We start from the raw sequence: 57,671 nt of genomic DNA on the forward strand, positions 1-57,671 counted from the left end.
CTTTCTGAGAAATAGCAATTCTTTCTTTATTACCGCAGTACACTTCAATATCTTTGTTCAAAATTTACTTTCATGCGTCCTAAAAACCCTAGTGCATCGCGAACCGTTATGACCGATATGGTTTTACCGAGTGAAACCAACCCGCTTAATAATCTTTTTGGTGGCGAATTACTTGCTCGAATGGATAGAGCAGCGAGTATCGCAGCAAGACGCCATAGTCGAAGAATTACAGTTACCGCATCGGTGAACCACGTAGCTTTTAACCGTTCTGTACCTTTAGGAAGTGTAGTTACCGTGGAGGCCGCCGTTTCAAGAGCTTTTAAGACCTCAATGGAAATCTATATTGATGTTTGGATGGAAGATCGCTTTACGGGTGAGAAGACCAAGGCCAATGAAGCCATTTACACTTTTGTCGCCGTTGATGATACAGGTATCCCTACCGAAGTACCCTCTTTAGAACCTGTTACAGAACAAGAAAAAGAACGTTTTGATGCCGCCCTTAGGAGAAAACAGTTGAGTTTGGTATTAGCGGGCAAAATGAAGCCCAACGAAGCAACGGAATTACGCGCGCTTTTTATGGATTAAAGCTGATAGATCCAGTTTTCGGGATTTAGTCTTTTGGTATCTTGGTATAAATAGAACTTTAAACTTGTCGCACCACTGAACCGATTGGTATAAATTTCGCCCAAAGCTTCTTTCGCGGTTACTTTATCCCCTTTTTGCACATAAATTTTAGAGAGGTTGTAATACATGCTTATGTAATTACCGTGTCTTAGATACACTCCCTTTACTCCCATTTTATTCGTGAAAATGGTAATAACCTCACCTTCAAAAATAGCCCTTGCCTGTCCTCCCTTATCCGTAGTAATTGTAACACCATTATTTTGGTGTTTTATCCCCGGATAAATTTTATCGGCATAAACCCCAAAGCCTTGACTTTTAATTCCTTTTTCGACTGGCCATATCAACTTGCCTTTATTGGAAGAGAAATTATTGGCAATAAGCTTCGCCTCTGGAGTTAAAGCAAAGGTGGTTGTATTATTACTTCCTGATTTCTTATTTGATGATGCAATGGCCGAACGAATCAATTTTTCTATTTCCCTATCGATTCTTCGCGATTCTTTTTTCTTTTTATCTATAGCTTGGGTGTATTTAGACTCGTTCTGCTTGATTGTTTTGAGCAAAGCTTGTTGAGCGCCTATTTCTTTTGATAAATCGTTTTTAGCCCTTCTATTTTCGGCGAGTAACTGGTCTTTTATTTTTCGTTGTTCGACCAAATCTTTGTTTAAGGTCGATAATTCTTCCGTCTTGGCCTCGATACTCTCACCTTGCTTTTTGCGATGCTTCGTATATTGCTTCATATACTGTAATCGCTTAAATGCTTGAAAAAAGTTGTCTGCGGAAAGCAAAAACATCAGCCTGTTATTCTGTGTTTTATTTTGATATGATTTCTGAATCAGCCGTGCGTAGTCATCTTTTAACAGCTCTAAATCTTCACGAAGCTTACCGATACTTCGCACATTGGCATTAATCTGTCTATTTAAAAGATTTGATTGCTGATTGGTTACCCTAATAAGCTCTTGGCGCACATTTATCTTTCTATCTAGGGCATCCATCTGTTCGAGAACATTACCTTTCTCCTGTTTCTCTTCGGAAAGCAGCCTATTCATTTCACGAATTTCCTTTTGAAGTTTGGCACGTTTGGCTTCTAAAGCTTTTTGCTGGCTGGTCTGCGCATTTAGTCCCACAGAAAAGAGTAAGGCAACTACTAAAAATACGATATGGCGGCCAAGTAGTTTTCTCATATCACTCTAAAACTATCTCTTCAAAACCTTTCGGTATTTTATATGGAAAATTCAATTGTTTGCCAAACTCCATCCCCCTATAAGATAGGTCTATCTTGGTTGTATCGTCCTTATTTATCACTTCAATAGCTATTGTGGTAGGAAGCACTTTTGTGTCTACATCTTGGTATTGATAGTTCATTTTCAAAATCCTATTTTCCCAAGGCTGTGATAATTCTTGCGCGGCTACTTTAAAGTTCTTAGGTTCTAAAAAGAAAACGATCTTGAATAGATCATTCAGCTTTTTTGGTTCAAGGCGATATTTGGCATCAACTATTTCAGAAGCGTATTTTTCAGTTCTTAAATCTAAAACTGCATTGCCAAGCAATAGATTCTGAACCTTTGAAAAGTCCAGATCGGTACCCAATAAATTACTGAGATAAGAAAAGTCGCCATCAAAATATTCATTTTGCAATTTGTTGTAGAAAGAGACCCTGTTATTTGTAATTATTGCTTTTACAACAGGGATTGGAGAACTACTGATCCAAATTGTACTGTCCTTTTGCATTCTAAGATTAACCGTAAAACCTTGAGAAGATTTTCCATCATCATAGTCAATCTTTATTCTACCACTTAAGGTCTGAAAGTCCAATTCATTCTGATAATGATTCGAGATAATCCTTTTAGTAGTTAACGACTCATCAACCTCGCCTGCAGCTATTGTTTTGGTCGATTTACACGAAGTAATAAAAACCAAAAGCGATACCAAACCTATTCTTTGTAGTATTTTAAAGGTAGTGCTCATTTTTAAAATCCTGGTTTTATCTTACTAAGGTACAGATTTGCCTTTGAAAAATTACTCATCTTGGTACAGGCATCCGCTAGGGTTTGATATATTTTGTTTGCCAACGGGATATCGTCGAAAAGGTAGTCTAAAGCACCTTCTAAAACCTCTATGGCCTGACTATTTTTATTATTCTTATGAAGTGATAACCCATATGCATAGTAAAAATAGGGCTGTAATGGATACGCTTCTACCGCATCTCTAGCGGTATTCTCAACTATTCGGTATTGCTCCATCTTCAGTTGGTTCTTAATATTCATCTCCAGACCTTTTGAAGTGGGTTCACTCGCAACAATAAAGCCACTTGTGGATTTTACTTGGGTATTTTGCTTGTTTTTATTCTTGGCGTCATCTATTCTAGCCAATAAATTATCTTTAAAAGTAGATTTTTTTATACCTTTCAGTATATCGATGGCGCTTTGATATTGTTTCTTTCTAAAATAGATTAAAGCGAGGTTTTTTTGAAGGTTGACATCGTCAAAAGGCAATGTAAATTTAACCTCATTCATCGTGCTGGATTGTTTTTCCAATAAGGTAAAAAGTGTGTCTAAATACCAATAATTTTCTGGTTCTGAGATGATGCTTTCAACAGCATATTGTTGCCCCAAAATATATTTTTTATCTAAAAGATAGGCTTTTGCCAACTCGTGGTTTATAACATTATTCTCGGGTTGCAGCCTTTTACATTCTAGAAAAAGGTTAATGGAGCGGTCATAGTTTTGAATTCCCTTTTGTTTTAGGGCCTCAAAGAATTTTTCTTGAAACTCATCGGTATATTCCTCTAGAAAGACCTCAGCACTTTCCTCTTCTTCAATGATTTTAGAAGGTTCTTCTTGGGCGCAGGCAATTTGTAACGTGCAAATGCACATTAAAATAAATCCTATACAAAAGAATATGTTTTTCATAAGTGTTATTACCCTTAGCCTGCGCTCAGGGAAACAAATCAATATAAATTTTATTTTATTTTTATACACCCCTAAAGTCCCCTTAAGTGGACAATCTTAACTACGACCATAAAAGTTCTCTCCTTTGGAGCAGATATAGGAGAGACCTACTCCAATACGGAATAATCACCAATACTAATGGTTTCAAAATTGCCATTGTATTTTACGTGATTTCCAATCATAGCATTGTCCAAATTAGCATTTTTGATAGTAGTATGGCTTTGGATTATACTATTTTTAACGGTTGATTCTTCAATCACTGTATCCGCACCTATCGATACAAAAGGACCGATAGTAGTATTTTTTAAGACTACATTTTCGCCAATAAAACAAGGCTCTATAATATTTGCATTCTCCTTTTTAATGGAAGTCGAAATCATGTTTTCTCCATCTTTCTCTAAAAAGCCTAGCATTCGCTGATTGGTTTCTACGGTTACTTTTTTGTTTCCACAATCCATCCACTCATCTACTTGACCAGTAACAAATTTCTTGCCATCTGCCATCATACGCTTTATACCATCATTAATCTGATACTCTCCGCCATTGATTACATTGTTGTCTAAAACATATTGCAACTCCGTTTTAAGTGCTCCAACATCTTTAAAATAGTAGATTCCGATAACAGCTAAATCTGATACAAATTCTTCTGGTTTTTCTACCAGTTCCACAATCTCATTAGCATCATTTAGTTTAACAACTCCAAAAGCTTCTGGTTGGTCAACTTGTTTTACCCAAATAACGCTGTCCGCATCTTTATCTAGATTAAACTCCGCTCGTATTAAAGTATCCGCATAAGCAATTACCGCTGGCCCACTTAAAGAAGGTGCTGCACTCATAATAGCGTGTCCAGTGCCTAGAGGTTGGTCTTGCCTATAGATAGATGCCTTTGCGCCTAATTCTTCAGCTAAAGCCGTTAAACTTGCTACAACATCATCTCCAAAAAAGGCAGGATCACCAAGAATAAAAGCTACTTCTTCTATTGGTTCGCCAAGCACCTTTGCAATATCGCTCACTAATCGGTGCACAATAGGTTTACCTGCTACTGGAATTAATGGTTTTGGAACCGTTAAACTATGCGGTCGTAATCTTGAGCCTCTGCCAGCCATTGGTACTATTATTTTCATAAAACTGCCTGCAAAACAGGTATCTTTTAGTTAGTATTTATTTTCAATTTAGGTTTCGCATCTCGACTCCGCTCGATATGACAGCGCAACCTGACATTCCATCATTTGGTGCCTGTTGAACCAAAGCCTCCTTCACCACGAGAGGTCTCGGACAATACTGTTACTTCGTTCCAATCTGCGCGTTCGTGTTTGGCAATCACCAATTGTGCAACACGCTCGCCATCTTCAATAATAAAATCTTCATTTGATAGGTTTACCAAAATAACGCCTATCTCACCGCGATAATCGGCATCTACTGTTCCCGGGGCGTTAAGCACCGTAATGCCTTTTTTAGCCGCCAAACCGCTTCTAGGTCTAACCTGTGCTTCAAAGCCAACTGGCAACTCAATGAAAAGACCGGTTTTTACAATGATTCTTTCTAAAGGTTTTAACGTTATTGCTTCAGAAATATTGGCTCTTAAATCCATACCAGCAGAAGCATTTGTTTCGTAATGCGGTAATGGGTGTTTTGATTTGTTGATGATGTTTATTTTCATATTCATTTCTGTCTGTTCGAGGGGACAACTTTATTAATCTTGCTTTTCTATTTCTTCTTCTAATACATTAATGATTGACACCATTTCTTCTCTTAAAACTGGGCCTTCCTCAAAAATAGATCCCATCCAGCCTCTAAGTTGTTGCATGAGTTTATCAAATTCAAAAGATTTAAATAACCTAATATATTTGTCTTTCACTTTTTCCGATTCTAAAATATCTTTTGAATCAAAATTAAAATCTTTTAATGGCTGTTTTAATAGAAAAGGATATAATAGTTGTTTAGAAAACTCTCTCGCTTGATGCTCTTCTTCCTGATAATCTTTTATAAGGTCTTGAATAGTAGCTAATTTGGTTTTCAAACTATCATTAGAGATTAATTCTATTTTGCCTGAGCCTATTACAGAATTATAAATACCTTGAAAAGGGTCAAATGTCCAATTAGCATTTATTGTATTCATTAATGTTACTAAACTATCTGCTGATAGTGTTTGTAATTCTGTAGACATTACATTTTCTATAGCCTTTTTGCGTTTTAATTGACTATTGTAAATAACATCGAATTTTTTTAAGTTTTTACTAAACTCCTGATGAAGGCTTTTCATCACTTTAAGCTCTTCTTTTTTAAGCTCGCGATTGTTATTCCAAGTATTCACTTGTAGTGCCAACAAAATACCTATCATTACTAGAACAATCTCGCCTATGGCATATTTTAAATACTTGCCCAGCTTATTCTCATTGAGCGCGCGGTTTCTTATTTTATTGAAGAGTTTTATCATATGTATTTCCCGCAAAAGTGGGAATCTTTAATGTTATTTAACTAATATGCTTCATTTGCACTTCGACTCCGCTCAATGTGACACTCAGCATATTTTATATTTTTTTATTTAAAAATATCACCTTTAACTTATCACCTTCCAGTTTGTAAATGAGAGCCAAAAATACTAAAAGAAGGATGCAGCCTGCAATTAAGTTTCGGTTAAACACATAAAAAGAAAGTGTAGAAAATACTATTGACAATCCTCCATAAAAGAAGATTTTACGCATGTTATATGGGATGGGGTAATGCTTTCTCCCAAAATAATAAGACAGACTCATCATAGTGCCATAAGCAACTAATGTTGCCATCGCAGAAGCCATATATCCGATTCTAGGAATAAAGATAAAATTGATAAGCAAAGTCAAAATAGCACCTATGGAAGATATATATGCACCATACTTTGTTCTATCTGTTATTTTGTACCATACCGATAGGTTATGGTAAATGCCCAGACAGAAGCTGGCCAATAGAATAATCGGTACTATTTCCAAGGCTTCTCTAAGTGACTCATTTCTAATTAAAATTGGAGAGAGTACATCTATAAATACAACAACTGCAAGCAGGATAGAACTTCCTAAAATCACAAAATAGTTTGTGATTTGTGCATAGGTTTTTTGGGGATTTTCAGTTTTTGCGTGACTAAAAAAGAATGGTTCAACTCCCATTCTAAAAGCTGTTCCAAAAAGAGTCATAAATAAAGCTAGTTTATAGCATGCACCATACTTACCAGCTTCACTATCGGAAACTAATTCTGTCAATAGTATTTTATCTACCACTTCATTAATGGTAAAAGCAACACCGGCAATCATAACGGGACCAGCATACTTTAGCATTTGCTTTAATAACCCAAAATCAAAAGAATAGTTTCGTTTTATGTATGTAGGAAGCAAGATTAAAAGAGTAACTGCACTGGCAATAACATTTGAAATAAAAATGTAATTAATTTCATTGCCTTCTTTATAAATAGCATTAAATACACTTTCCGAATTGTCACTTACTAGTTGAGGTAATAGTAATAAAAAGAAAATATTGAGCCCTAAATTAATAGCTACATTAACTGTCTTTAGCACTGCGTATTTCATTGGTTTTTCATTTGCACGTAAAAGTGCAAATGGAATAATTACCAATGCATCCAAAACTAGAATATAAGACGTGAATTTGATGTATTCTACATTAATATTCGTTAATTCTGATAACAAATCTTTAAAAACTAACGCAATTACCAGAAATAAAATTGAGGTGCAAACTAATGAAACTAATGAGGTGGAAACCACCTTGTTTTTATCATTAGTCTTATGATAAAACCGAAAGAATGCAGTCTCCATTCCATATGCCAAAAAAACATTGAAAATGGCTATCCAGGCATAAATATTAATGTATTCTCCGTAACCTGAAGCTTGCTCAAAAACTGAGGTATATAGTGGGAGTAAGAATACAGAGAGCATTCTCGGCAACACTGTTGCTAAACCATAAATGGCCGTTTGTTTAAACAGCTTTTTGAGCGGATTCACTAGAAAAGTGCATTTAAAAGAAACCCCGAAGTTAAACTTCGGGGCTATATGTTGTTATAAAAGTAGTCATAAACCTCCTTTCTCCAAAGGCTGGTCTTCTGCTATTGATAAATCAATGGCTTTTTTTCTTTTACACCTTCTATTTTGAAATACTTTATTTGGTCGCCATCTGCATAGCTCACTACACACTCATCAGCAGAAATTTCAAAAGGGAATTTTTCCTGCAACTTGGGAGGTTTATTACCAACTTCTTGTTTAGCATCTTCATGCATAATGATATCTTGTTTTTCAGAATTTACCTTCATGAAATTTGCCGTTGCAATCCAGTTACCTTCCCTTGTTTCCATGTTGATATCAGCAATTTTACCTCTAAAAAAAGCTTGTTGCATTTTGATGTTGTCCATTTTATCTGAAAGCACAGGTATTTCCAGTTTTATTCCAGACCCACTTTCAGGCCTACCTCCAGTCCATGATTGACAGGTAGCTTGGCCCATTTCAAAGGGTGCGTTTTTAACCAGTTTTTTTTGTGATGAACATCCTGATAAGGAAAAGACCATTGCTAAGATTGTATAGGTAAAGATTCTCATATGTCTCATTTAACGATTATAAAGATACTAAACCAAAAGTAGTGCCAAAATTCGGTTTTACTCTTTCTCCATTACGATTAATATATTTTATATCTTGTTGTTCTCATATGAACTTCCTTTATCCTCTAAAATGAAAACATCAATTCTAAAAATAGCCTTTTTAGTTATTATTACTGCCCAATTTTCCTGTAAGGAAAAAGTGAAGGAGGTTGCTGTAAAATCTCGCCCCAATATTATTTTCATAATGTCAGATGATCATGCCTACCAAGCCATTAGCGCATATAATAGTCATTTAATTCAAACTCCGAACATCGATAGAATTGCAAAAGAAGGTATAACCTTTACAAACGCCTGTGTTACGAACTCAATCTGTGCCCCTTCTAGGGCGACTATTCTTACCGGCAAGCATACCCATATCAATGGGAAGACAGACAATCGACGGCCTTTTGATACAACACAGGTTACTTTTCCAGAGATATTTCAAAAAGCGGGTTACCAAACTGCTATGTATGGAAAATTACATTTTGGCAATAATCCAAAAGGGGTTGATGATTATATGATTCTACCTGGACAAGGAAACTATATAAATCCCGATTTCATTACAAAAACAGGTGATACTATAAGAAAAGAAGGTTATGTGACCGATGTTATTACAGACTTAACGCTCGAATGGCTAGAAAAGAAACGAGATACTGCAAAGCCATTTATGTTAATGTATCTACATAAAGCACCACACAGACCATGGTGGCCAAGACCGGATAAATTTGAAGAGTATCTGTCTAAAAAATTTCCTGAGCCAACCTCTCTTTTTGATAGCTACGAAAATCGAGGTACTGCAGCAAGAACAGCAGAAATGAACTTGCTCACAGACATGATGTATAACCATGATAGTAAAATTCGCCCAGAACTGACAAAAAAAATGAACCCACTTCCGCTGGTTCCTGAATATGAAGGAGGTTTTGACAAGCCTTATACTGACAGAATCAATGCAGAACAAAAAGTAGCGTACGACCCTATTTTGGATAAAATCAACAAAGATTTTGAAGAAAACTGGCCCAAAATGACCAAAAAAGAGAAAATGAGCTGGAAGTATCAACGCTATATGCAAGATTATTTGGCTTGTGTTTCTTCTGTTGATGATAATGTTGGTCGAGTTCTGGATTATTTAGATGAGAACAAACTGACTGACAATACTATAGTAATTTACACCTCAGATCAAGGGTTTTACTTAGGAGAACATGGTTGGTTTGACAAAAGGTTTATTTATAATGAATCATTTAAGACTCCTCTTTTAATTCGTTGGCCAAATGAAATTAAAGCAGGAATATCTAATGAAGAAATGGTGCAAAACTTGGATTTTGCTCAAACAATGCTAGAAGCTGCACAAATTCAAGCTCCAAATGATATGCAAGGGGAAAGTCTAATGCCCTTATTGACATCTAACTACACAGATTGGACCCGTAATGCGGTATATTACCATTATTACGAATATCCCGCGGTACACCAAGTGAAAAGGCATTACGGCATTGTAACTATTGATTATAAATTGTCCCACTTTTACTATGATATTGATGAATGGGAACTTTATGACCGAAAAAAAGACCCCAATGAAATGAACAATGTCTATAATGACCCAGCTTATACTGAAATAGTTACTGAGCTTAAATTAAAGCTGGATGATTTAAGAGAAAAATATGGTGATTCTGATGAGTTGAACCAAAAATATATCGATATTCATAATGCTAGTAATATTGATTCTCCCTTAAATAAGAAATAGCTTAAAATACATTTTCAAATTTTATTCAGAATCCTTTAAAACCTTCAAATCTTCTAGTTCTTTCTTAATTTGTTTTGCTATAAATAACCCTAATACCAGTGATATCACAATTGAGGATACTACAATATAGTTATAGAAGCCAGTACTAAGACTAGCTTCAAATAAGGGTAAGAGAACAACGAAACCAATACCATACAGTATCACTATTACTGGTGTTACAACAAAGTGTACAATTCTTCTTTCTGAATAATACTTTAACAATTCTTTCTTAAATATTCTACTGTTTCTACCTCTGTTTACTTTCTTAATCTTTTTGATGCTTAAGATCTCAATGATAATACGAACGACCAAACTCCCCGTCATGAGCGCCAGACCCAATATAACTTGTTTGTTGTTGTATCCTGAAATATAGAAGAAGAAGCCCAATAAAACCAAACAAGTCCCAAAAAGAACGCAATTGGTTATCTTTTGTTTGTTCTTGATCTTCGCTATTTCTTGCACTAGTATTTGAAACCCCTCTTTAGGTGGCCTGATCTCCTCCTGCTTGTTCCATTTAGATTGTATTTCGTCAAAACTATTCATGATGTACGCATTTAGTAAGTTCATTTTTTATACGGTGTATTCTTGTTCTAATAGCCTCATGCTTTATACCGATAACTTCTGCAATTTCCTTCTGCGGAAACCCTTCTAACTCTAATAAGATTATTGCCTTATTCGTTTCAGAAAGTTTATTGATGCAACTATGCAAGCTCTCAAACATTTTTTCTCTATCAGTTGTAGGAACTTCTTCTGGTGTTTCAGGAATTGTATCTGCCGTATATATTTTCACTTTCTTTTTGATTATTCGTAACTGTGAGAGACAGGTGTTTACCGTAATTCTATAAATCCATGTTGATACCTTGCTGTCATTTCTAAAATCATCTAGATTATCCCAAACCCTTATAAATACCTCTTGAGTAAGATCTTTTGCCTCGTCTTGATTACCTGCCAAGTATCCAAGACAAAGTCGCATGACTTTATCGTAGTTTGAATTATAAATCTCTTGAAATGTCTTTTGTTTTTCTTTCATCCTTATTTTAAAGCGGCCACTACTTTATCTAAAAACCATTCTGGTTTGTCGTACATAATAAAATGTGCAGAATCTTCGACATACTCAATATTATAGTTTTTTAGCTTCTTATATTGCCTCTCAAACGTCGTTTTTACCATCTCTAATCCGTAAGGTTTTGTGGCACCCAGAATTGTAACAGGAATAGCTATTTTAGCAATATCCTCCCTTAAATCCAGCTTTAAAAGGTCTGTATAACCATAAACATAGGTTTCTCTATCAGCATTGACTATCCATTCTATAAGTTCTTGACGTTTTTCAATGGTTAAGGTCATTCCCGAAGCCATTTGAGCAGCCATGCTTTGAAAAGACACCTTATCCATCTCTAACAATTGTTTGTTCCATGGGCTCTCATAGGCTATTTTTTCGCTATCAAAGTTAGGAATCATTAGAGCTCCTGTTGATGGTAGCGCATCAACAATAATCAATTTGGAATATGGGTGTTTGTCATCGGTTGCCAACCACAATCCTAAAGCACCTCCCAAACTATGCCCAATAATTATGGGGTTTTCAAGCTCGTGTTCTTTAACATATTTGTTGACAGCATCTTTAATTTTGGGCAGCCATGGCTTTTCAATTGGTGTGACATTACCAAAACCGGCAAAGGTAAAAACATGGCACTCGTAATTTTTTGAAAGTTCAACGACTACATCTTCCCATACCGATCCGGTACACGTAAAGCCTGGAAATAATAGAATTGATTCTCCAGTTCCGACTACATCGACTTCAAATTCTTTGTATTGTCCTTTTACAGAAGCTACTATAAATAGTAGAGATAGCATAATTGTTTTTTTAGCTGTCTTCATTTTTTTGAAATTTAGATTGAATTTCCCTTTAGATTCAATTCTCAAAAAATGTTACATCTAAAAACAAAAAAACCTCACATTACTGTGAGGTTCCTAATTTATTTGAAGTAAAAATTATCTAATTATTCAAAGCCTCAGCTCCACCAACAATTTCTAAAATCTCATTGGTAATCGCCGCTTGTCTTGCTTTGTTATAGGTCAGCTTCAGCTGATCTCTTAACTCAGTTGCGTTATCCGTCGCCTTGTGCATTGCGGTCATACGGGCACCATGTTCACTCGCGAACGAGTCGCGAATGGCTTTATACAACTGCGTTTTTAATGATTTCGGAATCAGTTGTTCTACAATCTCTGGTTTTGATGGCTCAAAAATATAATCGGCAGCTCCAGAAGTATCACCCTCAACTGGAACAATTGGTAAAAACTGTTCTGACATTATGATTTGAGTAGCTGCATTCTTGAACTTGTTATACACCAATTCAATTTTATCGTACTCCCCTTCTGTAAAACGTTGCATTAGGCTTTCTGCTATTACTGCAACATTATCAAAAGTCAAATCATCGTAAACTTCACTATGGTTAGAAAGTACAGTATTATTTCTACTTAAAGCATCATTCGCCTTTTTACCAACAGTAATAAAATCAACCTGCTTACCAGTATAGGTGTTTAACAATACTGTGCACTGTTTAATAATATTTGTATTGAAAGCGCCACAAAGTCCACGGTTAGAGGTAATTGCAACTACCAATACTTTGTTTACGTCGCGGTTGTCGGCATATTTACTGCCTGCATCCCCATCTAAGCTAGCACTTAAACTTTGTAAAAGTTCAGTTAACTTGTCGGAATAAGGGCGCATCGCCGTAATAGCATCTTGGGCTTTTTTCAATTTTGCAGCAGATACCATTTTCATGGCACTCGTAATCTGCATGGTTGAAGATACTGATGCTATTCTATTTCGTATTTCCTTAAGATTGGCCATTTTTTATAGTATTTAGCAGTTAGTATTGCGTAGTTAGATTCTTTTCCATCTCACCTTATACTAATTACTGTTCACTAATACTTTATACTAGCTTCTATATTTTCCTGATAAATCTTTACAAACCGCAGAAAGCGTATCTGTAACTTCATCTGTTAGTTTTCCTGATTTTAAGGTATCTAAAACACCTCTGTGTTTTGCGTTTAAGAATTCAATGAAATCTCTTTCAAATTCTTTTACTTTATCTACAGGAACGTCACGCAATAAGTTTTTAGACCCAGCAAAAATGATTGCTACCTGATCTTCTACAGTAAAAGGATCGTTTTGTGCCTGCTTTAATATTTCAACGTTTCTACGTCCTTTTTCAATAACGTTTAATGTAGCTGCATCTAAATCTGAACCGAACTTAGCAAAAGCTTCCAATTCACGGAACTGTGCTTGATCCAGTTTCAACGTACCCGCAACTTTCTTCATTGATTTAATCTGTGCCGAACCACCCACACGAGATACCGAGATACCTACGTTAATCGCTGGACGAACACCTTGGTTGAATAAATCTTGCTCTAAGAAAATCTGACCATCGGTAATCGAAATTACGTTTGTTGGTATATATGCAGAAACGTCCCCCGCTTGTGTTTCAATAATTGGCAATGCTGTTAAAGAACCACCACCTTTTACGATTGGCTTTAATGAATCTGGAAGGTCGTTCATGTTCTTCGCAATTTCATCATCTGCAATAACCTTTGCAGAACGCTCTAATAATCTTGAGTGTAAATAGAAAACATCACCAGGGTATGCTTCACGTCCCGGTGGTCTTCTTAAAAGAAGTGATACCTCACGGTAAGCTACCGCTTGCTTAGATAAATCATCGTAGATAATTAAAGCAGGCCTACCTGTATCTCTAAAATACTCTCCAACAGCTGCACCTGCAAAAGGAGCATATACCTGCATTGGAGCAGGGTCAGATGCGTTTGCAGCAACAATAGTTGTATATGCCAGTGCACCTTTATCTTCTAATGTTTTTGCAATGGCAGCAACAGTAGATGCTTTTTGGCCAATTGCAACATAGATACAATATACTGGCTCACCAGCATCATAAAATTCTTTCTGATTCAGAATGGTATCGATACAAACCGTAGTCTTACCAGTCTGACGGTCACCAATTACCAACTCACGCTGTCCTCTACCTACAGGAATCATCGCGTCAATCGCTTTGATACCGGTCTGTAATGGTTCATTTACTGGTTGACGGTAAATTACACCAGGCGCTTTACGCTCTAATGGCATTTCATAGGTTTTACCCGAAATAGGGCCTTTTCCATCAATAGGTGCTCCTAAAGTATTAACAACACGGCCAACAATACCTTCACCCACATTGATAGAAGCGATACGTTGTGTACGTTTTACGGTAGCCCCTTCTGTAATTTCTCTTGACGGACCTAACAATACGACCCCAACATTATCTTCTTCTAAATTCAGTACGATACCTTGCATACCGCCATCAAACTCAACTAGTTCACCATATTGAACATTTGCCAAACCGTACACACGTGCAATACCATCACCTACCTGAAGTACTGTACCCACTTCATCTAGAGAAGCACTTGCTTCGAAACCTGATAATTGCTGTTTTAATATTGCTGAAACCTCAGCTGCTTTTACTCCTGCCATTTTTATAGACTATTTGTAAATTCTCGTTTTAATCCGTTTAGTTTGCTTGCCACACTGGCATCGTATTGTAAATCGCCCACTCTTAGAATGAATCCGCCAACAATACTTTCATCAACCTTATTTTCTATAGTAACCTTATTACCTGTTAGTTTGGTTACCTGTGCTAAAATCTTTTTTTCTAAATCTGCGGTTAAAGGAACCGCTGACGTTACAAAAGCGACATCTTCACCTTTCAATTTTTCATGAAGGATAATGTACTTATAAGCCACTTCTTGAAGCATTTCGATACGCTTGTTTCCTGTTAGTGTGCCGATTAAACCCAAAGTAATTTCGTTGCTTCCTTTGAAGATTTCGTTTAATGCTTTTTTCTTGACCTCACTCTTAACAACAGGACTAGATAGCACATTCTGTAATTCTGTATTCTCAGAAATTACAGCTGCTATATTGCGCATATCTTTTTCAACTTTATCCGCTGCTTTCTTTTCAACAGCGAAGTCTAAAGTTGCTTTTGCATATCGTATGGCCGCTCTAGCTTCGTTCATTTTTTTACGTTTATAAGGTTAGATGTTTATTGGTTTAGCGCATTTTATAAACTCTTAAACCAAAAGCCAAAGGCTTTAAACTTCTAAACTCTTTCTTCTAGTTCAATTTGATGTCGCCCAACATTTCATCAACCAACTTCAGTTGTTTCTTTTTATCGGACAATTCTTCTTTGATTACTTTTTCTGCGATTTCAACCGAAAGATTTGCTACTTGAGCCTTAATGTCGGCTACTGCGGCTTTCTTTTCGCTTTCGATAGCGGCTTGTGCTTGCTTAAGCATTTTATCCCCTTCTAGCTTCGCTTGCTCCTTTGCATCGGAAACAATACCTTCTTTTAGTTCCCTGGCCTCTTTAAGCATAGCGTCACGTTCGGCTCTTGCTTCTTTTAAGATTCTTTCATTATCTGCTTGAAGATTTTGCATCTCCTTTTTAGCTTCTTCAGCAGAATCTAAGGCATTTTTTATAGATTCCTCTCTATCACTTACCGCACCGAGGATCGGGCCCCAAGCAAATTTTCTTAAAATGAACAATAAAATTAAAAAGGTAATTGCTGTCCAAAATACCAATCCAAATTCAGGAGTAATTAAATCCATTTCTTTGTTTTTTTAATTTAAATTTTGAAAACTGCAGAACCAACCAACCGTTGCCCCTGCAGTTATACTTTAGGTCTTGTATTAGCCTTGCAAGAAAGCAACAACAACACCGAATAATGCTACCGCTTCAACGAAAGCCGCAAGAATAAGCGCAGAAGACTGAATCTTTCCATGCATTTCTGGCTGACGAGCCATAGCTTCCATAGCTCTACCTCCGATGTTACCAATACCTACACCAGCTCCGATAGCCGCTAAACCAGCACCAATAGCTGCAATTCCAGTAATAGTCATATTTACAAAATTTAAAATTAATTAATGATGTTCTTCTTCTGTTGCCATCCCAAAATAAAGGGCTGACAATATGGTAAAAATATATGCTTGTATTGCCGTTACAATAACTTCTATTACAGTAATGAATAATGAAAATGCTACAGATACAGGTGCGATATAAATTGATTTAAACACAAATATCAACGACATCAAGGCCAAGATAATTACGTGACCTGCTGTAATATTCGCAAAAAGTCGAATCATTAATGAAATCGGCTTTACAAACATCCCAATAATCTCTATTGGCATTAAAAAAATCTTCATGGGTACTGGTACACCTGGCATCCAAAAAATATGCTTCCAGTAATTCTTATTTCCGCTAAAGGTGGTAATGATAAATGTGAAAACGGCAAGGGTACAGGTAAACGCTATATTTCCACTAAGGTTAGCTCCGTTTAAAATTGGAATCAAACCAAAAATATTATTTATCCAAATAAAGAAAAATATAGTAAGTAGATAAGGCATATACCTTTTATATTTATGTTCCCCTATCATTGGTTTGGCAATTTCATCCCTGACAAAAACCACAAGAGGTTCTACAAAACCTGCAATGCCGGTAGGTACGTTACCGTCCGATTTTCTATATCGTCTTGCCGAAGCAATAAAAATAAATAACAAGACTGCAACGGAAACCCACATCATAAAAACATTTCTGGTTATAGAAAAGTTAAGTGGTTTTTTGGCATTTATAGGATGATGCTCGGCGTCAAATTCAACACTTGTGGCACCAGCGTCTAATTGATAAATTTTTTCGTGGAGTTTAACGAACTTTCCACCGTTCGCTTCAACAATTTCATGCCCAGAATCGTCATGATGAAATGCACTTGACATGAAGGTTGTTAAACCATTCTCTGTCCACAAAATTATTGGAAGTGGTATTGAAACAGGTGAACCCTGCCAGTCGAATAAGTGAAATCCGTGTGCGTCTTTTACGTGATGTAAAATCATCTCCTTCGGATCAAACTCTTCATTTTCCCCGTCAGAATCTACCTCATCTTTATCGTAAGCAAAACCTGTAATAGGCAGTGCAAGAAATAATCCTAAAATAATTGCCTTAAAAGTACTTATTTGCATTCGTCCGTTAGATTAAAATACAGCTCTCAAAATTCGCTGCAAATGTACGGACATTATATTAATTGGCAAACAATAATCAATAGGATTATTTGGCCATTAAAAACTGGGCAATTCCATATACTTCAAATGCCAAATAAATGAAATAGGGAACGAAAAAATTTAGAGTATCCCCAATCTTTTCTGTAGTGTCAGAAAGAAATAATGGAAGTAAAAAAACGATACTCAAAATCATCTTTAATATCATCAGTAGTATGAAGGGATTAAAGACCTGAGTTTTACCATTGGAAAATCTGAAATTAATAGTGGTATAGACCACTAATACTGATATAATGTGGAAAACATAAATATTCCAAAGTGGAATGATAAACGTTTTAGCAGAAAATAAAGCGTTTATTAGATAAATATGTAGCAAGTAAAGAATTGCCGAGCCAATAAGTAACTGAAGCGAAAAAAGTATTTGCCGCTTTTTAAAGGAGTCCCTCATTTATTTACCGTTTAGACATTTTAATAATTCGCCTTATTACGAAGTAAATCGAAATTAAAACAGAAAATAAAGAACATATAAGTGTATAGATAGAATGCTCGTTTGGATATTTATCATCCAAAAGAACACCTATATAAGTACCACCGGCAATTATAGCTATCATCTGGAAGGCGATTCCAGAAAATCGAGCATAGTTATTTAAAGAAGGCTCTCCTTTTTCAGGAGACTTTTGCTGGTTCATTCGATTTGTTCGAGCCTATTTTATGAGCAGCTCCATTGGCACTTGGCGAAGCGACTCCTTTGCCCATACTGCAAGAGGCATTAAAAGTGGCTCCTGGCTCTACAGACAATTTAGATACATTTACAGTTCCTTCAATCTTAGCAGAAGACTTTAACGAGAGTAATTCAGAAACAAAAAGTTCTCCATCAAAATTACCTTCAATATCGGCATTTACACATTCTACCTTTCCTTTAATCAATCCGTCTTTGCCAATGACTACTTTGCCAGAGGTCTTTACGTTACCGTCTAATTTGCCGTCGATTCTAAAATCGGCCTGTGAGGTAATATTACCTTTTATTACGGTATTCTTTTCAATTCTGTTTGGCTGTCCGCCAAAGCTCTCCATAGGTTTTTTGTTGTCTGAAAACATTTTGCTCACGGTTTTGGGGTTAAAATTTGTGATTTATACTCGTCTATATTCTTATGTACTTGTATGATTTTATAGTTGGATGATAAAATTACAAAATTCTCATCCTTAATGCGGTAATCCTTATTGTTTTTTAAAAGTTCTGCATAGCCAAGGGCAAAGTCCTTAGATTTAAATCCGTGCACAACCACATATTGGTCTTCTAAAGTGTAAATATCTTTTGATATGTAATTCTTGTATTTTAAATCTTTAATGGACTCTTCTAAACGTTTTTTAAGTTTTAATGCGCTTTCGTTATCGCTTATTTTGAATGGAAAAACCACCTTCCAATTACCGGTGCCTTTAGAGCCTGTTTCGGGTGAAAACTCTTTTACTGCCAGTTTGGGTAGTTGTTCTGCTACCATTTGTTCGGCTTTCTTCCCTTCAGGATTGTTCGGGTAGGTCAAGGCAACGTAATTCAATGCTTCTTTAAAAGGTTCAAAACCGCGTAGACGACCTATAGCATTTGCCTTGAGCATTTCAAACTTGGGCACAATTGGGTCGCCAGTAAACCTATTGATATACTCTTGTGACTTTGTGATTACGTTTAGAAATTCTTGGTTTTGAAACAACTTATACAGCTCAGTATACTTTTTATCAGGGCTATCTGAACTATCGGATAATACTGCCTGCGGATTTAAAAGAATTTCGGCGTACCGCGAATCTGAATGGTTTTTTATAATGTCTTGCTTGACCGTAGTTGCCAACGGACTACCAGATTCCTCATAAATCTTGTATAGGTTATATTTAGATGGAAGTATTAATCTTTCCTCAGGGTTTGAGGCCAAAACTAACTCTAACTTGTCTGCAGCCAACATATTCTCCTTAAACTTTTCCTTATATATAAGTCCTAATTGATAGTTCGCAAAATTTCGTTCAGTGCGCAGACTGTCAATTACCCCTTCATCGGTGGGTATGGCATCCATATAAAAGTCCAGCGAATATTTTTCTTCCGTTGTCGGTTCTTGCGATGGGTCTACCTCAGCTACCAATTCTCCAGTAGCTTCAGAACGCGTGGCTTTTGCTTTATTGCTCCAACGCCAGTCATCTTCCAACTCTCGCTCTCCCCAACGGGTTTTGAACTCGTTTTTACCGTAACCCAAACTGGTTATGTTATAAAAGTAAAATTTACCTTTGTTCTTCTTACCGGCTTTGGTATCCCCAAAAGCAGCAATGCCTTGAGTAGTTCTTTTTTCTTCTTTTAATGCAGCTTCTTCGGCTTTTCTTTTAAGTTCGGCAATATGGGTTTCGAAATAGGTGACGCGCTCTTCAGGAGACATTTCGTAAAGCACAATCACACTATCAGCCTTAAAGACAATATCCTCGTATTTAATAACATCTTCTAAATTATCGAACTTCTTTTTTATGGCGCGATACTTTTTCGTGTTCTCAGTCAAATTGGTGAGTACACTATCGTAATAAGCGCCTGAGGCCTTGTATTTATTTTTATCAAAGTTGTATTCTGCTAGATTTTCATAATTTTTGGCATTCAACTTTTTATCGGTCTCGGTAGCGCGTAACGATTTGTTATAATAGGCCAAAGCCAAACTATCTGAACCCAAGGCTAAATGGTATTGGCCAATTTCATGAAATACTTTATCTAAAAATGGTCGATTCTCACGGTCTTCCTCCAAATCGGTCAGGTATTCTAGTAGTTCTTCTTTATTACCATTTGTAATGGCCGTGTTCTGTATCTTTTTAAGATGGGCATTGATCATATACACCCGAGGTGATTGCCGGTTCAATGCAATTACTTTGTCATAGGCATAATTGGCACTGTCTTTAAAACCCAATTGATTATAAAGTTGACCTATAATAAACAAATACCGCCCTTTTTCAGCCTTTTTTTTGGTGTAGCCTTGGGCAATTTTTAATTTTTGAATTGATGTGTCCGCCGCCCCCAGGTTCAGATAAGCTTGTGCAAGTACTGCATTGGCATCAGCGTATTCTTGATCCTTGAGCACATCATATTTAAAAAGATTTTTGAGGTTTTTAATGGCCAACTCCGGATTGTCTAATCGCATGTTTGTTTTCTCTCGCCAAATTCTAGCCTCATTTAACTTATCACTTTGAGCATATTTTCTAAGAATGTAATTGAAAGATTCTAGTGCAGGGATGTAGCGTTGGTCAAAATAACGCGCTTTTCCTAAAAGGAGAAACGCCTCATCTGTCTGCGGATTGCGCTCTTCATCTTTAATATCCATACTGTGCTTCTGTATGGCCTTGGTTGCCTTTTCTTCGGCAATGATAAAATTGGGGTTATTATCTTCAGAATCAAGTTTTATTTCTTCGGTGACCTCTAAGCGCTCTACAGGAAGTACTTCCCAAAAATCATCGCGATAATTGCTGTTCAGTTCTTCACGACCTTTTTCAAAAGCAATATTACCATTGTACAAGGTATTGTACTTGGTATTCAGGGCATGCCAATTACGATTTATAAAGGCGTCTTTTTTTGTTGAGCATGCTGCAATTAGCATAATCAACATCACTCCCGAAATGATACGATTAAAATAAAACTTCAATGTAAAAATCTTTCCTACGTACCATAACTAAAAAAAGCCCTATTTAGTATAGGGCTTATCGATAAAGTGTATGTATTTCTTTGATTAGCCTCCAAAGAAAGTTTCGAGCTCTTTTAATGTCTCTGTTGAAGTTTTAATATCTTTTACAATTTCGCCCTTATTGAGCACCACAATTCGTTCACAAACTTCAGTGACATGAATTAAATCGTGACTAGAAACCAGCACCGTTACTTCTTCTTTTGCTGCCAGTTCTTTTATGATGCCTTTTAAGCGAATCTGTGTAGTTGGATCTAAATTTGCAAACGGTTCATCAAGAATTACCACTTCAGGATTACCAATAAAACTTGCAACGATACCCGCCTTTTTTTGGTTTCCTTTAGATAGGTCGCGCAAATATTTCTTTTGCCCTAAAATTTCTCCGTGGAAAAAATCTGCAAATTGAGATAAAAGAGCATCCACATCGGCCTTATTACGACCCCGTAATTCTCCAATAAAGTAGAAGTATTCTTCAGGGGTCAAATAGCCAATCAAGAAGGTCTCATCAATAAAAGCCGACGTAAACGGTTTCCAAGCTTCGCTTTGGTCAACCTGAACATTATTACTGATAATATGCCCGGTGCTAGGCTGGATTAAGTCTAATAACAAACTAAATAAAGTAGTTTTGCCGGCTCCGTTATTACCTACCAAACCAAAACTTTGCCCTTTAGGTATTTCTAAAGATTCAATATTTAAAACGGTATTGGCCCCGTATGTTTTTGATAAATTATTTACTGATATCATAGTTGGTTATGCTTTTTGTTTGTACGCCAAAAGCGTTTTGTACTTTTCTTTTTTATAGATTTTTTCAATGACTGCGAACATTTTATTCTTGAAAACGAAGCCTAAAAGACCGAATACCGCAACAAAAATATAGCCAGCGGCCGGGCCAAGCGTAAAATGGCCAATTGTATAAATTATAATTGGTAATAATAGTTTAGGCAGTGTTATTAAAAGGGTCTTGGCGTTGAAGGCTTGCTTATCGCCAAAGGCCTTTTTGTTAGATGTTAAGTCTATAGGAGTTTTTACATACGCTCCGCCCCATAAAACCAGATAAGAGTTGATGCCTACATTGTAAACGGCACCGGCAAGAACCGCGGCATAAGCTTCCCAACCAAAGTAGAGGTAAAAGGATGCCAAAAATGTTGAAATTACCGTTGCAATGATGACCAAATACCATTTTGAGGTTAAATATTCTCGATACTGAATATTCTGGCTCATCATTAAAGGATAGTAACTACTGTCCCAACTTGGTACATATTGTCCAAAACTGAACAAAAACCCTCCCGTAACAAAAATACCCGCAAAGATCTTCATAAACGGATTATCATAAGATTCTACCGCTCCGGTAAAAAACAAAAGTCCATAAAAAATAAAAAAGAATCCCGCGATTACCGCCGAGCGTGCACGTTTATTTCTTTTAATGAGTTTAATATCATTCTTTAAAAAGGTGCCTAGGTTTCCAAAACGGTTGAGCCAGTCTAAATTTTCGGTTTTGGCCTCGGTCACTTTGGTGGCCAGACCACCGTCTAAAAACATATTCTTTTTAAAATAATTAAAAGATGACCCGAAGAGACCTAATAAAATGGTCCATGGAATGATTGCTGTTATCGGAATATCATAAAGTTTATCAAATAAAGGTCCCGTATAAGCCGTGACATCAAACCAACCATAATACTGAGACACACCAAATAAAATAAACACTCCTGCAATAAGATAAAAGACATTGTCTTTATTGTTCACCAAGACATTGATGAAGTTGTTACAGTAAATGAGCGCCATAAAACCCAAATGCCAACCTATCACATTAGCAACTCCATAGTCTTTAGTCAATAATATTATACTGAACGGTACAAAGAAAAAAGCGTGAGACCAGTTGAAAAAGGAAACAATTGTTTTACCAAGCGAATAGTGCACTACCTGGCTCTTCTTAAATGGCAGATACAAGAGCGGTTTAATATTGGTAACCGGCATTTTCTGCAACATATAGCGAAAAACCAAATCGAAAACCAGATAATAAATCAAGAACTTGTTTACTACGCGCAATGGGTCCCCTAATTCCGCTTTTTCAATGATAAAATAAACTCCAAAACCTAGACTTAAGAATACGGCAATAAAATATAAGGCCCCAAGTGCCATTAATATTTTAAACCATATCTCCGTTTTGAACGAAGCGGACCTAAAAAAGGATTTCCACTGAAGGTTGATAAAGTGTTTGAACATTGTCGTTGGTTATTTGTTCTGAAGGTTAGTGACTAAAATAGTTGATTTGTTACAAAATCAAAGCATTTTAAAAAAATAGCCCTCAAAATAGTATGAATCCTTAGTTTTGCACCCAAAATTGATTTCATGAGTGATTTTCATAAATTAACTGTCGCATCGGTTGATGCATTAACCCCAAATTCGGTAGTATTAACTTTCGATATACCTGCAGCTCTGGCAACTACTTTTTCATATAAAGCGGGCCAGTATATTACCATAAAACATAGTATTAATGGTCAGGAAGTTCGCCGTGCTTATTCCATATCCTCTGCCCCTTCTTCTGGTAAATTAACGGTAGGTATTAAAAAAGTAGAAGACGGCACCTTTTCCGTTTATGCCAATGAAGAAATAAAAGCAGGAGATGTTTTGGAAGTTATGCCCCCTGAAGGCCGTTTTACTTTTGAATCTAATCAAGAAACACAAAATATAGCGGCTTTTGCTGCTGGTAGCGGTATCACCCCTATTATGAGTATTGCGCAAACAGTCTTAGAAGCTAATAATGATAATACTTTTGTCTTGGTTTACGGCAATAAGAAACCCGAAGAAACCATGTACCATGCTCAAATAGTGGCCTTACAAGAAAAATATGGAGAACGCTTTTATGTGCAATTTGTCTACAGTAAAGTATCGGAACCTGACTGCCTTTTTGGCCGCATTGAAACTTCAACGGTCAACCTTATTCTAAAAAATAAGTTCAAGGGTGTTTCCTTTAATGATTTTTACCTATGTGGCCCTGAAGCGATGATCAATACCGTTTCCGATACCTTAAAAAGTAATGGTGTTTCTGAGGCTAATATTCATTTTGAACTTTTCACAACTTCAGATACCGAAGATACAGTAGCAGAAAATCTGGATGGGAAAACCAAAATTGAAGTATTGGTTGATGATGAGACCTTCTCCTTTGAAATGGACCAAAAAACCTTAGTGCTGGATGCTGTCTTAAAACAAGATATCGATGCTCCTTACTCTTGTCAAGGCGGGGTTTGCAGTAGTTGTATTGCACGCGTTACCGAAGGAAAAGCGGAAATGGTAAAGAATCAGATTCTAACGGACAGTGAAGTGGCCGAAGGTTTGATTCTTACTTGCCAAGCGCATCCGACAACCTCTACCCTGAAAGTTGATTATGATGATGTTTGATTAAGTCTTAAAGTAATAGTCTCTTAAAAATGAAGTGTATCCGAATAACACCAGCTGATGTAATAGAACAAAATCTAGATTTCAAAATCTATAAAATTTTAGATGATGAAGGTGAAAGCCCTTTGAAATGGAATCTCACACCCACTTCTCTCCAAATAATACCTAATGATACGGGACACTACCTTGTTAAAGCCTTTATTATTGATGAAAGTGGAGTGGATACAACTGCATTAATCAATGTTAGCACTCCGGAAAGAATAGCAGATTTTACGATTTATGATTTTAATTCTCCTAAGTACTCTTCTATTTCTGAACAAACTGGAATTGGAAAAAATGTTATCCCTGCAGTTGCTTCTGACGCTTTTGGCAGTTACGAATTCTATTACGCTAGAAACAATCCAGATATTGGAATTGAGGTTTTGAAAAATGGCGTTATCCTTAGTACTCAAAAAACCGTTATCGCAGAAGATTTAGCGTATATTTTGAGGGATGAAAAAAGACTTGAAGATGCATTAAATTACTTTTTAATTGCTGAAGAATATGGCCAATCATCTGAATTCATACTTTTTGAAATTGAGCAATTATACTGTGAAATGGAAAACTATAAGAAGGCCTTAGAGTACAAAAGAAAACGTGAAAAAATTAAAAATAATTAAAACTGCACTTTGCCAAATAGCGTCTACTATAAAAATAGTATTTGTCTAATTAAGCGATTTATCTAAAGCCCAACAAGCGCGGTCATAGCCAATCGTATATGCTTTATCTATGTCTTTCTTATCGAGCATCCCAATATGTTCCAATTCTTGGGGTTCTATGAGCACATCGCATTCCCCAATTTTTTCTCTGCATGAGGCATAAATCATTAGACCGGTGATTCTTCCAGTTAATTGAAAGGAATTACGGAGATGTTTTTTTTCAAGCGTACCGTTAATAGATACATTACTACCAATAATAAGTTCGCAATTTTTTTCTAGATATTCTTTAGGAAAGTTGTTCATTATCCCGCCATCTGCATAAAGTATGCTGTTTACCTCAACCGGACTAAAAACAGGAGACAATGCGGCCGATGCAAGCAATGGTAAAATAAGCTCACCCTTAGTAAAGACTTTTTCTTTACCGTTCATCAAATCCGTGGCAACTACATATAATGGCTTAGTTAAAGACTCGAATGAATTAATAGAAAAATGTTTTTGAAAAACACTTGCGAATTTTGTAGTATCAATCAGGCCTGGTTTTCCAATAGCAAAGTAATTGTATTGAAACAGCGGCGTGTCTTTAAAGAACTGAAGCATTTCATCAGTGCTGTTTCCGTTGGCGTAAAGCGCTCCTATTAAAGCTCCAACGCTTGCCCCCGCAATTTCGTGTGCCTCAACATTCCTTTCTTGCATTGCTTTTAACAGGCCAATATGGGCCATGCCGCGGATACCGCCCCCAGATAAAACTAGTCCGACTTTCTTATTTGAAGTTGCTAAATTTTGCACCTTTTCTCTTTTGTGTTAAAGTTAATCCCATTCCCCGAATTTTAACAATCTTGCCTGTAATCTTTTTATTAGAGCTTCGACCAAAACCGCTATTAAGTTTTTATCGTAAGTTTACATAACAATTGCTATGCCTTGCTAAAAGCCGTTCAACATACTACTGCAATCCTCGTTTTTGCCAATTCTGCGTCACAAGAATTTGAGCAAAAACCATTTGTTAAAAGTGCTGTAGTATTTGAAGCGCTTAACAAAGAGACCCTGAACAAGGTTAAAAAAACAAAGCTTCCATATTTCCATTTTACAGAAAAAGAGCAGTTCGGAAACTCTTTTGGAGAACGTTTTGTAAATGCCATTCAAAAAGTTTATGAAAAAGGGTATAAAAACATCATTACCATAGGTAACGATAGCCCTCAACTAAAAACATCGCATTTACTTGAAGCTTACAAGCAACTTCAATTAGGAAAAACAGTTTTAGGTCCAACATTCGATGGTGGTTTCTACCTAATGGGGCTTCACAAATCAAACTTTGACGCCTCTCTTTTCTTAAGACTTCCATGGCAACGTTTCGGTTTATTCAATAGAATTTCACAATTATTTGAAAACAGCAATTCGCATCTCCATAGGTTGCCTGTTTTTGAGGATATAGATACTGCAGTAGATGTCGTTAAATTACTTGGTTTTTCAAGATCGATTGCATTTACCATTCTAAAAATACTTCGCGCTATTGAAGAAAAGGTTTTAAAAGTTTTTAGCGCGAGAGCATTTAACTATTCCGATTCATATTCTTCTCCTTTGTTCAACAAGGGCTCACCTGTTTTGCTTCATCTTCTATAAACATTTTTCTCGGCCAATTGGCCACAAGACTAACTTTTATACAAATAAATGAAGTATTATTTACTGAGCGTATTGCTGCTTTTTGTGGTGGCATTAAGTGCTCAACAAACCATATCAGGTCGCGTTAGCGATATCAACAATTTGGGGATACCTTATGCAAATATTTTAGCCGTAGGAACACAAACTGGAAGCACAACAGATGAAAATGGAAACTATGAAATTACAGTTACAGAAGGTGTTTCTCTTCTAGAATTCTCTGTTCTCGGATACAAAACGCAAACTGTTTCCATTCAAAATCAAAACATAATCAATGTGCAATTAGAGGAATCTTCCGAACAACTAAATGAAGTGGTGCTAACGGCGTTAGGACTTAAACGAGAGACTAAAGAACTGGGTTATGTTGTACAAAGTTTAGATGCTAAAGGCGTTACTGAAGTAAAATCAGTTAACTTTTTGGATAATCTTGCAGGAAAACTGGCTGGGGTTACCATTAACCAAGGTGCAACTGGTGTTGGTTCTTCCTCAAAAATTACCATTCGTGGTGAAGCTTCATTCTCTAATAACAATCCTTTATTTATAGTTGACGGAGTTCCCATCAATAATAACTCGGTCTTCAACTTTACCAACGAAGCTGCAGCCGGTTTTCAAGAAGTTGATTTTGGTAATGGTGCTATGGAGGTAAATCCTGATGATATTGCAGAAGTTTCAGTCTTAAAAGGGCCAAGTGCAGCGGCCTTGTACGGTACACGTGCTGCAAACGGCGTTATTGTTATCGAGACCAAAGATGGCTCAAAAAGCAAAGGTCTTGGCATAAGTTATAATACCAGTTTCTTTGTTGATGAAGCTTTTAGACTACCCGATTTCCAGAACGAATATGGTCAAGGACAAGCAGGAGTTTTTGAATTTGTAGACGGATTAGGTGGTGGAACTAGTGATAATATCACCTATAGTTGGGGCCCTCGTTTAGATGTCGGTAATTTAATTCCGCAATTTGATAGCCCGGTAACCTTACCTGATGGAACTATAGTTCGCGGAGGGGATACTTCGGTATATAATGGACTTCCTATCACCCCAACAGAATTTCGTTCCAATCCTGATAACCTTAAAAATTTCTATGAAACAGGAACTACCTTCATTAATAACCTAGCTATTTCTTCGGGCTTTGATAAAGGCGATTTCAGGCTTTCATTTACAGATTTACGCAGTGAAAGTATTATCCCCGGAGTGAATTTAGATAGACAGACAATATCGTCTCGTTTAAACTTCCGTCCAACGGATAAATTACGTATTAGGTCGAGCATTAGCTACGTAAATTCTCAAAGTGATAACAGACCATCTAATGGATACGGCTCTGAAAACGTAAACTATTCTCTTGTCGCATGGGGTCCACGGTCGCTTAATATCGATAACCTACGCAACTATTGGCAACCAGGTTTAGAAGGTTTACAACAATATTCTTTTAACTATACCTTCTTTGATAATCCGTTTTTTATCCTGCAAGAGAACCGAAACTCTTTTAATAGAGATCGTGTTTTCGGTACTATTTCGGCATCTTATGATATCACCGATAAGCTATCTGCAACTGTGCGTACCGGAATGGATTATTCTAGCGAATTACGCCAGTTTCGAAGAGCATTTAGCACCAACCGATTTAGAAATGGGGGCTATGCTGAACATGACGTGTTTTATAGGGAAATAAACACCGATTTTATTTTAAATTACAACAACTCCTTTGGTGATTTTAAGGTTGATGTCTCCCTCGGTGGAAATCGTTTGGACCAAAAAGCATTTACCTCACAGTCGCAAACAACGAGTTTGGCGCAACCAGGGATATTCCGCTTGAGCAATGCTGCTTCACCAATTGAAGTTTTTGAGTTTGAATCCAATAAACGCATCAACAGTTTCTATGGTTTGGCCAAATTTGGTTACAAAGACTATCTGTATTTGGATATTACGGGTCGAAACGATTGGTCCAGTGCCTTAGCAACACCTTTTTCTGTAGATAATGTATCGTTTTTCTATCCATCGGTATCCACAAGTTTCATCTTATCCAATGTAACAGAATTGCCTCAAGCCATTTCATTTGCAAAGTTTCGTGCGAGCTACGCACAGGTTGGCAATGATACCAATCCATACCAGACCACAGGGGCATTTATAGCACAAACCCCATTTAATGGGCAGCCTACATTTAGCGATCAGAACCTTATTGCGAATCCTAATTTAAGACCCGAACAAACTGCGGCTATTGAAATTGGTGCTGACATCCGTTTCTTTGGGGATAAGCTGAATTTGGACATTTCCTACTACAACGCAGTAACCAAAGACCAGATTATATCCTTACCTATTGGTATTTCCTCAGGATTCACACAACAAGTGGTCAATGGTGGTAAAGTGCGTTCCAAAGGTTTAGAAGTAATATTAGGAGCAACGCCTATAGCAAATCAAAACTTCAAATGGAACAGTACCGTAAACTTTAGTACAAACCGCTCTACGGTAGAAGACTTACCACAAGATGATGGCCGTTTAACACTGGCTTTCTCTAGAATCTACGATAGTCAAAACCAAACCGTTTTTGTACAGGTAGAAGAAGGTGGTCGTATTGGCGATTTGTACGGAACAGGATATTTGAAAAACGAAAATGGTGATTTTATTCTAACGGATGAAGGACGCTATATTCCAGATAACACTTTGCAGAAACTGGGAAATTCGAATCCTGATTTTATGGTAGGTTTCAATAACCAATTTAATTACAAGAATTGGGATTTAGGCTTTCTTTTAGACTGGCGCCAAGGCGGAATTATAGTTTCCCGTACGCGTGCCTTAGGAAATGTTGGTGGTCAATTGGCTGAAACCGCTTTTAGACCTGAAGAAGGTATTGTACCGCAAGGTGTTGTAAACACAGGTACTGCTGAAAATCCGGTTTACGTTCAAAATACTACAGCAGTAACTGCCGAAAGTTTCTACCGCCAGTTTTATGATAGAAACCATGAGGAGAATAATACTTACGATGCCTCTTTCTTGAAACTACGGCAGTTTTCCGTGGGTTACACCTTTGAAAATCTTAAGTTTTTACAGCAAGATGCAAGTCTACGACTATCGCTCATCGGTAGAAACTTATTTGCTATTACTGAAAATCCACATTTTGACCCAGAACAATTAGCCGTTCAAGGACAAGGGTTTGTGAGTGGTGTAGAAGACATGTCGTATGCCACCACAAGAAGTATTGGATTTAAAGCTGGGTTTAATTTTTAATTAGAAGATGATGAAATTTATATATACACTAATAATAGAATGGCTGTCTCCTCAAGCAGAGTCGAGAGGTAAAGCTATCCTTGTCCCTGTCAGTTCGAGCCTGCCTAGTCACCAGACAGGCGGAGTCGAGAACAAAAGGAATGCCTCAAATTTAACTTTAAACTTGACACTTATACTTGCGCTTGTATTTGTTACATCCTGCACAAAAGACTTTGAAGAAATCAATACGAACCCTAATCAGCCTGTTGCTGTACAACCAAGTTTGTTGCTAAGACAAGTGATTTATGATTATGGAGAACAAATGTCCTACGAAGGTTTTACCGCAGGTGATTTGCTAGGGCAATACAGAACAGCACTAGATTTTAATTTGTTTGACCGGCATGATTTAAAATCGCCGCAATTGGGTGGTAATCCTTGGCCTATTTTATATACAAATCTTAGGGATAATGAAGAGATTTTACACTTGTCATTAGAAAACCCAACTTTTGAAGTATATGAAGGTCCAGCCCGAATTTTAAAAGCCTATATGGCAGGCGCTTTAACCGATATGTTTGGCGATGTGCCTTACTCGGAAGGTTTTCAAGGTAAAACTGAAACTGTAACCCCTGTTTATGATAATCAAGAGCTTATCTATAATGGCGAAGAAGGAATCTTTGATAATCTCGAAAAAGGGATTAACGCTATAGAAAATTATGCAGGTACTATTCCTTTAGAGGGTGATATTCTTTTTGAGGGTGATTTACAGGCCTGGGTACGTTTTGCAAAATCACTCCAAATTAAATTTTTAATGCGTACCTCTAACGTTCAAGATAATGCAGCAGCCTTGCAAACACTTTTTGATGAGGGCGTTTTTATTGCTGAAAATTCACAAAATGCAACTTTTGATTTTAATGATGGAGAACCCAACAACTTCCGCTTAGCGCGATTACGAATCGGAGATTTCAACAATTTTGTGCTTTCAGAAACGATGGATGAAATTTTGACCGATTTAAATGATCCAAGAATTTCAACATTGTTTCGCCCGATTTCTAATAGTGATACGGGGGAATTTAACGGTTTACTTAACGGCGTGGACGCTACACAGAATGCGGTTGTCTTAGCCGATTTCTCTTTAGCAGGAACTAGTTTTAGAGAGGCTACAAGCGCATTAGATGCCAACTTTATGACTAGCTGGGAAACTCATTTTCTAATAGCGGAGGCCGCAGAACGTGGTTTTATCACCGCCAATGCACAAGCCTTATACGAAACTGGGGTGACACAAGCTTTTGAATATTGGAATACTGCATTACCAACAAATTATCTAAGTGCAGAAGGGGCTTTTACCAAGGGTGATGCTCTAGAAAATATTATAACCCAAAAATGGATAGCAAATATCATCAACGGATATGAAGGATGGATAGAATACCGAAGAACAGGCTTTCCGCAGTTAAAGACAATTTCAGCTAGTTTAAATAATGATTTGCTCCCTGTTCGCATGCCTTATCCTGCTGAGGAGCAAGCATTGAATGCAGTAAATTATGAAGCGGCGGCGGCCAGAACGGATGGCAATAGTATTAATTCCCCAGTTTGGTGGGACTCGCAAAGCGAGAATTAATTATTAAATACCTTGAGTGCTATTTCCTTAAATAGCCTCTAGAATTATAAAAACATGGAAGTAAGATTTTGGCAATGGGGTCTAGTGATAGCATCTAGTTTGGTGTTGTTCTTTCTTTCCCCTTTGGCAAATAATACCAATCAGTTTTTTAAAGCTATTCAAAAAAAGAAAGCGCCAAATACCTTTATGTTGATGGGTAGTTTGGTGATTTCGTGGATATTCGCCAAGAGTATTACCAATGCAGCAAACTTAGGATTAGATTATGGTATTGTAGGAGGTGTGGCTTACGCTGCCTACTATCTATCGTTTGCAGTAGCTGGTATCGTAATCTATAAAATGAGGCTTCATGGAAAATATAATAGTATCCATCATTTTTTGACATCCAAGTTTGGAAAAGGAGCGGTTGCCGTATTCTCTATATTAATTGCCATTCGGCTCTTTAATGAAGTTTGGAGTAACACCATGGTCATTGGCACCTATTTTGGCGATATGGGTTCCAGTTCGTATTACTGGTCTATTATAGTTTTTACAGCATTAACACTAGCCTATGTTTTAAAAGGTGGTATGAGTAGTTCCATTTTTACAGATGTACTTCAAATGGGCTTATTTGGTATTTTACTTATTGTAATTCTTGGTGCTATTTTTACATCAAAAGAAACATTTACACCTACCCAAGTTATTAGCTCTGGAGTTTGGTCTTTTGACATGGGATTAAATCTACTTTTTGCTGCGGTATTACAATCCTTTAGCTATCCATTTCATGACCCTGTGCTTACCGATAGAGGTTTCTTAAGTAGTCCTAGGGTCACACTAAAAAGTTTTCTATGGGCTAGTATTATTGGAGGTGTCTGTATTATACTATTCAGTATAATTGGTGTTTATGCGCAATCGCAAAACATGACAGGGCAAGCAGCTGTGGAGGTTGGTAAAGCATTTGGTGTTGTTATTTTATTAGTTATTAATTTTATTATGATTACCTCAGCTGCATCTACTTTAGACTCTACCTTTTCATCTTTTTCAAAATTATTATCGGTGGATTTAAACCTAGGAAATACATTAAAATTTGGACGTTGGTCTATGGTTGTTATTGCCGTTTTAGGTACTATTCCTGTTTTCTTAAATGCAGAAATACTATCTGCGACCACAATAAGCGGTACCATGATTATTGGATTAACTCCCATATTTCTATTTTGGAAAGACAAAGCCTCAAAAATCAGTTTTCATTTAAGTGTTTTTTGTGGATTACTATTCGGATTTCTATTGATTTTCAATTGGTTTCCGCAATCATTAATATTTACTACAGGCAAGTATGCTGATTTACTTTGGATTAATTTCTGGGGAATTTTAAGTTGCGTACTACTCTATTTTATACCCAAATGGATAAGGATATAAAACATATCGGAACTAAAACTGGAAAGCTTTTGCTTTTTGGCGGTGTCTATAGCAACTTACAGGCTTTAGAGCAACTCATTGTTATTGCCAAAGATGAAGGGATTGCTCCTGAAAATTGTATTTGTACAGGAGATATCACTGGCTATTGCGCCCAACCTGAAGAAACTGTTCAGGCATTTAAAGCTTGGGGAGCTTTAAGTATTGCCGGTAATGTAGAATTACAACTGGCTAACGACAGTGAAGATTGTGGTTGCGATTTTAAAGCTGGTGGTCGTTGTGATAGTTTTTCTAAACTTTGGTTTCCGTATACCAAAGGTCATTTATCACAAGAATCTTTGGATTGGATTACTACCATTCCCAAATACCTAAGTTTTGACTATGGAGGAAAAAAAGTAACTGTGGTACATGGCAATTATGGTAATACGTCGGAATTTATATTTCAATCGAATGCCGACGCCAGTAAACAAAACTGTTTTAATGATACTGAAAGCGATGTGATTATTGCAGGGCATTGTGGACTGCCATTTCATCAATCCATAAAAGAAAAACTCTGGTTAAATCCGGGTGTTATTGGCATGCCAGCAAATGATGGTTCCACAAGAGTTTGGTATATGCTCTTAGAAATAGAAAGCAGTGAATTAAAATATACTCATCGGTCTTTTGAGTATGATTACAACATTACGCAACAATTAATGTATAAAAACCACCTACCTGAAGAATATGCAGATACGCTTTCTTCCGGCATTTGGGATAATATGGAAATCCTCCCCGAAGTTGAAAAAATGGGGCAGGGCATTCCGATTTACTTAGACAATACAAAACAAAATATAGCACCTAAAACACAGAAAAAGATGGCAGATACGTATTACAATCCGAAAGATTTACGAAAATTTGGAAAAATTACCGAATGGAGCGAAGAGCTTGGTACCAAATTTTTTGATTATTATGGTAAGGTTTTCGAAGAAGGCGCACTAAGTGCTAGAGAGAAATCTTTAATTGCGCTTGCGGTTTCACACGTAGTAAAATGTCCGTATTGCATAGATGCGTATACCAAAGATGGTTTACAAAAAGGCATTACCAAAGAAGAAATGATGGAAGCCGTGCACGTTGGCGCTGCAATTGAGAGTGGAGCAACCTTGGTACACGGCGTGCAGATGATGAACAAATATGATAAATTGTCGATGTAAGCTCCCTGTCCCCCAAAGGGGGAAAATAATTGATTGCAAAATTGACACCAATAGAAGACTATAAAATATAGTTTGGTTAAGATTGATGTGTGAGAACCATCAACCAATAACCATCAACCAATAACCATCAACGAATAACTAAAAAATATATGGCTACAAAATCATTAAAAGCAAAAGGAAACGAGCTTGCGCAAAGCAACAGACAGCTTGATATTCTTAACGGAGGCATCTTCGCAGACGGGGAACTACCTTATTTCAAGGATAAAATAGGTGAAATAGGGCATTTTCCACTGCGTCCTAAAAAGTTGGAAATCCTTCAAATCAATGTAGGGTATATGTGCAACCAAGTGTGTGAACACTGTCATGTAGATGCTGGTCCAGATAGAAAAGAAATCATGACCCGTGAAACCATGCAACAATGTCTTGAAGTGATTAAAAATACGGGGGCGCATACGTTAGATTTAACTGGGGGGGCACCAGAAATGAACCCTGATTTCGAGTGGTTCGTAGAAGAAGCTGCAAAAGCGGGAATCAAAGACTTTATCGTTCGTTCTAACCTAACCATTATTCGGGCAAATAAAAAATACTACCACTTACCAGATTTCTTTAAAAAACACAATGTGCATGTAATTTCCTCTATGCCACATTATACCCGTGGTAAAACGGATAAGCAACGTGGCGATGGAGTTTTTGATAAGTCGATAAAAGCCTTGCAAGAACTTAATGCAAGGGGTTACGGAATGCCGGGTAGTGATTTACGATTAGATTTGGTCTACAATCCATCTGGGGCATATTTACCAGGAGACCAAATGGCCATGGAAAAAGACTTTAAAAAAGCCTTGGATGAAGATTTTGGTATTCAATTTCATAATCTCTTTGCCATTACCAACCTACCTATAGCGCGCTTCTTGGACTATCTAATAGCTTCTGAAAACTACGAAGATTATATGTATGCCTTAGTGGAAGCTTATAACCCTGCAGCTGTGGCAAATGTAATGTGTACCAATACGATTTCCATTAGTTGGGATGGTTGGCTCTACGATTGTGATTTTAACCAGATGCTAGACCTTAAAGTCGCCAGTAAAGTAAAACACATTAAGGATTATAACGAGGATTTACTGAACGATAGAAATATTATTATTTCACAGCATTGCTATGGTTGTACTGCCGGTGCAGGAAGTAGTTGTCAAGGGACAGTGGCTTAGATTAATAGCTTGATTTCTTGGCAAACTAGTCGTAGAATTTCCTTTAATTATCAAAATTGGATAGAAATATATTAGTGGATTACTTCTATGACTTTTTGAACCACATCATCTGCCAAAATAGTTTTCATGACATCCTTATAGCCATCTGGAACCTTATTACCATAAATAGAAGTAGGTATTAACGGAAACTTTTCTCTATCAGCTAATAAAGCATTATCCGCTGGCTGACCAAAAGGAGCAAAACCGGCATATGGATGCGTTACGCCCCATAACGTTACCACCGGAACCCCATAATTCGCTGCTAAATGGGCGTTACCACTATCCATGGAAAGCATTATATTTAAATTTGAAATTATGGAGAGTTCTTGCGTAAAGGACATTTTTCCTACTACACTAACACAATTTACGAACTTTTCTTCCCATGCTTCTAAGAGTTGTTTTTCATGATTTCCACCTCCAAAAAGTAGTATTTGATAGTTTCCTGAAGCATTTAGTTTATCTACAACTTCCTGCATTAATTTATATGGATACGTTTTTCCTGAAAAAGCTGCAAACGGAGCAATCCCTATCCATTTTTGTGTTTTGGGACATGATAAATCCGGAAGCCTAACAGCAATCTCTTGTTTAGGTAATGTAAAATTCTCCTGCAAACGTATAGGGAAATTTAACGATTTGAACACTTCTGCATATCGTTGGTGTGTTGTTTTTAAAGGTCGGAAAAAATTTGGTTCTCCTGAGGTCAGCACTTTCTTCTCTTTCCTTCCTTTATCAATTTTCTGAAAAGGGGTTCCTGAAAACCAAAAGAAAAATTTTAAAATATTACTTCGTAGCACATTGTGTAAATCTGCTACTGCATCAATATGCAATAATTTCAGTTCTCTGTACAATTTCCAAAGTCCGAAAATTCCCTTATGCTTTTCTTTTACATCAGCACCATAGATTGATATATTAGGGATTTCTGAAAAAATAGGTTTAAAAAAGTCTTTGGTAAGAACTGTAATTTTAAGTTCTGGATAAGTATTTGTGAGGTGTAAAAGCACAGGAACGGTCATCGCAATATCGCCCATGGCAGATAGGCGAATAATAAGGAGATGGTACGTTTTATTTTTGTCCACGAAGGATAGGATTTAGTTCCTCATCATTATACATCTTCATTTGTTTGTAGACTTTCATATACTTTTTACCTGCTTCAATATCGACCAATAATTGGTCTATAGCGGTAGAAAGGTCTTTCTTCTGTTCTAAAAGTACCCGAAGTTTAGCGCTACACTTTTCAATATGAGAAGGAGTAGCATCAGTTCTATTCGCTTCTTCTTGCATATGGTATATCTTCAGTGCAAGAATAGATAATCTATCTATCGCCCAAGCAGGACTTTCCGTATTTATAGTGGCATCTTCTTTTATTTCAACCGATTGGTATTTTTTTAGGAAATAACTATCGATAAATTCTACCAAATCTGTTCTATCTTGATTACTGGCATCAATTTTACGTTTTAAAACAAGGGCTGCCGAAGGTTCAATTTCTGGATCTCTAATAATATCTTCATAATGCCATTGTACGGTATCTATCCAGTTTTTACGATATAATAAATGCTCTATACTGTCTTTGTCATATGGGTTTGAAAAAGACTGGCTTACATCATCAAGCACATGGTACTTATCAATGCTTTCTTCAAATATCTTAAAAGCGGAATTGCTGAACATGATAGAAATTTTAGCAAATATACCCTATCTGTTTATTTTTTTACCAGATCAATAAGAAGTAAGGTAAATGGAATCAATATGCATACCAGCAACACCGCTTCTTTTAAGCGTTTCTTCTTAAAGGTTTCCATAAAGTTTGTTGCGAAAATCGCTGCAGGAAAAAACGAGTAAAGCAGTATGGTATAGTTCTTATTCTCAAGATTTTGAACACTAAAAACCACAATAACCACTAGAAAGTAGACCAGTAACAAACGTAAATGTATAATTCTTCCAACGCCTTGGTATCCTTGTTTAACAAGTACGAAGCTTGCAACAATTAAAATTACAATGATATATAGAAAAGGTTTTATGCTAAAATTGGCCATAAAACTTTCCAATAAATTAGTGTCAACATGTATTACATAATGATTCTCAATGAAATTGATATTCTTGGTCAAGACCAGAAATGCACTTATTAACAGAACAAAAAAGACAATAGCGATAATTGGCACCAGCCAATTCTTAAATTCTTTCGTGCCGTAGATATAGACTGCCAAAAAAACCACTACTAAAAACAGCAACACCCAAGGATCAAAAACACTCGCGACACATATCCAAAGTGTAGCATCAAAAATCTTCTGTTTTACCTGTTTTAGGTTTTTTAATGCTAGCAAACGATTTAATGACAACAATAAAAAAAGGTTACAAAATACAATCTCCTTATACTGCAAAATCTTTGGCACTGCCATACATAACAGCACAAAGAACAACATGGCAAAAGAAGTGGTATTGGTAGTTTTTCTTGTTCTAACGGTCTCTTGCACCCCAATTACCTGAAGCGAAATTGCTATTAATATAAGCAGAAGAAATACAACACTATCGAAGTTGATTTTTAAGATAAAATAGTTCGCAACATAAAAAAGAACGAGCATAATCAATAAAACCAAATAGTTGATCGGCTTAGTTTTGCTAAAAAAACTTGATATCATATTATGTTTTACTATTTTTGCCTAGTAAATATAGCTAAGATGAGTGCATTTTTTTATTGGATAGAAGACTTATTTGTAAACGTACTTTTTGCCCCTTATGATTTTTTCCGTTTTATGGAAAACTGGTGGGGTGCAAACACCATCAACTGGTTGTTTATGATTATTGGTTTTTTAGCTATGGTTTACTGGATGGGACAGTTAAAAATCTTTAATGACAACGGCGAAGAAGACAAAAGTAGCACTTCGCATTCTTATTTATAGTTTCATTTCAACCCGAAAGTTAGCTTCACTATTCCATTTAAAGGTCGAAGCCTAAATCTTTTCGGTAGTATATTCCATCAAAACTAATTGTTTTCAGGCTTTTATAAGAGGTTTTTAAAGCGTCTTTAAAATCTGTACCGTATGAGGTCACGGCAAGAACACGGCCTCCATTCGTCTCTACCTTTCCATCACTCCACCTAGTGCCCGCATGAAATACAATAGATTCTTCTGTCTGTTCTAGACCTTCGATTTCTTTTCCTTTTTCATAGGCTTCTGGATAGCCTCCTGAAACCGCCATTACCGTAACTGCAGTTCTCGTATCAATATCTAAATATATCTTGTTCAAGCTTTGATTTGACACAGCCTCTAGAATCGTAACAAAATCATTTTTTATACGGGGTATGACGACTTCGGTTTCCGGGTCGCCCATACGTACATTATATTCTATCACTTTAGGTTCATCACCAGCTTTTATCAACCCAATAAAAATAAACCCTTTATAGGGATAACTGTCTTTTTTTAATCCTTCTACAGTTGGTTTTACAATTCTTTCTTCAATCTTTTGAATAAAGGTTTTGTCTGCAAAAGGCACCGGCGAAATAGCTCCCATACCACCTGTATTGAGTCCGGTATCTCCTTCTCCTATACGTTTATAGTCTTTAGCCATTGGCAATACCTTGTAATTTTCACCATCGGTAAGTACAAAGCAACTTAATTCGATACCGTCTAAAAACTCCTCGATAACCACCGTTGTACTTGCAGCACCAAACTTAGCGTCTAAAAGCATCGATTTAAGCTCTTTCTTTGCTTCTTCAATGTCATTGAGTATCAAAACCCCCTTTCCTGCAGCTAAGCCATCCGCTTTAAGCACAAATGGCGGATTTAGACTTTCTAAAAACGTATACCCTTCTTCTAGGTTGTTTGAAGTAAAACTTTGATAGGCAGCAGTAGGAATGTTGTGCCGCATCATAAACTCCTTTGCAAATTCTTTTGAGCCTTCTAAAGTCGCTGCTAACTTTTCCGGGCCTATTACCGATACTTTTTTTAATTGTTCATCTCTCAAAAAGAAATCATGGATTCCGTTTACCAAGGGATCTTCAGGACCAACCAGAACTAGGTTAATGTTCTCTTTTAAAACTAGTTTTTTAATCGCTTCAAAATCATTGACCCCAATAGCAACATTCTCGGCTAGCTCTTTGGTTCCTGCATTGCCCGGTGCTACAAAAAGCTTAGTCAGTTTGCTGCTCTGCGCTATCTTCCAAGCTAAAGTATGTTCGCGTCCTCCAGAGCCAAGAATAAGAATGTTCATTTGTCTAATTTTTGGCTAAAATACTATTTGAAAAAAGTCTAGCTAAGAATTGTTAGAAAAATCTCTATGTTCTTTTTTTTGAAGTTCTTCAGGGGACAAAGATTTAAAGTAGTCATATACTTTCTTCAATCCTTCAGAACGATGCACTTTAGGTTCCCATCCTAATACTTCTTTAGCCCTTGAAATATCTGGTTGCCGTTGCAGAGGATCATCTTTAGGCAATTCTTTATAAATGATTTTCTGATCAGAGCCTGTGAGTTTTATGATTTCTTGGGCAAATTCAAGAATGGTTGTCTCATCTGGATTTCCGATGTTGACGGGCTCCACATAATCGCTCATTAACAAACGATATATTCCTTCTACTTGATCATCGATATAGGTAAAAGAGCGGGTTTGAGAACCATCACCAAAAACAGTTAAATCTTCTCCACGTAATGCCTGTCCCATAAAAGCAGGGACTACTCTACCATCATTCAATCGCATACGGGAACCATATGTGTTGAAAATACGAACGATGCGCGTATCCAACCCATGATGACGGTGATAAGCCATGGTAATGGATTCCATAAAGCGTTTGGCCTCATCGTAAACTCCACGTGGCCCAATAGGGCTCACATTACCAAAATATTCTTCGCTTTGCGGATGTACCAATGGATCTCCATAAACTTCAGAGGTAGAGGCAACTAGAATTCTGGCATTTTTCTGCTTGGCCAATCCAAGAAGATTTAAAGTCCCCAGTGATCCTACTTTCAGGGTTTCAATTGGAATCTTTAAATAATCAATAGGGCTTGCTGGAGATGCAAAATGCAGTATATAATCCAGTTCCCCTTCTAGATGAACAAAAGTGGAAACATCATGATGGTGAAATTCAAAATTTTCTAAAGGAAATAAATGCGCTATGTTTTTTAAATCACCTGTAATAAGATTATCCATTCCAATTACATAATGACCTTCTGCAATGAATCTATCGCAAAGATGTGACCCAAGAAAACCTGCAGCTCCTGTGATTAGGGTTTTTTTCAATTTTCAATTATTTAGATACTCTGTTATTTTGTGGAATGATACTACTTCTATACCGTTACTCCTTTTTTGATATTCGTCTCCTGCATATACTACATAACCTCCTTTACTATCAGATAATCTATTCCAATATGCTATTCCTTTAAAATAATCTTTAGTAACGGTGTGCCCCATTTTTATTTCAAGAGGCAAAAGATTGATCCCATTATCTAAAAGAAGATCTATTTCATTACCAGTATTGTTTCTCCAAAAGTATAAATTATCAGATAAGCCCCTATTGTATCTATACTTTAACACATCCATTACTACCATATTTTCGAAAAGACTACCCTTGAGAGGATGTAAATCTAATTGTTCTGGATTTTGAATTCCCAATAACGAACAAACTAATCCTACGTCGTAAAAATACAGTTTAGGCATTTTTACCAATCTTTTGTTAAAATTCTTATGGTGTGGTTTAAGTCGATATACAATAAAGCTAGCTTCTAACACTCCTATCCAAGATTCTATGGTCTTATTATCTACACCCACTTCAATTGCCAAAGAATTTTTATTCAATAATTGTCCTACCCTGGAGGCACATAGTCTTAAAAAACGCTCAAATATCAAAAGATTATCTATGTTCTTTAGCTGCCTTACATCTCTTTCCACATAGGTTCTGATATAATTGGAAAACCATTTGCCTACTTCAAAATCCTTATCATAGAGTGGTGGGTAAAATCCTTTATACATTAACTCAAGTAAGTTTTGTGGTTTGGCTTTCCCTAGTTCGCTAATTGAAAAAGGCATTAAGTTTATATACCCTACCCTACCTGCCAAACTTTGTGTAATGCTTTGTTGTAGCAAAAAATTATTAGACCCCGTAATAATAAATTTTGAAAGCACTTTAGACTCATCCAACATTTGTTGTAAATATGAAAAAAGCTGAGGTGCTCTTTGAGCTTCATCGAAAATAGCCCCCTCTTTGTACTGATTTAAAAATCCCTTGGGGTCTTCTAGGGCGAAACTACGTACATCTGGGTTCTCTAAATTGATATAAGGCTTATTTGCAAAAACTTGCCGCACCAAAGTTGTCTTGCCCGATTGCCTGGGTCCAACAACAGCAATAGCTTTATACTGCTTTGAAATGTTCCTTAGTTCTTTTTCTGCCGTTCTTTCGATCATGTATGCAAATATATACAATTTAGGAATTTTATTCCTAAATTGTATATATTAAATTTCACTTATAAAAATCGAAATGTGCTATTCTTAGAATCACCTGTAATCAGATTATCCATTCCTATTACTAATGACCTTTTGCAATAAATCTATTCGTAGAGATGAGATCCTAAAAATCTTCCAGCTCTTGTGATTGGGGGGGGGTATTTCATTCTATTAATATGCCTTTTCTTCACCAGCAATACCGTTAAGTATTGTCTGAAAAATAATTTTTAAATCTAATAGAAAAGACCAATTCTCTACATAGAAAATATCAAATTTAATTCTATTTTGAATATCACTATCCTGCTCTATTTCTCCTCGATACCCTCTTACCTGTGCCAGTCCTGTAATCCCAGGCTTTACAAAATGGCGCAACATGTATTTATCCACTTTATTTGCATATTCATCTGTATGCTTTAACATATGGGGTCTTGGCCCTACAACAGACATATTTCCAAAAAACACATTATAAAACTGAGGTAACTCATCAATACTGGTTCTTCTAATAAACTTGCCAATCTTGGTAACTCGCATATCATTTTTACCTGCTTGTTTGTGATCCGCATCTTCGTTAACTGCCATGGATCTGAACTTAAAACATTGGAATTCTCTATTATCAAAACCTGTTCTTTTCTGGATAAAAAATATAGGCCCTTTAGACTCCAATCTAATGATTAAAGCCAATATTGGCGCAAACCAGATTAATATGCCAAATATTACAAAAACAGAAAATATAACGTCAAAGGCTCTCTTTGTAAACGCATTGATAGGGCTGTGCAAAGGTATATCTCTTAAAGAGAGTATCGGCAAATAGTCGTAATACTCAAACTTTAATTTTTTAGAAAAAATATTTTTATTATCAGGAAGAAATTTTAGTGTTTTAAGATTATTATCTGCAAAGTTGATAAAAGCACTTATTTGAGTGTTCGTAAGTTCAGATACCGAACAATAGATTTCGTCTACATTATTCTTTACTATAAAGCGAAAACAATCCATTATATTGAATTCGTCTTTTTTAGGAGAAAACTGTTTTTTAAAATCATATCCGTATTCCGTTCTTTCAGTGAAGACATTGATAAGCTGTTGTGTTTTTTTATTATCGCCTATTACTACCACATTTCTAATATTACCTTTAATCTTCTCCCTATACTTCATTAAAAGGTAATAGAAGACAAATTTTAAAATAAACACAGCTATAAAAACAAAAGCAACATATTTGGCAAGAGCCAGTCTGCTCATGTTGGGTTGTTTAAAAAACCCAATAAATGCATATACAATTAAACCATAGAAAAAAAATTGTCTAAAAAGCAGTTTTAAAATATGGGTGACCTTAGTATACCTATAGATAATATAAAACTCTACCGAAAATGCGATTACTATCCATGCAATGGAAATATAGGTGTGAAATAAATAAGGAGTTAAAAAATTAATAGGCAAATAATAAGCTAAAAAGTTTATAATAACAAGATCCAACCCATAAGAAAATGGAGTTATAAATCCAGAATATCTACCTTGTTTAAAAAACATCTATTAAAAATACTCTTTAACTCACAAAAGAAACTTTTTTTGCATAAATAGTTAGCTAAAATACATTTGTTCAAGAGTTTTTTTAAGTGAAAACTCATTAGTTATTTTGCCAGCTAGCTTAATTAATTTTTTAGACGAGCCTTTGAGTTCTTTTATTTCATGTTTCCGTATAAATTTTTCGTTTATATTTATTCTTATAGAATGTGAGGATATATCCGTCATTATTTCTAATATATCTTTTATGCTATATGTACTTCCAGAAGCAATGTTCACCGCGCCTGAATCAAAATTAGATGTCAAAAGTTTTTCATAATTATCTATTAAAAATTCAACATTGTTGTATTCTCTAAATGTATCAATGTTTCCCAGTTCAATAGTGTGTTTTTTTTGCTTAAAGTGACTTACTATTTTAGGTATTAAAAAATGTTCTTCTTGTCCTATTCCAGTATAGTTAAATGGTCTTGTTATTATAATATTTAACTTACTAAAAAAATTAGCTGCCATATTTTCCATAGCCAACTTACTATTACCATAATGATTTGCCGGTTTGGGGCACATTTCTTCAGAAAGAATTGAGCCTATATTTCCATAAATTGCCGCACTACTCGCAAGTAATATCTTATCAGCCTTTATCTGCAAATCAATGACTGATTCTAATAAGTTTAGTGTCCCAATTACATTTGTTTCATAGATTTTTGAAACATCCTTAGAAGCAACAAAGGAAATGGCTGCTAAATGAATAATATAATTTGGTTGAACCTTTCCTAAAAGGTTTCTGATTTCGACAGAATTTAATATGTCACATTTAAAATGATTTTCATTTTTTGGTGTAGAAAATGAAGTGCCATAAACAGTATATCCTTTGTTCTTTAAAAAGGCCTCTAGATGCTTTCCTGTAAATCCGTTAATTCCTGTTATTAAAACAGTTTTGTTAGTAGGACTTTCCATTCTTATTTCTTTCAATATCAGAAATCACCATCATTTCACATAATTCTTCTAAAGTGGTTTTTGCTTTCCAACCTAAAATGTCATTTGCTTTCTTGGGGTCTCCAATCAACAAATCTACCTCTGCTGGTCTATAAAACTTTGGATTTACTTTTATAAGTGTTTTTCCATTTTTTACATTCTTCCCTACTTCTTTTTCTTCTTCTCCACTCCATTCAATGTCTATTTCAACAGCTTTAAAAGCCATATCCACAAAATCTCTTACAGTTTCAGTTCTACCCGTAGCTAAAACAAATACATCTGGTTTATCAGCTTGTAAAATCCTGTACATTCCTTCTACATAATCTTTTGCAAAACCCCAATCTCTCTTAGCATTCATGTTTCCTAGTTCTAAAACATCTTGCATTCCTAAGGATATCTTAGCTACTGAATCCGTTATTTTTCTGGTGACAAACTCTTTTCCCCTAAGTGGCGATTCATGGTTAAATAAAATTCCGCTCGAAGCAAAAATATCGTAGGATTCTTGATAGTTTAAAGTAGCCCAATGCGCGAATACCTTTGCAACACCGTATGGACTTCTTGGATGAAAAGGTGTTTCTTCAGATTGAGGAATTGCTTTGACTTTGCCAAACATCTCTGAGGTCGAAGCTTGGTAAAATTTTATTTTTGGATTAATAGTTCTAATAGCCTCAAGTAAATTTAAAGCCCCTATTCCAGTAATGTTAGCAGTTGCAATTGGCTGGGAAAACGAGACGCCTACAAAACTCTGAGCTGCTAAGTTATAGATTTCGTCAGGTCTTATATCATTAATTATTCTAAAAGCACTCGAGAGGTCTACTAAATCATACTCAAGCAAATGTAAATTTTCGTGTTTTTCTATTTGTAACTCCTCTATTCTCCAGAAATTTGTGGAACTTGTCCTGCGATAGGTTCCATATACCGCATAACCTTTGCCTAACAAAAGTTCGGCTAAATATGCGGCATCTTGTCCTGTTATACCTGTAATAATTGCTTTTTTCATTTTACTCTTTTATTGTTTTTCCAATTTTCGTAAAGTTCTTCTATCTTTTGCTTGAATTCCTTTTCGAACCTCTCTATACTGAACTTCTGCGCGTTTTGCCTTATTAAATTCTTATCAAAAACTTGGATATTCTTTTCGAAAAAATCTACTGCAGCCAAAAGAGATTCCGAATTTTGATTTTTAAAAAATACTCCCGTAATATTTTCGGTTGATATATCACTATTAGGAAATACCCCATTTACTGTTTCCAATATTCCACCTTTCCCAAATGCTATTACAGGAACTCCCGCTGCCTGTGCCTCTATTGGCGCAATACCAAAATCTTCTTCTGCAGCAAATATAAATGCTTTAGCCTTTTTAATTAGGCTTAACATCTTATTCTTTTCAAGAAAACCTAAAAGCTCAATATTTGAAGTTGCTAGCTTTTTAATTTTATCGTAATCTGGACCCTCACCTATAACTATTAGTCTTTTTTCTGTTCTAGAAAAAGCTTCTACAATTAGGTCTATTTTTTTATAAGGTACCATTCTGGAGCAAGTAATATAATAATCTTCAGTTACATCAGATATTGTAAAAGATTTGGTGTCTACAGGAGGGTAAATTACAATTGCTTCCTTATTATATATTTTCTTAATTCGTTTAGCCACATAATTAGAGATTGCAATATAGTAATCAGGCCTATTTGCAGTAGCATAATCCCATAATCTAAGTTTATGTAAAAAATATTTAGCCAAAAATCCTTTGATTCCAGTTTGGAGACCAGATTCACGTAAATACTGATGATATAAATCCCACGCATATCTTACGGGAGAATAAACATAAGAAATATGCAATTGATCATGCCTAGTCAATACCCCTTTGGCTACCGATGATGATGATGATATTATTAAATCATACTTGGTGAGGTCAAATTGCTCAACAGCTATTGGAAATAATGGTAGATAGCTTCGATATTTACTCTTGCCAAAAGGTAATTTTTGAATAAATGAATTTGTTGTTGATTTACCTTTTAGAATTATCTTCCTATTTTCATCTGATAAATCATCCACCAATGAAAAGTGATTAAAATCATCCCAAATATTCGTGAAGCTTTCTACACATCTTTCTGCGCCCCCATATACGGTATACCAATCATGCACTAAGGCCTTTTTCATTCTTGCTAAAAATTAAAATTGAATTGAATAAACTGTAAAAAATAATTCCGTCATGCCTGCTGATTAAGTTTTCTGTCATAAAACAAGCCATTGTTAAAATAGTAAAAGAAAAAAGCAAATAATCAGATTTCCAATATGAAATATATAAGACAACAAAAAGACTAATTAAAAATACAGCCAAAGCAAATACTCCTCCAACTAACACGACATGAAGATATTGATTATGGCTATTATAAAGGAATTTTTGATATACATTGCTAGGGATTCTTTCTTGATAACACTGATTCAGATTTAACTGTACATCACCAACTCCATAGCCTACTAATGGGGATTTCTTTATAAGCTGCCAGCTACAAAGAAAAATACCCTTTCTAATATCCTCTGATGAAATGTCTTCAAAATTCAGACTATAATCGCCACTGGGCAAAGAGTGTTCTACATTAAATACATTTTCGACCCTTTGCATAAAATTAGATTCTGACAAATTTAGAAAAAGAATGAAGCCACTTAGTAAAAAGAAAACCAGAATAAATCTTAAACTAGACTTGACCCTAAAAAAAAGATAAATACAGCATAGTATTATAGTCATACTAAGAGGCATTCTAGCACCAATGGTTATTTGCCAATAAAGAAAGTAGATAATCAAGACCATTCCAGCCATAATTAATTTTAACTTTTGACCGACAGCCCAGTTAACTATTAATGAAAATAAAATAAGCACCCCAAAACCGACCCAAAGAGACATATACGTTCCATGTACATTTGAAACCATTTCAAGATATTGTCTTATTTCCCAATGAGAACTATCTGAAAAATACAATTTGTTTAATGAAAAGATATTCAAATATATTAGGCCTGAGCTTATTGCAAATATGTATATATATTTAATGTGGCCTATTTCATTCTCGCTCAGACAATCTTTTCTTAAAAATCCAAAAACGAGAGGAAACAATGCTATTGGGATTACTCTTATCGTTTGATTTATTCCCTTTTCCCAATTAGAAGAGTAGCAGATAGTTACAGCATAAATTAAAAAAATAGAAGAAAGTAAAACAATTAAAAAAAAATCTTTTAAACCAAAAACATCAGTGTTATACCTTTTTTTTTTTAAATATAGCAGAAAAGATAAAATAGTGAAACATATTAACAATATACTCTCTAAACCCCTTGGTAATAGAGGAAATAGAGCAAGCGAATAGAGTAAAAAAGACCATAACCTATTAAGACTAAAGTTAAGCTGCACCATAGGTACTTTCGTTTATAAGGTCATCAATAATTTCAATATGTCTTTTGCCTGCAGTCTCCCAAGAAAAACGTTTAGCCTGTAGCTTTCCTTTTCTTACATACATTTTTCCTAATTCTTGATTTAATACAAATTCTTGAATTTTTACAGAAAGCTCATTGAAATTAGTAGGGTCAAAATACATAGCTGCTTCTCCACCAACTTCTGAGAGACTTGTTGCATTGGAAGTTAAAACTGGCACTCCGCTTGCCATAGCCTCCAATACAGGCAGCCCAAATCCCTCATAAAGGGATGGGAATACAAACAAACTAGCTTTTTGGTATATCAATGGAACTTCATAATCTTCAACATATCCCGTAAAAAAAATATATTTCATAAGACTATGTTCTTCAATAAACTTAAAAATCTCTAAATCTGGAGTTATAAAGCCTTCCTTTTTTCCTAAAATAACTAATTTATAGGTCTGTTTTATATTCTCTGGCAAAATTTTGTATGCCCTCAATAAAGTAAGAAGGTTTTTGTGTGGTTTTATATTTCCGACATAGAGAATATATTTTTCTGGAACTTCATATTCTAGGTTTTGATAAACATTGGCAAATTTTGCAAAATCAACTCCACAGTAAACAATTTTTATCTTTTTTGTTTTGGCATTAGTATACTTTAATAATTCTGCTTTTGAGAATTTGGAAATAGTGATTATTTTCTCACTTTTTCTTACGGCCAAAGCATATAGTAGTTTTGCATAAATCCATTTTGCAAAGGAACTACTTTCTTTATTGGCTAAATGGTTTACGTCATATATAGTTGTCAGCATTTTTCTTGCCCTTGTAGGTAAAAAAGGAGCATTAAAATGTGGACACCAGAAAAGATCTGTTTTCGGAATTATAAACGGGTATAGTAACTGTTCTTTTAGTGAATATATTTTTAAGTTGAATTCTATTATTTTCAATCCTTTTGTCCACTCAAAGCTAGCCAGTTCTTTTAAATCTCCTAAAAGGGTTAGATTAAAATTTTCGGAAATTATTGGCAAAATATTTTTCAAATATGTGCCAATGCCCGAGCTGTTAATCATTCTGGCGTCAACTACTAAATCTTCTTTTCGAATCTGCTTTTTCATTTAATGAAATTATTATGCCAAGTAAAAACCATGGGTATAAAAAATAAATCTGAACTCCTGTTAGGAAAAAACAAGGGAATACAAATAAAAATATCTCCATACCATTCCTTAAAACCATCGTCTTCTTTATCAAATAAATTAAAATAAGAATAAATGAGAATAAAATAAATATACCACCATCTACCATTAGTTGAAAAATACCGCCAAGGCCATGTGCATCTGTCTTACCTGGCGGTGATTCTGGAATAAAACTTCTATACTTTTTCAAATTCCGCTGTAAAGGATAATTTCCTAATCCAATTCCAAAAATTGGATTTTCCAATACCATTTTAGGAGCTATATGAGAACCTGCTATTCTACCCATAATTAAACTAGTATCATTTGGTCTTTCAGAAACATACTTCTCCATATTCTGAATGTGCTCTATGTATACATTTGCTAGTTTTGCAAAAGCGAATATGGCAATGACGCCTCCTATCAATAAAACAATGAAGCTAAGACTTTTGATTTTTCTATAAACCGTTTTATAATAATAAATAACCCCCCATATTACTAAGAGTAACATGCCTGCTTTGGATTTTGCAAAAAAAATAATATTAAAAATTATAAAGAGTCTTATTATTATGTTTAATCTTGATTTATACCAAAAGGAAAGTACAAAAACAAATGAAAGCATTAAACCATAAGGTCCACCTTCTACAAACCCTCCCTTTAATCTATAGTCATTACTAAAAGTAATATAGACTAAGTCTGAATTTGAGATTATACCATTAATAACAAGCACATATATTAGTGAATTAATAATGATTAAAATGAATGATATAAAAACAATTCTCTCCACAAATTGAATTAATTTTTCATGAGATTTATTTTTAAAATAAAAAATTATCAAAGCAACTAGATTGATACATGCAATCAATTCGAAAAATCTACCTATTGTAATTAAATAGGGTTTTTTTAATATAGACAAACCTTTTAGTGGTGGGAACTCTCTGTATATATTAAAAAACAATGAAACTCCTAACCAAAGAGAAAATAAAAAATAAAAATAAAGACACCATTTGTTAATTTTTCTGGAATATAAGAATGGGGGTAGAAACAATAGAATAATTTCAGATAATTTAACCACCCCAATTTTGAATTCAGTGAAGTGTATGCTAAGAATAACCAGAATAATCAGTAAAACTTCTTTAATGGATAATTGCTGGCTAAATTTCATTAGGGATTTTGATTACTGGTGAAGTTTCAAATTCAAAACTTTTTAAAGTTTGGTTCCTTTGGTTCTTAAACCTGTCATTTTCTGTGTCGATATAGACTAGTTCTTCTAAAATTTGATTCCAAGTTAGACAAATAGGCCCAATTTGCAAATCTTCGTACTCATAATAAAATTTAGCGGTGTTTCTGTATTCTTCTAAATCATAACTCATAAACAAAATTGGTCTATCAACCAAAATAAAGTCAAAAAAAACACTTGAGTAATCAGTTATTAAAACATCTGTAAATTTTAACATTGGATAAGGGTCTGCGTACTCATATATAAAAATATTATTGAATTCCTTGGCTATTTCATTAACTTCTTCTAGGTCTAAAAAATGTGCTTTTATAATAAATAGCCAATTTCTATGACGACAAAATTCATTTAGCTCTTTTAAATTTAAGCTTGAATCTTTAATTACATCTATAATTGTTTTTCCAAATTGTCTTCTTTGGGTAGGCAACCACGATATTATTTTATCATATTTGTGATTGATTGACTCTAACATGATTTTTTCAGGAAAGAAGTTTTCGGGTAATATAAAATCTTCTTCCAAACACAATGTTCTAGGCTGCCTTGCAATAAATATATTATCTTGAATCTTATTGTTTCTAAAAGAAAAAGAAAATGCTTCATAAGAATTTTCCTTGGCTGTCTGACAAGGTGCCAAGAGATAATCACAGGTCATGTAATAGGCGTACGGTAAGTATTCTGCTATGAATTTCCTGAATTTTCCTTTAAAATTATCATCATACCAGTCTCCGCCGTAGCCCACTTTTCTCAGGGCCATGGCATGCCATAGTTGTACAATTTTAGCCCCTCCGACCAAACTACCGTTTATGTCGGTGAGTTGATGCGAAATAATTGCATTGCCTGCCCTTAAACACATGTAAATGCCCTTTGAAGAGTATAGGTATTCCGCAGGTAGATCTAAACTATTTAACATGCTCACAACATCTTTGTTCTTCGAAATCCAAACTAAATTTCGATTTTTGGACAAAGAGGAGGAGGTATAGTGTTGAATATAATAGTATTTAGGGTTATCAGCAAAATGCAACCCAAGATTAGATCCTATTACGGTAAGGTCTTTTTTCTTAGGGAATATTTTTGAAATTAAATAAATAGGCCCACCTATCACTATGGTAATAAAATATCTGATACCCTTTACTAGCATAGTCTAATTGTTTTACTTCAAACTGTTTATTTTAATTAATTTTTTAACTCCATGCATTCTAACTGAAAAAACAATTACCTGTGTGAGGATTAATAAGAGGGCCATAAGATAAATTGTTAAATATGGATAAATTATCAACAACACTAAAAAATGTATTATACTACCCGCAACTACGCTATAATTAGCATGTTTTTCATAGCCAAAGGCACCAAGCAAAGGATAGCCTATAAAAATAGTAGGAACAATAACAAACGCAAGCAAACAAAAATATTTCAATAATTCAGCACTTTCACTATACCCATCACCAAATATAATGTTGACGATTTCCCCAGAAAAAAAATAGGTGAACGTTAAGACGGTTAAGTTTACCAAAATAACGCCAACGAATATTTTTTTAAAAAGTTCCATGTCGCGTTTCTTAACCATAAACGGATAAATAGCATCGGATAAAGGAGTGTAGACAACTATCATTGCCGTATATAATTTCTCAGCAACCCCAAAAATGCCGGCATAATATTCACCTAAAAATATACCGACTATAAAATTATTTCCAGAGGTGTACGCTGCAATTGAAGCCCTAGATAAAAAATACTGGGTACTGTTGTTCAATTGCTCCTTGATTTGAAACCATTTAGGTATTGAAAAATAAACCCCAAACTCTTTCTTTGCCAAATAAATTGATACAAAACCAGCTAGCGTAAACCCTATTGAATATAACAAAGGGACAAATATATAGTCCTCAGAGCTATTGATTACTACAAAAATTAATATCGTAAACGTTAGCTTCGAAACTAGGTTAACAATAGTAATATATTTCATCCTTTCCATTCCTTGAAACAGCCATATAGGAGTAAAGGTCTGACCGATTACCATGCCGAAGCCTAAAAAATATGCCTCTCTATGCTCGCTTATAATAGGCACTGTAAAACCTAATATTGCCAATAATAAAAATGTAATCAGTAGAAGTACGATTTTTATGCTTATAATACTGCTGAAAATTTCATTTACTTTTCTGATGTCAAGTCTATGATTAGATACTTCTTTAGTTGCAGATAGATTGAAGCCATAATCATTTAGAACGAATAGGAGCTGCATTACTGAATACACCATAAAAACTACTCCATAATTTGAAACTCCTAATACTCGTGCTAAATATGGTAGTGTAATAAATGGTAAGATTATATTAGCAATCTGTATTGTTGATAATGCTAGAAAATTCTTTACTAAAACATTCTTTAGAATTGATTTTTTCATGAAATTCTTATTCCAGCGTTAGAATATTACGGAGCGACCCTTTTCTAAATAGAAACAAAGAGCAGTTGCGTATGATTTTAAAGATATTTTATCAATAATTAATTAGTCTTCTAGCTGCCAAATAATTCTTTTGCCCTTAAATAATCCTCCTCAAAGTCCACCTCAACAAACTTATATTTAAGAATATCTAAAACCTTTATGAATATGGAATCATTATCAATCGCACTTTGTACCACTGATTCCATATAATAGTTTAAATTTCCAGTCTTAAAAAGCTCTTCTGCCCTGTTTTTAAAGTAAGGTATTGTTTCTTTACTGAATTTTGCTATTCCCAAAAATTCTCCCTGTGCTTTTTCTGGAGCAACTTCTTTAGTAATGTCCAAAAGGTTATTGTTATTGTCCAATACCACCTTCATTTCTTCATCTCCACATTCCTTGTTTTCATAGGGAAGTACCATGTCTCCATTACTTTCCGTAAGCATTTGCCATATTTCATAGTCGGCAAGTGTATCCGCATGAAGAAAAAGAAAGTCTTCTTTGATGTGGCCTAGCGCCATATAAAGGGACCCTAGCACATTACAATAATTCCAAAAAGGATTGTATATAATTTCTACTTTAGCATTATTTTCAATGTGTTTTTCTATCAATTGACTGTTGAATCCTGTGACTACTAAAATTTTTTGAATCCCGATTTTTTCTAAAACCCTGAGATTATAATCTAAAAGCGTGTTTCCATTGTAATCCAAGGGTAATAAACTTTTTGGTAAATCAGTTGTATATTCCCCTAATCTACTTCCCTTGCCTGCGGCCATTATTACTGCAACCATTATAGTGCTAATTTTAAAACATTATTGATACTTGATCTGTCCTTGTAAGAAGGGTCAACCTGCATATTTCCCGAAACCTTGTTGGCTATTTCGTTAATATTATGCTCATGTAGCCCTAGTTTGGTGATTCCAAAATTAATATTGAGTTCGTTCTTTAATTTATCTACTTTTTCAATAAACTGGTCTACTGTCAGATTAAGGTCTGAAGCCAATAGATTAAATGCTTCGATATTCTCTTGCTGCAAATGTTTTAACCAACCTTTATAAATGGCAATAAGTCCTTGAGCATGGCTTGTCTCCGTCATTGGTCCAATTACATATTGTATTCTATGTGGTAGACAAGTAGAGCTAAATGCAAGATTAATGCCCATAAGGGTGGATACTATTGCTACCTTTTCCATGTCCTCTATTGAATCATTTTTACATGCCGGAACTAAGTGTTGAAATATTGTTTTGATACAGTTTATTGATTGAATCCTTACTAATGCAGTGCTTTTTTTAGAAATATATGTTTCTATCGCATGCGTTAAACAGTCAAAACCCACTTCTGCTTTAAGAGCAGTAGGGCAGCCATTATGTAAATTGGCATCAATAAGCACATAATCTGGTTGTACAATTTCACCTCTAATTCCACCTTTTTTTCCATTTACCTTGTCATAAAGAATAGCACCAAAAGATAATTCAGCTCCTGTGCCAGCTGTTGTTGGTATTGCCAAAAGCTTAATTTTTTCTGTCGGTATTGGGCTTCTGCCATAAAAAACATCCTTATAAGAAGTGTTGCCAAATGCTACTGACAATGCTTTTGCTGCGTCGATCGTAGAGCCTCCGCCAATTGCAATAATACTATCGAGTTCTACTCCCTTTAATTTGTCCAAAACCAAATCAAGGTCTTCAAATGGGGCATCTGGCCTTACATGATTAAAAATGTGTAATTGGGAATCATTTTTCAAACCATCAAATATTTCGTGCAATCCATGATTTTCACTGACAGTTTTAGAAGAAATTACCAAAATTTCTTTTCCAAGCGGGAATTTTTTTATGGAGCTTTCACTAACTTTTTCAATTATAATGTCAGGTTTTATGGAATACATCTTTATAAATTACTAATAGTTTCAGAAGAGAACGATTGCACCTTATCCCTTATTTTCAGATGCTCGTTGTACATAGTCAAAAGTTTTTCGTTTAACCCTTTGTAGAATTCAAAAAACTCCTTATAAATTTTATGGTTCGCGTCAGAAGGGTTAATGATTTTTCTAACTCTAATAATAGATGAGGCTGCTGCTTCTACAGAACTAAACTTATTAAGGCTAACCAACAATAAAATAAATGCTCCGACAGAAGTGCTTTCAAAATTTTCGATGACTTTTATTCTTTTATTAGTTACGTCTGCTTTAATTTGATTTATAAGGTCAAATCTGGCCAATCCTCCACTGACGGACATAGAGTCAACTTCCACACCATTATCTATTATCAGTTGTAATAAATCGTTCGACACGTATGCCGTAGATTCAAAAACTGCTCTTGAAAATTCCATTATAGAACTTGCTCTGTCTATTCCAAAAAATGTTCCCCTAGCATTTGAACTTTTAAAAGGTGCTCTTTCCCCAAGCATGTAAGGAAGAAAAACAATACCATGTGCCCCCATTGAAACTTGATGGGCATTATTCTCCATAATATAATAGACGTTCTTGTCGTTTTCGTCGTAAAATGCTTGTTTGAGCCATTCTATTATTCCTCCACCTAAGTTATTCGAGGCCCCTATTAAGTAATTATCATAATTACCTAATTTTTGTGAAAGAATTGGCCCAGACTTAGTCGTTAAACCTGTCTTGGACAATACCCTTACTGACGTCACCGTACCTGAAACATCACAAGCCGTCTTGGGGTCCCCATCAAAAGAACCAATTACCGCGCAAATGGCATCATAAGTGGTTAGAATATACTTGCATTTGCTATTAAAACCATACTTTCTTAATATGTTATTAGATAAGCTGAAAGAAAAGCCGACTTCCTTCACTAGAGGCAAGGATGCTTTATCCAAATCTACTTCCGAAAGAACTTCTTGCAAGTATGCCCCGTCATAATAAAGCCCTTTACTGGCATTCAGAGAATCTGTAAATACCTCGCTTGTAAAATAATAATTAAGAAATTCCCCGGCACCCATCCAGTATTTTACTTTTTCAAAAACTTCTGGTTTGTTATTTTTGAACCATAAAGCTTTGGGTATTATAGAAGAAGCAGGGCATTTAAGGTCATTTATTGTTGTTTTTTGTCTTAATACCTTTTCAACATATTCAGCTTCAGAAGAAGCTCGTTTATCCGAAACCATCATTACCTTAGTGACAGCATCTCCTTCAGCATTCATTCCGTAAACACAAGAGGAGCTTGTAGTGGATGTGATATATTGAATTTTGTCTTTTAGATAATCTATGGAGGATATTTCTTGTAAAATATCCTCTAATTTAGAATTCCACTCGGGGACGTCTTGCTCTACCCTATTCTGAAAAAGCTTAGAGAAAACTGGTTTAGAGGTTACATAGACTTGCATCCCTTCTTCATTGAAAACAATTCCTCGAATGGACTTAAGTCCTAAGTTAACTATTAAGTACATATTTTTTAGAGCGTATATTTATGCAAGTAATTTTCAAATAATTTTGATAGGCCTACCATCATGTTATCGTGATAAGAGATTTCATTATATAGTTTGTTGTTATTATTGGCAAATTTCTTGACAAGGTCCATTGTTTCCTTTTTTAATTGTGTTGAGATATTAATTTTAACTACGCCTAATGATATGGCCTCCCTAATAACATTTTCTGGAAGTCCCGTGCCTCCGTGTAAAACGAATAATTGATTTGCCTCAAGTTGATTGCTAGCGTCTTTCAAAATAGAAATATCAATTCCGTCAAGATTTTCATAAAAGCCATGGGCATTCCCTATGCCTAGAGCCATTAAATCTATTTTGGTTTCTTTTACATACCTTATAATTTCCATTATTTCGGCATATGAAGAACCTTCTTCGCCAAAACCATCTTCAACTCCTGAAACTTTACCTAGCTCGCCTTCTACCAAGCAACCTGCTTTTTCCGCATATTCCATTATAATTAAAGTGTTTTTAATGTTTTCATCAATGGCAAAAGCAGAACCGTCATACATAACAGAATCAAATCCTGAATCAATACAAAACTTAATAAAATCTAAATCAATACAATGATCTAAATGAAAATAAGTATAATCTGTTTTGTATTTTCTGATGATATATTCTACCGAGTACTTATCATTTAAAAATCTCAAAAATCTTTCTGAAAATTGAATGATTACTGGAACTTTAAGTTTACTGGCCGTAAATACACATGCTTCTAACTGATAAAAGTTTTGTAAATTGAATGCAAAAGTAGATTTTCCTTTTTTCTTTAACTCGACTAGAGCTTTACTTAGTTTTTTTTTCAACTTTTATGTTTTTTGTAGAATTTGAAACTCTCTTTTTAGCTTAATCAACAAAGTTTATATTGAAAGGTATTAGATTAGAGTGCTGGTTTTCATGGTGGTAATGAGGTTATATGAACGTTTAAAAGTCATACAAACTATAGCCCTTATGTAATCAAATTATGTTCTATTTCTATAATTTATTTCATTCTATAATATATCCCTTACTTTATTGTTAAGATATTTAATCATTGAAAATATGAAGAAAACACCCAATAAAATAAGTGGACTAAAAACAGTTATTTCTTCATAAATTATTTTTTGAACTTCTTGGGACTTGCCAAAATTAATAACTTTGATAGCTTCAGTGCGTTCTGTCAGTTCCAATTTCTTTGATTCAATGTCTTTTATTAAGCTATTTTTAAGATTAAATAGTCCTGTAATATCCATACGTTCTTCATTGTCCAATACTATCCTATCTGTGCCGGATATATTATCACTTTGGGTCATTTTTTTTGCGTAATTGGATATTAACTCATCAACTTGTTTCAACAATGATTTATTCTCCTCAATTCTACTCTCCGCATTTTCTCTATAAATTTCTACTATGTCGTCAAAATATTCATTGGAATTAATGTATGTCATTACTTTCCCGGCAAAAGCTTTTCCTTTTTCCGCGTCTTTGTAAAAGAAGGTAATCCGGTGGTTAAAAGAACTTTTATTTTGTAATTCTGCCCGAACAATATCGGCTACGGCTTCAGTATTTTCAAAACTTTGCAAAAGCTCTAAAAACTTCATTTCGCTCTCAGAACTCTTTTTTCCATCATCTATTGGAGCAATACTTATTTCGAAACCTTTTAAATCTTCTATTTCTACTCCAATTTCTTGGAAAAAACTAAAGTTTTCAGCTTCTATATTTGCCTGAATCTCATCAACAACATCATACAAATAGTTTTTACTTTCCATTTGAGGCTTTACAATAACCTCTGTCTTCAATTTTTTGGTTATAATCTGATTTAGCCCATACCCAATGGCAGCACCTAAAACAATAAGACCCAAAAGGATTAATGCGTTTTTTTTAAGGTATAGAAACAACCTTAAAAAAGCTCTAAAAAGCTTATTGAAACCTTTCCCTATTAATTGAAACAGCTGCCCCAAATCAATTTCATCAGAATT

At 35.3% G+C, this 57,671-nt stretch carries 56 protein-coding genes and 1 pseudogene (2 of these 57 running past the window's edge); 13 read left to right on the forward strand and 44 right to left on the reverse strand.

The features are described from left to right. Both ACFSQJ_RS13600 and ACFSQJ_RS13605 read left to right on the forward strand, forming a co-directional pair. Positions 1-15, forward strand: the end of a protein-coding gene (locus tag ACFSQJ_RS13600; RefSeq protein WP_377767518.1) for an HU domain-containing protein. It extends 939 nt beyond the left edge of the window; 15 of the gene's 954 nt are visible here — the last part of the coding sequence; its start codon lies off the left edge, out of view; it ends in the stop codon at positions 13-15. A 57-nt stretch (positions 16-72) separates the two neighbouring features. Continuing rightward, on the forward strand, positions 73-585 hold the full coding sequence (locus ACFSQJ_RS13605; RefSeq protein ID WP_377767519.1) for an acyl-CoA thioesterase: 513 nt from the start codon (positions 73-75) through the stop codon (positions 583-585). Here the strand turns inward: ACFSQJ_RS13605 and ACFSQJ_RS13610 are convergent. The 8 genes from ACFSQJ_RS13610 to ACFSQJ_RS13645 form a co-directional block, all read right to left on the reverse strand. Continuing rightward, on the reverse strand, positions 582-1,805 hold the full coding sequence (locus tag ACFSQJ_RS13610; protein WP_377767520.1) for a murein hydrolase activator EnvC family protein: 1,224 nt from the start codon (positions 1,803-1,805) through the stop codon (positions 582-584). The two genes, ACFSQJ_RS13605 and ACFSQJ_RS13610, sit on opposite strands and share 4 nt — an antisense overlap. 1 nt (position 1,806) lies before the next feature. After that, the gene (locus ACFSQJ_RS13615; RefSeq protein WP_377767521.1) at positions 1,807-2,589 is read right to left on the reverse strand and encodes a DUF4292 domain-containing protein; all 783 of its coding nucleotides are present in this window, start codon (positions 2,587-2,589) and stop codon (positions 1,807-1,809) included. A gap of 2 nt (positions 2,590-2,591) precedes the next feature. Further along, positions 2,592-3,533, reverse strand: a complete 942-nt coding sequence (locus ACFSQJ_RS13620; protein WP_377767522.1) for a tetratricopeptide repeat protein — start codon at positions 3,531-3,533, stop codon at positions 2,592-2,594. A 146-nt stretch (positions 3,534-3,679) separates the two neighbouring features. Next, complete coding sequence (locus ACFSQJ_RS13625; RefSeq protein ID WP_377767523.1) at positions 3,680-4,696, reverse strand: sugar phosphate nucleotidyltransferase; 1,017 nt, start codon at positions 4,694-4,696, stop codon at positions 3,680-3,682. Between the two features lie 101 nt (positions 4,697-4,797). Further along, entirely contained in the window at positions 4,798-5,232 is a 435-nt protein-coding gene (gene dut / locus ACFSQJ_RS13630; protein ID WP_377767616.1) for a dUTP diphosphatase, read from the reverse strand. Positions 5,233-5,265: 33 nt separating this feature from the next. Next, the gene (locus ACFSQJ_RS13635; RefSeq protein ID WP_377767524.1) at positions 5,266-6,009 is read right to left on the reverse strand and encodes a DUF6090 family protein; all 744 of its coding nucleotides are present in this window, start codon (positions 6,007-6,009) and stop codon (positions 5,266-5,268) included. Positions 6,010-6,103: 94 nt separating this feature from the next. Further along, the gene (locus tag ACFSQJ_RS13640) at positions 6,104-7,561 is read right to left on the reverse strand and encodes a lipopolysaccharide biosynthesis protein (protein WP_377767525.1); all 1,458 of its coding nucleotides are present in this window, start codon (positions 7,559-7,561) and stop codon (positions 6,104-6,106) included. Positions 7,562-7,662: 101 nt separating this feature from the next. Then, a complete protein-coding gene (locus ACFSQJ_RS13645) occupies positions 7,663-8,148 on the reverse strand; it encodes a hypothetical protein (RefSeq protein WP_377767526.1) in 486 nt (161 codons plus the stop codon). Positions 8,149-8,278: 130 nt separating this feature from the next. Here ACFSQJ_RS13645 and ACFSQJ_RS13650 point away from each other — a divergent pair, with 130 nt between their 5' ends. Further along, positions 8,279-9,925: a sulfatase family protein gene (locus tag ACFSQJ_RS13650; protein ID WP_377767527.1), complete on the forward strand. Its 1,647-nt coding sequence runs from the start codon at positions 8,279-8,281 to the stop codon at positions 9,923-9,925. A 21-nt stretch (positions 9,926-9,946) separates the two neighbouring features. On the opposite strand, the gene ACFSQJ_RS13655 is transcribed toward ACFSQJ_RS13650, so the two are convergent. The 15 genes from ACFSQJ_RS13655 to ACFSQJ_RS13725 form a co-directional block, all read right to left on the reverse strand. Further along, the gene (locus tag ACFSQJ_RS13655; protein ID WP_377767528.1) at positions 9,947-10,531 is read right to left on the reverse strand and encodes a hypothetical protein; all 585 of its coding nucleotides are present in this window, start codon (positions 10,529-10,531) and stop codon (positions 9,947-9,949) included. Beyond that, complete coding sequence (locus ACFSQJ_RS13660; protein WP_377767529.1) at positions 10,500-10,994, reverse strand: RNA polymerase sigma factor; 495 nt, start codon at positions 10,992-10,994, stop codon at positions 10,500-10,502. Before ACFSQJ_RS13660 ends, ACFSQJ_RS13655 begins: the two co-directional genes overlap by 32 nt. 2 nt (positions 10,995-10,996) lie before the next feature. Continuing rightward, the gene (locus ACFSQJ_RS13665) at positions 10,997-11,839 is read right to left on the reverse strand and encodes an alpha/beta fold hydrolase (RefSeq protein WP_377767530.1); all 843 of its coding nucleotides are present in this window, start codon (positions 11,837-11,839) and stop codon (positions 10,997-10,999) included. A 118-nt stretch (positions 11,840-11,957) separates the two neighbouring features. Then, positions 11,958-12,815 carry an ATP synthase F1 subunit gamma gene (atpG, locus tag ACFSQJ_RS13670; RefSeq protein WP_377767531.1) on the reverse strand — a complete coding sequence of 286 codons (858 nt, stop codon included), beginning with the start codon at positions 12,813-12,815 and terminating at the stop codon, positions 11,958-11,960. 87 nt (positions 12,816-12,902) lie between these two features. Continuing rightward, complete coding sequence (gene atpA, locus ACFSQJ_RS13675; RefSeq protein ID WP_377767532.1) at positions 12,903-14,483, reverse strand: F0F1 ATP synthase subunit alpha; 1,581 nt, start codon at positions 14,481-14,483, stop codon at positions 12,903-12,905. Between the two features lie 2 nt (positions 14,484-14,485). After that, positions 14,486-15,025 carry an ATP synthase F1 subunit delta gene (atpH, locus tag ACFSQJ_RS13680; protein WP_377767533.1) on the reverse strand — a complete coding sequence of 180 codons (540 nt, stop codon included), beginning with the start codon at positions 15,023-15,025 and terminating at the stop codon, positions 14,486-14,488. A 97-nt stretch (positions 15,026-15,122) separates the two neighbouring features. After that, positions 15,123-15,617, reverse strand: a complete 495-nt coding sequence (locus ACFSQJ_RS13685) for a F0F1 ATP synthase subunit B (protein ID WP_377767534.1) — start codon at positions 15,615-15,617, stop codon at positions 15,123-15,125. Positions 15,618-15,698: 81 nt separating this feature from the next. Then, a complete protein-coding gene (gene atpE, locus ACFSQJ_RS13690; protein WP_377767535.1) occupies positions 15,699-15,908 on the reverse strand; it encodes an ATP synthase F0 subunit C in 210 nt (69 codons plus the stop codon). Positions 15,909-15,929: 21 nt separating this feature from the next. Continuing rightward, positions 15,930-17,021 carry a F0F1 ATP synthase subunit A gene (atpB, locus tag ACFSQJ_RS13695; protein WP_377767536.1) on the reverse strand — a complete coding sequence of 364 codons (1,092 nt, stop codon included), beginning with the start codon at positions 17,019-17,021 and terminating at the stop codon, positions 15,930-15,932. Between the two features lie 85 nt (positions 17,022-17,106). After that, positions 17,107-17,505, reverse strand: a complete 399-nt coding sequence (locus tag ACFSQJ_RS13700) for a hypothetical protein (protein WP_377767537.1) — start codon at positions 17,503-17,505, stop codon at positions 17,107-17,109. A 4-nt stretch (positions 17,506-17,509) separates the two neighbouring features. Then, positions 17,510-17,746, reverse strand: coding sequence for an AtpZ/AtpI family protein (locus ACFSQJ_RS13705; RefSeq protein ID WP_377767538.1), 237 nt, complete (start codon positions 17,744-17,746; stop codon positions 17,510-17,512). Further along, entirely contained in the window at positions 17,724-18,155 is a 432-nt protein-coding gene (locus tag ACFSQJ_RS13710) for a bactofilin family protein (RefSeq protein ID WP_377767539.1), read from the reverse strand. Before ACFSQJ_RS13710 ends, ACFSQJ_RS13705 begins: the two co-directional genes overlap by 23 nt. A gap of 5 nt (positions 18,156-18,160) precedes the next feature. Next, positions 18,161-20,677: a type IX secretion system periplasmic lipoprotein PorW/SprE gene (gene porW, locus ACFSQJ_RS13715; protein WP_377767617.1), complete on the reverse strand. Its 2,517-nt coding sequence runs from the start codon at positions 20,675-20,677 to the stop codon at positions 18,161-18,163. A 120-nt stretch (positions 20,678-20,797) separates the two neighbouring features. Further along, positions 20,798-21,493 (reverse strand): ABC transporter ATP-binding protein, encoded by a 696-nt coding sequence (locus tag ACFSQJ_RS13720; RefSeq protein WP_377767540.1) that lies wholly within the window; start codon positions 21,491-21,493, stop codon positions 20,798-20,800. 6 nt (positions 21,494-21,499) lie between these two features. Next, on the reverse strand, positions 21,500-22,972 hold the full coding sequence (locus tag ACFSQJ_RS13725) for a DUF5687 family protein (RefSeq protein ID WP_377767541.1): 1,473 nt from the start codon (positions 22,970-22,972) through the stop codon (positions 21,500-21,502). Positions 22,973-23,098: 126 nt separating this feature from the next. Between ACFSQJ_RS13725 and ACFSQJ_RS13730 the strand changes: the two genes are divergently transcribed. Then, entirely contained in the window at positions 23,099-24,148 is a 1,050-nt protein-coding gene (locus tag ACFSQJ_RS13730; protein ID WP_377767542.1) for a 2Fe-2S iron-sulfur cluster-binding protein, read from the forward strand. Between the two features lie 29 nt (positions 24,149-24,177). Beyond that, entirely contained in the window at positions 24,178-24,804 is a 627-nt protein-coding gene (locus ACFSQJ_RS13735; protein ID WP_377767543.1) for a tetratricopeptide repeat protein, read from the forward strand. A gap of 45 nt (positions 24,805-24,849) precedes the next feature. Here ACFSQJ_RS13735 and ACFSQJ_RS13740 read toward each other — a convergent pair whose 3' ends face one another. After that, on the reverse strand, positions 24,850-25,629 hold the full coding sequence (locus ACFSQJ_RS13740; RefSeq protein WP_377767544.1) for a patatin-like phospholipase family protein: 780 nt from the start codon (positions 25,627-25,629) through the stop codon (positions 24,850-24,852). A 132-nt stretch (positions 25,630-25,761) separates the two neighbouring features. Here ACFSQJ_RS13740 and ACFSQJ_RS13745 point away from each other — a divergent pair, with 132 nt between their 5' ends. The 7 genes and pseudogenes from ACFSQJ_RS13745 to arsS all read left to right on the forward strand — a co-directional run bounded on the left by ACFSQJ_RS13745 (position 25,762) and on the right by arsS (position 35,090). Continuing rightward, positions 25,762-26,460, forward strand: coding sequence for a TIGR04282 family arsenosugar biosynthesis glycosyltransferase (locus tag ACFSQJ_RS13745; RefSeq protein ID WP_377767545.1), 699 nt, complete (start codon positions 25,762-25,764; stop codon positions 26,458-26,460). A gap of 48 nt (positions 26,461-26,508) precedes the next feature. Then, complete coding sequence (locus ACFSQJ_RS13750) at positions 26,509-29,712, forward strand: SusC/RagA family TonB-linked outer membrane protein (protein ID WP_377767546.1); 3,204 nt, start codon at positions 26,509-26,511, stop codon at positions 29,710-29,712. Between the two features lie 7 nt (positions 29,713-29,719). Then, entirely contained in the window at positions 29,720-31,306 is a 1,587-nt protein-coding gene (locus ACFSQJ_RS13755; RefSeq protein WP_377767547.1) for a SusD/RagB family nutrient-binding outer membrane lipoprotein, read from the forward strand. A gap of 54 nt (positions 31,307-31,360) precedes the next feature. Further along, positions 31,361-32,698 (forward strand): sodium:solute symporter, encoded by a 1,338-nt coding sequence (locus ACFSQJ_RS13760; protein WP_377767548.1) that lies wholly within the window; start codon positions 31,361-31,363, stop codon positions 32,696-32,698. Continuing rightward, positions 32,683-33,318 (forward strand): annotated as a pseudogene (locus ACFSQJ_RS13765) (metallophosphoesterase family protein); the annotation flags it as partial. The gene ACFSQJ_RS13760 and the pseudogene ACFSQJ_RS13765, both read left to right, overlap by 16 nt. A 231-nt stretch (positions 33,319-33,549) precedes the next feature. Next, positions 33,550-33,885, forward strand: coding sequence for an arsenosugar biosynthesis-associated peroxidase-like protein (locus ACFSQJ_RS13770; RefSeq protein WP_099573502.1), 336 nt, complete (start codon positions 33,550-33,552; stop codon positions 33,883-33,885). 149 nt (positions 33,886-34,034) lie between these two features. Beyond that, complete coding sequence (arsS, locus tag ACFSQJ_RS13775; protein ID WP_377767549.1) at positions 34,035-35,090, forward strand: arsenosugar biosynthesis radical SAM (seleno)protein ArsS; 1,056 nt, start codon at positions 34,035-34,037, stop codon at positions 35,088-35,090. A gap of 71 nt (positions 35,091-35,161) precedes the next feature. Here the strand turns inward: arsS and ACFSQJ_RS13780 are convergent, their stop codons facing one another. From ACFSQJ_RS13780 to ACFSQJ_RS13790, 3 genes are read right to left on the reverse strand one after another with little or no spacing between them, the layout of a single operon-like run. After that, on the reverse strand, positions 35,162-36,205 hold the full coding sequence (locus tag ACFSQJ_RS13780; RefSeq protein ID WP_377767550.1) for a glycosyltransferase family 9 protein: 1,044 nt from the start codon (positions 36,203-36,205) through the stop codon (positions 35,162-35,164). After that, positions 36,192-36,794: a DUF4254 domain-containing protein gene (locus ACFSQJ_RS13785; RefSeq protein ID WP_377767551.1), complete on the reverse strand. Its 603-nt coding sequence runs from the start codon at positions 36,792-36,794 to the stop codon at positions 36,192-36,194. The genes ACFSQJ_RS13780 and ACFSQJ_RS13785 overlap by 14 nt, the downstream gene beginning before the upstream one ends. Before the next feature lie 32 nt (positions 36,795-36,826). Next, positions 36,827-37,762 carry a DUF6427 family protein gene (locus ACFSQJ_RS13790; RefSeq protein WP_377767552.1) on the reverse strand — a complete coding sequence of 312 codons (936 nt, stop codon included), beginning with the start codon at positions 37,760-37,762 and terminating at the stop codon, positions 36,827-36,829. Positions 37,763-37,801: 39 nt separating this feature from the next. Between ACFSQJ_RS13790 and ACFSQJ_RS13795 the strand changes: the two genes are divergently transcribed. After that, on the forward strand, positions 37,802-38,023 hold the full coding sequence (locus ACFSQJ_RS13795; protein WP_377767553.1) for a DUF6341 family protein: 222 nt from the start codon (positions 37,802-37,804) through the stop codon (positions 38,021-38,023). Between the two features lie 37 nt (positions 38,024-38,060). On the opposite strand, the gene purD is transcribed toward ACFSQJ_RS13795, so the two are convergent. From purD to ACFSQJ_RS13880, 17 genes are all read right to left on the reverse strand, one after another. Continuing rightward, positions 38,061-39,332 (reverse strand): phosphoribosylamine--glycine ligase, encoded by a 1,272-nt coding sequence (purD, locus tag ACFSQJ_RS13800; protein WP_377767554.1) that lies wholly within the window; start codon positions 39,330-39,332, stop codon positions 38,061-38,063. 42 nt (positions 39,333-39,374) lie between these two features. Beyond that, the gene (locus tag ACFSQJ_RS13805; protein ID WP_377767555.1) at positions 39,375-40,355 is read right to left on the reverse strand and encodes a UDP-glucuronic acid decarboxylase family protein; all 981 of its coding nucleotides are present in this window, start codon (positions 40,353-40,355) and stop codon (positions 39,375-39,377) included. Between the two features lie 3 nt (positions 40,356-40,358). After that, positions 40,359-41,516: an ATP-binding protein gene (locus ACFSQJ_RS13810; protein ID WP_377767556.1), complete on the reverse strand. Its 1,158-nt coding sequence runs from the start codon at positions 41,514-41,516 to the stop codon at positions 40,359-40,361. A gap of 210 nt (positions 41,517-41,726) precedes the next feature. After that, on the reverse strand, positions 41,727-43,079 hold the full coding sequence (locus ACFSQJ_RS13815; protein ID WP_377767557.1) for an undecaprenyl-phosphate glucose phosphotransferase: 1,353 nt from the start codon (positions 43,077-43,079) through the stop codon (positions 41,727-41,729). A gap of 51 nt (positions 43,080-43,130) precedes the next feature. Further along, complete coding sequence (locus tag ACFSQJ_RS13820) at positions 43,131-44,027, reverse strand: GDP-mannose 4,6-dehydratase (protein WP_377767558.1); 897 nt, start codon at positions 44,025-44,027, stop codon at positions 43,131-43,133. Beyond that, complete coding sequence (gene gmd / locus ACFSQJ_RS13825; protein WP_377767559.1) at positions 44,011-45,045, reverse strand: GDP-mannose 4,6-dehydratase; 1,035 nt, start codon at positions 45,043-45,045, stop codon at positions 44,011-44,013. The genes ACFSQJ_RS13820 and gmd overlap by 17 nt, the downstream gene beginning before the upstream one ends. Then, positions 45,042-46,094: a glycosyltransferase gene (locus tag ACFSQJ_RS13830; protein WP_377767618.1), complete on the reverse strand. Its 1,053-nt coding sequence runs from the start codon at positions 46,092-46,094 to the stop codon at positions 45,042-45,044. The genes gmd and ACFSQJ_RS13830 overlap by 4 nt, the downstream gene beginning before the upstream one ends. 82 nt (positions 46,095-46,176) lie before the next feature. Then, positions 46,177-47,445, reverse strand: a complete 1,269-nt coding sequence (locus ACFSQJ_RS13835; RefSeq protein WP_377767560.1) for an O-antigen ligase family protein — start codon at positions 47,443-47,445, stop codon at positions 46,177-46,179. Next, positions 47,432-48,559 (reverse strand): glycosyltransferase family 4 protein, encoded by a 1,128-nt coding sequence (locus ACFSQJ_RS13840; protein ID WP_377767561.1) that lies wholly within the window; start codon positions 48,557-48,559, stop codon positions 47,432-47,434. The genes ACFSQJ_RS13835 and ACFSQJ_RS13840 overlap by 14 nt, the downstream gene beginning before the upstream one ends. Then, positions 48,522-49,778 carry an O-antigen ligase family protein gene (locus ACFSQJ_RS13845; protein WP_377767562.1) on the reverse strand — a complete coding sequence of 419 codons (1,257 nt, stop codon included), beginning with the start codon at positions 49,776-49,778 and terminating at the stop codon, positions 48,522-48,524. Before ACFSQJ_RS13845 ends, ACFSQJ_RS13840 begins: the two co-directional genes overlap by 38 nt. Next, positions 49,768-50,988 (reverse strand): CDP-glycerol glycerophosphotransferase family protein, encoded by a 1,221-nt coding sequence (locus ACFSQJ_RS13850; protein ID WP_377767563.1) that lies wholly within the window; start codon positions 50,986-50,988, stop codon positions 49,768-49,770. Before ACFSQJ_RS13850 ends, ACFSQJ_RS13845 begins: the two co-directional genes overlap by 11 nt. A gap of 12 nt (positions 50,989-51,000) precedes the next feature. After that, on the reverse strand, positions 51,001-52,242 hold the full coding sequence (locus ACFSQJ_RS13855; protein WP_377767564.1) for an oligosaccharide flippase family protein: 1,242 nt from the start codon (positions 52,240-52,242) through the stop codon (positions 51,001-51,003). 110 nt (positions 52,243-52,352) lie between these two features. Further along, positions 52,353-53,069, reverse strand: a complete 717-nt coding sequence (locus ACFSQJ_RS13860) for a phosphocholine cytidylyltransferase family protein (protein ID WP_377767565.1) — start codon at positions 53,067-53,069, stop codon at positions 52,353-52,355. Beyond that, positions 53,069-54,160, reverse strand: coding sequence for an iron-containing alcohol dehydrogenase family protein (locus ACFSQJ_RS13865; protein WP_377767566.1), 1,092 nt, complete (start codon positions 54,158-54,160; stop codon positions 53,069-53,071). The genes ACFSQJ_RS13860 and ACFSQJ_RS13865 overlap by 1 nt, the downstream gene beginning before the upstream one ends. Positions 54,161-54,162: 2 nt before the next feature. Beyond that, positions 54,163-55,680, reverse strand: coding sequence for an FGGY-family carbohydrate kinase (locus ACFSQJ_RS13870; protein WP_377767567.1), 1,518 nt, complete (start codon positions 55,678-55,680; stop codon positions 54,163-54,165). A 5-nt stretch (positions 55,681-55,685) separates the two neighbouring features. Then, on the reverse strand, positions 55,686-56,519 hold the full coding sequence (locus ACFSQJ_RS13875) for a class II fructose-bisphosphate aldolase (RefSeq protein ID WP_377767568.1): 834 nt from the start codon (positions 56,517-56,519) through the stop codon (positions 55,686-55,688). A 186-nt stretch (positions 56,520-56,705) separates the two neighbouring features. Continuing rightward, on the reverse strand, positions 56,706-57,671 hold the 3' portion of the coding sequence (locus tag ACFSQJ_RS13880; RefSeq protein WP_377767569.1) for a hypothetical protein. 21 nt of this gene lie beyond the right edge of the window; the window shows 966 of its 987 coding nt (coding positions 22-987); its start codon lies beyond the right edge, outside the window — the gene reads right to left on this strand; it ends in the stop codon at positions 56,706-56,708.

Source organism: Croceitalea marina (genome assembly GCF_042684265.1).
Classification (GTDB): Bacteria; Bacteroidota; Bacteroidia; order Flavobacteriales; family Flavobacteriaceae; genus Croceitalea; species Croceitalea marina.

What these genes read in the sequence shown, in the direction of transcription:
- ACFSQJ_RS13795 (WP_377767553.1), top strand. Translation starts at nt 37,802, where the DNA reads ATGAGTGCATTTTTTTATTGGATAGAAGACTTATTTGTAAACGTACTT.
- ACFSQJ_RS13850 (WP_377767563.1), bottom strand. Translation starts at nt 50,988, where the DNA reads ATGCTAGTAAAGGGTATCAGATATTTTATTACCATAGTGATAGGTGGG.
- ACFSQJ_RS13635 (WP_377767524.1), bottom strand. Translation starts at nt 6,009, where the DNA reads ATGATAAAACTCTTCAATAAAATAAGAAACCGCGCGCTCAATGAGAAT.
- porW (WP_377767617.1), bottom strand. Translation starts at nt 20,677, where the DNA reads ATGTTGATTATGCTAATTGCAGCATGCTCAACAAAAAAAGACGCCTTT.
- atpB (WP_377767536.1), bottom strand. Translation starts at nt 17,021, where the DNA reads ATGCAAATAAGTACTTTTAAGGCAATTATTTTAGGATTATTTCTTGCA.
- ACFSQJ_RS13770 (WP_099573502.1), top strand. Translation starts at nt 33,550, where the DNA reads ATGGCAGATACGTATTACAATCCGAAAGATTTACGAAAATTTGGAAAA.
- ACFSQJ_RS13665 (WP_377767530.1), bottom strand. Translation starts at nt 11,839, where the DNA reads ATGAAGACAGCTAAAAAAACAATTATGCTATCTCTACTATTTATAGTA.
- atpG (WP_377767531.1), bottom strand. Translation starts at nt 12,815, where the DNA reads ATGGCCAATCTTAAGGAAATACGAAATAGAATAGCATCAGTATCTTCA.
- ACFSQJ_RS13810 (WP_377767556.1), bottom strand. Translation starts at nt 41,516, where the DNA reads ATGATCGAAAGAACGGCAGAAAAAGAACTAAGGAACATTTCAAAGCAG.
- ACFSQJ_RS13870 (WP_377767567.1), bottom strand. Translation starts at nt 55,680, where the DNA reads ATGTACTTAATAGTTAACTTAGGACTTAAGTCCATTCGAGGAATTGTT.
- ACFSQJ_RS13660 (WP_377767529.1), bottom strand. Translation starts at nt 10,994, where the DNA reads ATGAAAGAAAAACAAAAGACATTTCAAGAGATTTATAATTCAAACTAC.
- ACFSQJ_RS13845 (WP_377767562.1), bottom strand. Translation starts at nt 49,778, where the DNA reads ATGAAATTTAGCCAGCAATTATCCATTAAAGAAGTTTTACTGATTATT.
- atpH (WP_377767533.1), bottom strand. Translation starts at nt 15,025, where the DNA reads ATGAACGAAGCTAGAGCGGCCATACGATATGCAAAAGCAACTTTAGAC.
- atpE (WP_377767535.1), bottom strand. Translation starts at nt 15,908, where the DNA reads ATGACTATTACTGGAATTGCAGCTATTGGTGCTGGTTTAGCGGCTATC.
- gmd (WP_377767559.1), bottom strand. Translation starts at nt 45,045, where the DNA reads ATGAAAAAAGCAATTATTACAGGTATAACAGGACAAGATGCCGCATAT.
- ACFSQJ_RS13710 (WP_377767539.1), bottom strand. Translation starts at nt 18,155, where the DNA reads ATGTTTTCAGACAACAAAAAACCTATGGAGAGCTTTGGCGGACAGCCA.
- ACFSQJ_RS13720 (WP_377767540.1), bottom strand. Translation starts at nt 21,493, where the DNA reads ATGATATCAGTAAATAATTTATCAAAAACATACGGGGCCAATACCGTT.
- ACFSQJ_RS13700 (WP_377767537.1), bottom strand. Translation starts at nt 17,505, where the DNA reads ATGAGGGACTCCTTTAAAAAGCGGCAAATACTTTTTTCGCTTCAGTTA.
- dut (WP_377767616.1), bottom strand. Translation starts at nt 5,232, where the DNA reads ATGAAAATAAACATCATCAACAAATCAAAACACCCATTACCGCATTAC.
- ACFSQJ_RS13815 (WP_377767557.1), bottom strand. Translation starts at nt 43,079, where the DNA reads ATGTTTTTTAAACAAGGTAGATATTCTGGATTTATAACTCCATTTTCT.
- ACFSQJ_RS13655 (WP_377767528.1), bottom strand. Translation starts at nt 10,531, where the DNA reads ATGAACTTACTAAATGCGTACATCATGAATAGTTTTGACGAAATACAA.
- ACFSQJ_RS13615 (WP_377767521.1), bottom strand. Translation starts at nt 2,589, where the DNA reads ATGAGCACTACCTTTAAAATACTACAAAGAATAGGTTTGGTATCGCTT.
- arsS (WP_377767549.1), top strand. Translation starts at nt 34,035, where the DNA reads ATGGCTACAAAATCATTAAAAGCAAAAGGAAACGAGCTTGCGCAAAGC.
- purD (WP_377767554.1), bottom strand. Translation starts at nt 39,332, where the DNA reads ATGAACATTCTTATTCTTGGCTCTGGAGGACGCGAACATACTTTAGCT.
- ACFSQJ_RS13835 (WP_377767560.1), bottom strand. Translation starts at nt 47,445, where the DNA reads ATGGTGCAGCTTAACTTTAGTCTTAATAGGTTATGGTCTTTTTTACTC.
- ACFSQJ_RS13760 (WP_377767548.1), top strand. Translation starts at nt 31,361, where the DNA reads ATGGAAGTAAGATTTTGGCAATGGGGTCTAGTGATAGCATCTAGTTTG.
- ACFSQJ_RS13755 (WP_377767547.1), top strand. Translation starts at nt 29,720, where the DNA reads ATGATGAAATTTATATATACACTAATAATAGAATGGCTGTCTCCTCAA.
- ACFSQJ_RS13785 (WP_377767551.1), bottom strand. Translation starts at nt 36,794, where the DNA reads ATGTTCAGCAATTCCGCTTTTAAGATATTTGAAGAAAGCATTGATAAG.
- ACFSQJ_RS13735 (WP_377767543.1), top strand. Translation starts at nt 24,178, where the DNA reads ATGAAGTGTATCCGAATAACACCAGCTGATGTAATAGAACAAAATCTA.
- ACFSQJ_RS13865 (WP_377767566.1), bottom strand. Translation starts at nt 54,160, where the DNA reads ATGTATTCCATAAAACCTGACATTATAATTGAAAAAGTTAGTGAAAGC.
- ACFSQJ_RS13610 (WP_377767520.1), bottom strand. Translation starts at nt 1,805, where the DNA reads ATGAGAAAACTACTTGGCCGCCATATCGTATTTTTAGTAGTTGCCTTA.
- ACFSQJ_RS13790 (WP_377767552.1), bottom strand. Translation starts at nt 37,762, where the DNA reads ATGATATCAAGTTTTTTTAGCAAAACTAAGCCGATCAACTATTTGGTT.
- ACFSQJ_RS13820 (WP_377767558.1), bottom strand. Translation starts at nt 44,027, where the DNA reads ATGGAAAGTCCTACTAACAAAACTGTTTTAATAACAGGAATTAACGGA.
- ACFSQJ_RS13605 (WP_377767519.1), top strand. Translation starts at nt 73, where the DNA reads ATGCGTCCTAAAAACCCTAGTGCATCGCGAACCGTTATGACCGATATG.
- ACFSQJ_RS13860 (WP_377767565.1), bottom strand. Translation starts at nt 53,069, where the DNA reads ATGGTTGCAGTAATAATGGCCGCAGGCAAGGGAAGTAGATTAGGGGAA.
- ACFSQJ_RS13750 (WP_377767546.1), top strand. Translation starts at nt 26,509, where the DNA reads ATGAAGTATTATTTACTGAGCGTATTGCTGCTTTTTGTGGTGGCATTA.
- ACFSQJ_RS13855 (WP_377767564.1), bottom strand. Translation starts at nt 52,242, where the DNA reads ATGAAAAAATCAATTCTAAAGAATGTTTTAGTAAAGAATTTTCTAGCA.
- ACFSQJ_RS13730 (WP_377767542.1), top strand. Translation starts at nt 23,099, where the DNA reads ATGAGTGATTTTCATAAATTAACTGTCGCATCGGTTGATGCATTAACC.
- ACFSQJ_RS13705 (WP_377767538.1), bottom strand. Translation starts at nt 17,746, where the DNA reads ATGAACCAGCAAAAGTCTCCTGAAAAAGGAGAGCCTTCTTTAAATAAC.
- atpA (WP_377767532.1), bottom strand. Translation starts at nt 14,483, where the DNA reads ATGGCAGGAGTAAAAGCAGCTGAGGTTTCAGCAATATTAAAACAGCAA.
- ACFSQJ_RS13725 (WP_377767541.1), bottom strand. Translation starts at nt 22,972, where the DNA reads ATGTTCAAACACTTTATCAACCTTCAGTGGAAATCCTTTTTTAGGTCC.
- ACFSQJ_RS13625 (WP_377767523.1), bottom strand. Translation starts at nt 4,696, where the DNA reads ATGAAAATAATAGTACCAATGGCTGGCAGAGGCTCAAGATTACGACCG.
- ACFSQJ_RS13620 (WP_377767522.1), bottom strand. Translation starts at nt 3,533, where the DNA reads ATGAAAAACATATTCTTTTGTATAGGATTTATTTTAATGTGCATTTGC.
- ACFSQJ_RS13650 (WP_377767527.1), top strand. Translation starts at nt 8,279, where the DNA reads ATGAAAACATCAATTCTAAAAATAGCCTTTTTAGTTATTATTACTGCC.
- ACFSQJ_RS13840 (WP_377767561.1), bottom strand. Translation starts at nt 48,559, where the DNA reads ATGAAAAAGCAGATTCGAAAAGAAGATTTAGTAGTTGACGCCAGAATG.
- ACFSQJ_RS13685 (WP_377767534.1), bottom strand. Translation starts at nt 15,617, where the DNA reads ATGGATTTAATTACTCCTGAATTTGGATTGGTATTTTGGACAGCAATT.
- ACFSQJ_RS13645 (WP_377767526.1), bottom strand. Translation starts at nt 8,148, where the DNA reads ATGAGAATCTTTACCTATACAATCTTAGCAATGGTCTTTTCCTTATCA.